The sequence below is a fragment of the Actinoplanes sp. NPDC004185 genome, from assembly GCF_053603475.1.
The window spans coordinates 1-53,786 of the sequence record NZ_JBSGFR010000056.1 but is presented as its reverse complement, the minus strand read 5'-3'; the positions used below and the strand labels follow the sequence as shown (position 1 = coordinate 53,786).

Annotated in this window: 46 protein-coding genes and 1 pseudogene; 18 read left to right on the top strand and 29 right to left on the bottom strand. The window is 71.7% G+C overall.

Annotated elements, in window-relative coordinates:
- Positions 1–421 precede the first annotated feature (421 nt).
- From ACWEOZ_RS38065 to ACWEOZ_RS38020, 10 genes are all read right to left on the bottom strand, one after another.
- Complete coding sequence (locus ACWEOZ_RS38065) at positions 422–1,966, bottom strand: D-glucuronyl C5-epimerase family protein (RefSeq protein ID WP_451915530.1); 1,545 nt, start codon at positions 1,964–1,966, stop codon at positions 422–424.
- 211 nt (positions 1,967–2,177) lie between these two features.
- Complete coding sequence (locus tag ACWEOZ_RS38060; RefSeq protein WP_451915529.1) at positions 2,178–2,870, bottom strand: GntR family transcriptional regulator; 693 nt, start codon at positions 2,868–2,870, stop codon at positions 2,178–2,180.
- A 419-nt stretch (positions 2,871–3,289) separates the two neighbouring features.
- Positions 3,290–5,416, bottom strand: a complete 2,127-nt coding sequence (locus ACWEOZ_RS38055; RefSeq protein ID WP_451915528.1) for a DUF6055 domain-containing protein — start codon at positions 5,414–5,416, stop codon at positions 3,290–3,292.
- A 3-nt stretch (positions 5,417–5,419) separates the two neighbouring features.
- Positions 5,420–6,277: a hypothetical protein gene (locus ACWEOZ_RS38050; protein ID WP_451915527.1), complete on the bottom strand. Its 858-nt coding sequence runs from the start codon at positions 6,275–6,277 to the stop codon at positions 5,420–5,422.
- A gap of 27 nt (positions 6,278–6,304) precedes the next feature.
- Entirely contained in the window at positions 6,305–7,774 is a 1,470-nt protein-coding gene (locus ACWEOZ_RS38045) for a glycoside hydrolase family 43 protein (protein WP_451915526.1), read from the bottom strand.
- A gap of 78 nt (positions 7,775–7,852) precedes the next feature.
- Complete coding sequence (locus ACWEOZ_RS38040) at positions 7,853–8,650, bottom strand: carbohydrate ABC transporter permease (protein ID WP_451915525.1); 798 nt, start codon at positions 8,648–8,650, stop codon at positions 7,853–7,855.
- On the bottom strand, positions 8,647–9,588 hold the full coding sequence (locus ACWEOZ_RS38035; protein ID WP_451915524.1) for a carbohydrate ABC transporter permease: 942 nt from the start codon (positions 9,586–9,588) through the stop codon (positions 8,647–8,649). The genes ACWEOZ_RS38040 and ACWEOZ_RS38035 overlap by 4 nt, the downstream gene beginning before the upstream one ends.
- A 17-nt stretch (positions 9,589–9,605) precedes the next feature.
- Entirely contained in the window at positions 9,606–10,871 is a 1,266-nt protein-coding gene (locus ACWEOZ_RS38030; RefSeq protein ID WP_451915523.1) for an ABC transporter substrate-binding protein, read from the bottom strand.
- Between the two features lie 86 nt (positions 10,872–10,957).
- On the bottom strand, positions 10,958–13,807 hold the full coding sequence (locus tag ACWEOZ_RS38025) for an MGH1-like glycoside hydrolase domain-containing protein (protein ID WP_451915522.1): 2,850 nt from the start codon (positions 13,805–13,807) through the stop codon (positions 10,958–10,960).
- 16 nt (positions 13,808–13,823) lie between these two features.
- Entirely contained in the window at positions 13,824–15,686 is a 1,863-nt protein-coding gene (locus ACWEOZ_RS38020; RefSeq protein WP_451915521.1) for a glycoside hydrolase family 127 protein, read from the bottom strand.
- 156 nt (positions 15,687–15,842) lie between these two features.
- Between ACWEOZ_RS38020 and ACWEOZ_RS38015 the strand changes: the two genes are divergently transcribed.
- The 4 genes from ACWEOZ_RS38015 (at position 15,843) to ACWEOZ_RS38000 (ending at position 22,718) form a co-directional block, all read left to right on the top strand.
- On the top strand, positions 15,843–16,865 hold the full coding sequence (locus ACWEOZ_RS38015; protein ID WP_451915520.1) for a LacI family DNA-binding transcriptional regulator: 1,023 nt from the start codon (positions 15,843–15,845) through the stop codon (positions 16,863–16,865).
- 111 nt (positions 16,866–16,976) lie between these two features.
- Positions 16,977–18,035 carry an HIRAN domain-containing protein gene (locus ACWEOZ_RS38010; RefSeq protein WP_451915519.1) on the top strand — a complete coding sequence of 353 codons (1,059 nt, stop codon included), beginning with the start codon at positions 16,977–16,979 and terminating at the stop codon, positions 18,033–18,035.
- Between the two features lie 20 nt (positions 18,036–18,055).
- Positions 18,056–19,546 (top strand): DUF4041 domain-containing protein, encoded by a 1,491-nt coding sequence (locus ACWEOZ_RS38005; protein WP_451915518.1) that lies wholly within the window; start codon positions 18,056–18,058, stop codon positions 19,544–19,546.
- A gap of 31 nt (positions 19,547–19,577) precedes the next feature.
- On the top strand, positions 19,578–22,718 hold the full coding sequence (locus ACWEOZ_RS38000) for an ATP-binding protein (protein ID WP_451915517.1): 3,141 nt from the start codon (positions 19,578–19,580) through the stop codon (positions 22,716–22,718).
- Here the strand turns inward: ACWEOZ_RS38000 and ACWEOZ_RS37995 are convergent.
- From ACWEOZ_RS37995 to ACWEOZ_RS37970, 6 genes are all read right to left on the bottom strand, one after another.
- On the bottom strand, positions 22,694–23,482 hold the full coding sequence (locus ACWEOZ_RS37995; protein ID WP_451915516.1) for an ABC transporter permease: 789 nt from the start codon (positions 23,480–23,482) through the stop codon (positions 22,694–22,696). The genes ACWEOZ_RS38000 and ACWEOZ_RS37995 overlap by 25 nt on opposite strands.
- Positions 23,479–24,423: an ATP-binding cassette domain-containing protein gene (locus ACWEOZ_RS37990; protein ID WP_451915515.1), complete on the bottom strand. Its 945-nt coding sequence runs from the start codon at positions 24,421–24,423 to the stop codon at positions 23,479–23,481. The genes ACWEOZ_RS37995 and ACWEOZ_RS37990 overlap by 4 nt, the downstream gene beginning before the upstream one ends.
- Positions 24,424–24,587: 164 nt before the next feature.
- A complete protein-coding gene (locus ACWEOZ_RS37985; RefSeq protein WP_451915514.1) occupies positions 24,588–25,427 on the bottom strand; it encodes an LLM class flavin-dependent oxidoreductase in 840 nt (279 codons plus the stop codon).
- A gap of 14 nt (positions 25,428–25,441) precedes the next feature.
- The gene (locus ACWEOZ_RS37980; RefSeq protein ID WP_451915513.1) at positions 25,442–26,353 is read right to left on the bottom strand and encodes an alpha/beta hydrolase family protein; all 912 of its coding nucleotides are present in this window, start codon (positions 26,351–26,353) and stop codon (positions 25,442–25,444) included.
- 126 nt (positions 26,354–26,479) lie between these two features.
- Entirely contained in the window at positions 26,480–27,055 is a 576-nt protein-coding gene (locus tag ACWEOZ_RS37975) for a TetR/AcrR family transcriptional regulator (protein ID WP_451915512.1), read from the bottom strand.
- Positions 27,056–27,139: 84 nt separating this feature from the next.
- The gene (locus ACWEOZ_RS37970) at positions 27,140–27,751 is read right to left on the bottom strand and encodes a VOC family protein (RefSeq protein ID WP_451915511.1); all 612 of its coding nucleotides are present in this window, start codon (positions 27,749–27,751) and stop codon (positions 27,140–27,142) included.
- A gap of 186 nt (positions 27,752–27,937) precedes the next feature.
- Here ACWEOZ_RS37970 and ACWEOZ_RS37965 point away from each other — a divergent pair, with 186 nt between their 5' ends.
- From ACWEOZ_RS37965 to ACWEOZ_RS37955, 3 genes are read left to right on the top strand one after another with little or no spacing between them, the layout of a single operon-like run.
- Complete coding sequence (locus ACWEOZ_RS37965) at positions 27,938–28,264, top strand: muconolactone Delta-isomerase family protein (protein ID WP_451915510.1); 327 nt, start codon at positions 27,938–27,940, stop codon at positions 28,262–28,264.
- Positions 28,261–29,751, top strand: coding sequence for an MFS transporter (locus tag ACWEOZ_RS37960; RefSeq protein WP_451915509.1), 1,491 nt, complete (start codon positions 28,261–28,263; stop codon positions 29,749–29,751). Before ACWEOZ_RS37965 ends, ACWEOZ_RS37960 begins: the two co-directional genes overlap by 4 nt.
- Before the next feature lie 10 nt (positions 29,752–29,761).
- Entirely contained in the window at positions 29,762–30,481 is a 720-nt protein-coding gene (locus ACWEOZ_RS37955; RefSeq protein WP_451915508.1) for an SDR family oxidoreductase, read from the top strand.
- 6 nt (positions 30,482–30,487) lie between these two features.
- On the opposite strand, the gene ACWEOZ_RS37950 is transcribed toward ACWEOZ_RS37955, so the two are convergent.
- Both ACWEOZ_RS37950 and ACWEOZ_RS37945 read right to left on the bottom strand, forming a co-directional pair.
- Complete coding sequence (locus ACWEOZ_RS37950; RefSeq protein WP_451915507.1) at positions 30,488–31,180, bottom strand: NADPH-dependent F420 reductase; 693 nt, start codon at positions 31,178–31,180, stop codon at positions 30,488–30,490.
- A gap of 3 nt (positions 31,181–31,183) precedes the next feature.
- Complete coding sequence (locus tag ACWEOZ_RS37945; RefSeq protein ID WP_451915506.1) at positions 31,184–32,215, bottom strand: LLM class flavin-dependent oxidoreductase; 1,032 nt, start codon at positions 32,213–32,215, stop codon at positions 31,184–31,186.
- A 71-nt stretch (positions 32,216–32,286) separates the two neighbouring features.
- Between ACWEOZ_RS37945 and ACWEOZ_RS37940 the strand changes: the two genes are divergently transcribed.
- Positions 32,287–32,757, top strand: a complete 471-nt coding sequence (locus ACWEOZ_RS37940; protein WP_451915505.1) for a MarR family winged helix-turn-helix transcriptional regulator — start codon at positions 32,287–32,289, stop codon at positions 32,755–32,757.
- Positions 32,754–33,311, top strand: a complete 558-nt coding sequence (locus ACWEOZ_RS37935) for a hypothetical protein (protein WP_451915504.1) — start codon at positions 32,754–32,756, stop codon at positions 33,309–33,311. The genes ACWEOZ_RS37940 and ACWEOZ_RS37935 overlap by 4 nt, the downstream gene beginning before the upstream one ends.
- Here ACWEOZ_RS37935 and ACWEOZ_RS37930 read toward each other — a convergent pair.
- Positions 33,287–34,612, bottom strand: a complete 1,326-nt coding sequence (locus ACWEOZ_RS37930) for a mannitol dehydrogenase family protein (protein ID WP_451915503.1) — start codon at positions 34,610–34,612, stop codon at positions 33,287–33,289. The genes ACWEOZ_RS37935 and ACWEOZ_RS37930 overlap by 25 nt on opposite strands.
- Complete coding sequence (gene uxaC / locus ACWEOZ_RS37925; RefSeq protein ID WP_451915502.1) at positions 34,609–36,006, bottom strand: glucuronate isomerase; 1,398 nt, start codon at positions 36,004–36,006, stop codon at positions 34,609–34,611. Before uxaC ends, ACWEOZ_RS37930 begins: the two co-directional genes overlap by 4 nt.
- 179 nt (positions 36,007–36,185) lie before the next feature.
- Here uxaC and ACWEOZ_RS37920 point away from each other — a divergent pair, with 179 nt between their 5' ends.
- Genes ACWEOZ_RS37920 through ACWEOZ_RS37885 form a run of 8 tightly spaced genes read left to right on the top strand, consistent with a single transcriptional unit; the run spans position 36,186 to position 44,524 of the window.
- On the top strand, positions 36,186–37,523 hold the full coding sequence (locus ACWEOZ_RS37920; RefSeq protein WP_451915501.1) for an ABC transporter substrate-binding protein: 1,338 nt from the start codon (positions 36,186–36,188) through the stop codon (positions 37,521–37,523).
- 6 nt (positions 37,524–37,529) lie between these two features.
- Entirely contained in the window at positions 37,530–38,531 is a 1,002-nt protein-coding gene (locus ACWEOZ_RS37915) for a carbohydrate ABC transporter permease (protein WP_451915500.1), read from the top strand.
- The gene (locus ACWEOZ_RS37910; RefSeq protein WP_451915499.1) at positions 38,528–39,433 is read left to right on the top strand and encodes a carbohydrate ABC transporter permease; all 906 of its coding nucleotides are present in this window, start codon (positions 38,528–38,530) and stop codon (positions 39,431–39,433) included. The genes ACWEOZ_RS37915 and ACWEOZ_RS37910 overlap by 4 nt, the downstream gene beginning before the upstream one ends.
- Positions 39,434–39,438: 5 nt before the next feature.
- Positions 39,439–40,425 carry a Gfo/Idh/MocA family protein gene (locus tag ACWEOZ_RS37905; protein ID WP_451915498.1) on the top strand — a complete coding sequence of 329 codons (987 nt, stop codon included), beginning with the start codon at positions 39,439–39,441 and terminating at the stop codon, positions 40,423–40,425.
- A gap of 22 nt (positions 40,426–40,447) precedes the next feature.
- On the top strand, positions 40,448–41,275 hold the full coding sequence (locus tag ACWEOZ_RS37900) for a sugar phosphate isomerase/epimerase family protein (RefSeq protein ID WP_451915497.1): 828 nt from the start codon (positions 40,448–40,450) through the stop codon (positions 41,273–41,275).
- On the top strand, positions 41,272–42,321 hold the full coding sequence (locus ACWEOZ_RS37895) for a Gfo/Idh/MocA family protein (RefSeq protein ID WP_451915496.1): 1,050 nt from the start codon (positions 41,272–41,274) through the stop codon (positions 42,319–42,321). Before ACWEOZ_RS37900 ends, ACWEOZ_RS37895 begins: the two co-directional genes overlap by 4 nt.
- A complete protein-coding gene (locus ACWEOZ_RS37890; protein WP_451915495.1) occupies positions 42,318–43,196 on the top strand; it encodes a sugar phosphate isomerase/epimerase family protein in 879 nt (292 codons plus the stop codon). The genes ACWEOZ_RS37895 and ACWEOZ_RS37890 overlap by 4 nt, the downstream gene beginning before the upstream one ends.
- Positions 43,197–43,201: 5 nt before the next feature.
- Positions 43,202–44,524, top strand: a complete 1,323-nt coding sequence (locus ACWEOZ_RS37885; RefSeq protein WP_451915494.1) for a lactate racemase domain-containing protein — start codon at positions 43,202–43,204, stop codon at positions 44,522–44,524.
- Here the strand turns inward: ACWEOZ_RS37885 and ACWEOZ_RS37880 are convergent.
- From ACWEOZ_RS37880 to ACWEOZ_RS37840, 9 genes are read right to left on the bottom strand one after another with little or no spacing between them, the layout of a single operon-like run.
- Complete coding sequence (locus ACWEOZ_RS37880) at positions 44,425–45,504, bottom strand: LacI family DNA-binding transcriptional regulator (protein WP_451915493.1); 1,080 nt, start codon at positions 45,502–45,504, stop codon at positions 44,425–44,427. The two genes, ACWEOZ_RS37885 and ACWEOZ_RS37880, sit on opposite strands and share 100 nt — an antisense overlap.
- A 25-nt stretch (positions 45,505–45,529) precedes the next feature.
- On the bottom strand, positions 45,530–46,762 hold the full coding sequence (gene larC / locus ACWEOZ_RS37875; RefSeq protein ID WP_451915492.1) for a nickel pincer cofactor biosynthesis protein LarC: 1,233 nt from the start codon (positions 46,760–46,762) through the stop codon (positions 45,530–45,532).
- Positions 46,759–47,433 (bottom strand): nickel pincer cofactor biosynthesis protein LarB, encoded by a 675-nt coding sequence (larB, locus tag ACWEOZ_RS37870; protein WP_451915491.1) that lies wholly within the window; start codon positions 47,431–47,433, stop codon positions 46,759–46,761. The genes larC and larB overlap by 4 nt, the downstream gene beginning before the upstream one ends.
- Complete coding sequence (gene larE, locus ACWEOZ_RS37865) at positions 47,426–48,289, bottom strand: ATP-dependent sacrificial sulfur transferase LarE (RefSeq protein ID WP_451915490.1); 864 nt, start codon at positions 48,287–48,289, stop codon at positions 47,426–47,428. The genes larB and larE overlap by 8 nt, the downstream gene beginning before the upstream one ends.
- 52 nt (positions 48,290–48,341) lie before the next feature.
- On the bottom strand, positions 48,342–49,310 hold the full coding sequence (locus ACWEOZ_RS37860) for an NAD(P)/FAD-dependent oxidoreductase (RefSeq protein WP_451915489.1): 969 nt from the start codon (positions 49,308–49,310) through the stop codon (positions 48,342–48,344).
- A gap of 8 nt (positions 49,311–49,318) precedes the next feature.
- A complete protein-coding gene (locus ACWEOZ_RS37855; protein ID WP_451915488.1) occupies positions 49,319–50,212 on the bottom strand; it encodes a carbohydrate ABC transporter permease in 894 nt (297 codons plus the stop codon).
- A 4-nt stretch (positions 50,213–50,216) separates the two neighbouring features.
- On the bottom strand, positions 50,217–51,116 hold the full coding sequence (locus tag ACWEOZ_RS37850) for a carbohydrate ABC transporter permease (RefSeq protein ID WP_451915487.1): 900 nt from the start codon (positions 51,114–51,116) through the stop codon (positions 50,217–50,219).
- Between the two features lies 1 nt (position 51,117).
- Positions 51,118–52,470 (bottom strand): ABC transporter substrate-binding protein, encoded by a 1,353-nt coding sequence (locus tag ACWEOZ_RS37845; RefSeq protein WP_451915486.1) that lies wholly within the window; start codon positions 52,468–52,470, stop codon positions 51,118–51,120.
- A complete protein-coding gene (locus tag ACWEOZ_RS37840) occupies positions 52,440–53,444 on the bottom strand; it encodes an EamA family transporter (protein WP_451915485.1) in 1,005 nt (334 codons plus the stop codon). Before ACWEOZ_RS37840 ends, ACWEOZ_RS37845 begins: the two co-directional genes overlap by 31 nt.
- 70 nt (positions 53,445–53,514) lie before the next feature.
- Between ACWEOZ_RS37840 and ACWEOZ_RS37835 the strand changes: the two are divergent.
- Positions 53,515–53,786: pseudogene (locus tag ACWEOZ_RS37835) on the top strand (AraC family transcriptional regulator); the annotation flags it as partial.

Here is a 53,786-nt window from a genome sequence, read left to right as displayed (position 1 = left end):
ACTACAACACTGCCCGCAGCCACTCAGCACTCGGGGGACACCCACCGATCAGCCGCCTCACCGCCTGAAACAACGTGTCGGGTCGCAACAGCTAGGCGGGCGTCGCCCGCCCTTCCCGGCTCGGCCGCACCGGTCAGCTCGGACAGCCGCGTTTTGCTCAGCCTTAGGTCAGCATCCGACTCCGGTGCGTGGTGATGACCCGAATGGGGGACGCTGCTGCCGCAGATGTCGATGTCTCGATCTATGATCGCCCGGTCTTATCAAATATCAAACGATGGAGGACGCGGGATGACGGACGACGACGATCGGGGCGCCGCCCGCGAGATGCTGCTCGTCGGCGGGCTGCTCGTGGTGTTCGTCGGCGTGATCGGCGCACTCGTCTATCTCGCGGTGAGCTGAGGCGCCGACGGCAGCGCCGGGCTCATCCAGGATGTGCGGGCCGGGTTGAGGGGCGTGAGATCTGAACCTGTCCGCGGGGGATCCAGTGGCCGGCGAGCGGGCCGGTCTGGGCCAGCACATACTCCCGCGCGTTCCACCACGCCGATGCGACGACGCCGAAGGACGTGCTCTCGGCCGGCATCACCTTCTGCCGGCTGAGCACCGAGCCGTTGGCGGCGAACTGGAAGCCGGTATAGGTCTCGTTCGCCATCATCGTGGCCGGGCGGGCCGGGTGGTAGTCGTAGCTCACCGAACGCCCCAGCAGCGCCACGAGCGCGTGGTTCTCCCGCACGTGGTAGCCGGCGAGGGGACCCGCGGTGATCCGGTACCAGTAACCCGGCTGTCCGTGGATGCGTTCCCGGCGATCCGCCGGCGCGCGCGAGGCCGCTGTCAACCGGAGGGATCTGCGACCGGCCACGGTGCCGCCGGCGGAGAACTTGACGCCCTGATGGGTGCCGGCGGCGAAGCGGACCTCGCCTGTCACGGCCGGCGGTGGATAGTCGGCGGTCAGTGTCTCGGCGAGGCGCAGGAACGCGCCGTCGTGGGTGAGAGTGTAGAGCCGGTTCAGCTGCCTGATATGGATGAAATGGTATTTGTCGGAGAGCCGGGCCGGGTGAGTGAGGCAGTACCGGCTGATCCAGTTCTCGTTCCGGTAGCGGGAGAAGTAGTCCCGTACCGTGGTGAGCGCGCCCTGGTAGAGGGTCTTCGCCCGCTCGTCGGACGTCAGCCGCCAGTAGTCCCACAAGCCGAAGATCGCGAAGAGGTGGCCGTTGAGCGTCCGGTCGGCGGCCCGGCCCGGGAACTCCTCCAACCACAGGTGGTTCCGCGAATCCACCCATACGACCCACGGCTTGGAGGTCGCCCGCGGCCGCAGGAAGCCGGCGAACAGCCGGTCGGCGGCGTTGCGGTAGGTCGCATCCTTGGTGATCTCGTACAGCCGGACGAACAGGGTGAGGGCCTGCCCCTGGGCCATCGCCGAGTACCAGGGCGGGACCCTCCGGTCGCTCGCCACCCCGTGGAGGCTGAAGCCGAACGGGTACGGCAGGTACCAAGCACCGCCGGTCTTGTCGGCTCGCCGCATCAAGCGGGCGGCCTGAAGCTCGGCCCGGCTCAGGTAACGCTCGTCGTCGGTGCGGACATAGCTCTCGAGACTGTCTATGCCGTACCGGGCCTGATAGACGGGGTGGTCGTAGAGCCGGTCGCCGATCTTGTACATCCGGACGCCGGAAGCGTCGTGGACACCGTCGTCCACCAGGGCGATCGGGCGGGTCAGCGCATAAGGGTACTCCTCCCGCGGCGCGGTGTGGATACCGTACGCGTCGGCCTTGAACGGGTAAGGCAGCACCGCCCGGGCGCTGCCCGGCTGCCGCGGCCGCATCGCCTGGGCGCTGCCCAGCGGCGGGGCCGGCGCCAGGCGCACAGTGACCCGGCCGGTGTCGCGGTGGGTTAAGACGACCGCCGACGGCACGCCGGCGACCAGCAGGATCGCTGCTACGGCCGCTGCACTCCCGGAACGAGAACGCGGCATGAATGACCTCTTTCCCATGGAGTCGGCACAGCGTCCCACCCGGGTACGTGATCCCGCTGTCCTGAGTGGTCACCCGATCGGGGCCAGTTTCGAAGCTGCGACCCCGTAACCGTTCGCGCCGGCGGCAAGTCGCCAGACCGGTCGACGTCACTGGTCTCCGCGTTGGCGACGCCGCGTCGTCCGCGGACCCCGCGACGGCCGTGCGGGTCTTTCAGCCGGGCGGCTGACCGCTGTCGTTCTGCTTGGTCATCTTGTCGATGACCCGGGCGTGGGCGTTGGTAATGTGCTCGCGCAGCGCCCCCGCCGCAGCGGCCGGATCACGGGCCACGCAGGCCGCGAGGATCGCCTCGTGCTCCCGCAGGATCCGCTCCCGGGCGCCGCGGGAGCGGGTGCCCGCGAAACGGTACCTCTCGCCGTTCTGCCACACCGGCTCGAGCGCGCGGAGCAGCCAGCGTGACTGAGCCGCGGCGTACACGGCGAAATGGAAGTCGGTGTGAGCCTGCCGGGCGGCGGCCTGATCACCGAGCTCGAGCGCGCGGACGTTGCGTTCGAGGTAGGCCCGGGCCCGGTCGGCGTCCTGCTCGGTGAACCGTACGGCGGCCCGCTCGATCGCGGTGATCTCCAGCAGCATCCGCATGTCGTGCGTGTCGTGGGCGTCCTCGACGGTCAGCTCCCGCACCCACGCGCCCTTGTGCGGGATCACCTCGACCAGTCCGAGCGCCTCCAGCCGGCGGATCGCCTCACGCACCGGCATCATGCTCATGCCCATGCTGGTCGCGAGGTCGGTGAGGCGCAGCGCGGCACCACCCGCGAGCTCCCCGACAAGAATCGCCTCGTGCAGGTGCGCGGTGGCCGCATCGGCGAGCGTGGCGTGGATCGGGGGCGTCGGGCGGGCCGACGTCATCCAGCCTCCATCGGGGTCGACTCGTTCCGGATCGGACGATCCCGATCTTAGCCAGCGTCGCCGGGCTGCCGGCGTGTTCATGGCACCTCGGAGGTGGATCCGGCACGGGGCGTGTGGGGGCCGCAGAGCCCGCCCGGGGCTGGAGCCGGGCTCGCCGGCAGCGTGGCCAGGCGGGGACGGTGGCCGGTCCTGGCGCCGGCGGGCCGGTCGGGGAAATGGAATCCGGGCCGAGGCGACGGCTCTGGGTGAGCAGCGAGCCCAGACTGCGGCGGTATGGCCGGGCAGCGGCGCGGCCCAGACGGCGGCGGCGTGGCCGGATGGGACGGCGATGGGGCCGGTCCGGGCCGGGGGACCGGGTCCGGGCCGGGGGCATCGGGGCCGCCGTGGGAGTACGACCCCGATGCCGGCTCTGGTGCCCGCTATCCAGCCGAGCAGGTGAGCGTGGGCGTCACCGGCGCACCCGTGCCGATGAAGCCCAGCGTGGTGCCGGCCCCCGCGGCCAGGGCACCGTTGTAGCCGGCGTTGCGGATCACGCTCGCCGCGCCGGATCCGGTGGCCGTGCCGCCCCAGATCTGGGTGAGGGTCTGGCGTGCGGCGACAGCCCCGCCGACCTGCCAGCCGGTGATCGCCGCCGGGCCGGCCGTCACGGTCACCTCCGCCTGGAAGCCACCCTCCCACTGCCCGGCGAGCCGGTAGGTCGCAGCGCAGCCGGCACCGGTGGGCACCGAGGGGGAAGGCGTCGGAGCGGGAACAGGAGGTGAAGGCGGCGGCGTGCTCCCGGTGAGCGCCAGGTCCTCGGTACGGAACGTCCCGTGGGCCGGGTTCACGTCGACCTCACCACCCCGGCCGTCGCATCCCCGGTCAGGGTTGAACAGCAGGTACGTGCCCGAGGAGCAGGCGGTCGACGGTTCCGCGTCGCCGCCGATGACCACGTTGCCGGACAGGTTCGCCCCGCCCTGCACCAGTGCGTTGTTCTTCACCACCGCGTTGCCGGTTACCGTCGCGCCGCTGTTGACCCAGGCCAGGTCTTCGATGCGGGCGTTGCCGGAGACGGTGCTGTTGCCGTACACCGCGGCCCGGGGACCGACGTACGCGCCGGCCGCCACCGTGGCCCGGGAGTCCACCCAGCCGCCGCCGTTGGAGTGCCAGTGACCCCCGCCGGGCGCGGCCGGCTTGACGTGGCCGGGCTCGTAGCCGAACGGTGCCGCGCCGGCCAGCCGGAACTCGTACGCGTACCGGTGGTGCTTGGTGTATCCGTCGAGGAAGCCGTAGTGGTGCACCGCGCCCGGGGTGCCGGTGACGACGAGGTAGACCTCCCGCTCGCCGGGTTGCGTCTGGAACGTGATCTGCCCGTCCGCGCTGCTGGTCAGCGGCCCGTAGCGGGGGACACCGTCGCGCACGGCGACGAAGCCGTACGTCCAGCCGGGCTGCGCGGTGCTGTTCTCGGCGTGGCCCTTGAAGCGCAGCCGGATCAGGCCGCCGTCGGTGGCCGGCACCAGCCGGATCTTGTTGTAGCCGTCGTCGGACGGGGCGATCGCGTCCGGGATCCGGTAGTGCCCGGCCGCCTGGTCCACCGGCTCGACCGCGACACCGTTGTACGCGGTGATGAACGGGTACAGCCGGTTGATGAACGGCAGCACGTCCGCCCGGTTGCTGTAGTCCCAGGTGACGTTGTGCTGCGCGTACTCGCCCAGCCGCCGGTTCAGCTCAGCCTGGTCGATGCCGGCCAGCCGGCGGTACGTCTCCAGCGGGTGCTCGGTGTTACGGGCCTCGTTCCAGATCCGGTTGACCATGGCCGGCCCGTCCCGGTCCTTGATGTACTGCAGCAGCATCCAGGCGCCGTAGTGGTGCCGGCTGGAGCTGTAGGCCAGGTTCTCGGTACGCAGGAAGCGGGTCAGGTCACCCGCCGCTGTCTTCGGGTAGACCTGCATCGCCATGAACTCCGCCGTGGCTTCCCAGAACGTCCCGGCCGACGGGTCGGTGAAGCCGGCGCCCGGCCGGCCCAGGAAGGTGTAGTTCTGGAACACGTGCCCGAGCTCGTGGGCCAGCCCCCACGATCCGGGTGCCGCCGCGCCGGGGGCGATGTTGATGACGCCGACCTTGCCGTCGGTCGAGCCGCCGGTGGCCCACGCGTCCAGCGGCGCGTTGGACCAGGTGGTGGTGATGATGACATTGATCTTGTACTGGGCCAGCAGACCTTGCTCGGGCGTGAACTTCATCGTGTTCACGTAGAACGAGTACAGGCTCTCCAGCTGGGCCAGGATGTTGTCGGGATCGAAGCGGTACTGCGAGGGGGCGCTCTTCGGGTCGGTGCCCGACCGGTCGCCCCACAGCAGGATGAAGTCGGCCGATTCCCTGGTGCGCTCGGGCACCCAGGGGACCTCGCCGGTGCTCGCCCACCGGGCCGGGATCCAGGTCGTCTTGGCCGCCGCCGACGCGGTGGCGAGGAGCTGCGGAACAGCCAGCGGTACGACGGCCAGCACGGTGACCGCCCCGGCCAGGATCAGCCGCCGGCGCCAGCCCTCGATGGTCGTGGACAGGCGCACAGATCAGCCCACCTTCCCGGCCGTGGGGGCATAGCCATAGCGGCTCTTCAGGTGCCGCCACCAGTCACGGAACATCCAGGCGTCGAAGTCGGTGATCCGGGTCGCGCTGCCCGCCTTCATCAGGAAGCCGCCGACGCCGGTCGGGGTCCAGTCGTAGAAGTCGTCGAGCCCGAAGCTGTGCCCGATCTCGTGCAGGAGGATGTGGATGTCGTCCGCGTCCAGCGCGCCGACGAAGTACTCGCTGCCGATGCGCTGGCCCCAGTCGCCGCCCGCGCCGCCGTTCATGCCGGCGGTGAGCCAGAGCGACATGTCGTAGTGGCGTGCGGCACCGCCGGGGCAGTTCGGATAGTTGCCGGACTGGTTGAAGAAGCGGCCGCACGGCTCGGAGCACTGCGGGGCGTTCTCCCGGATGTTGTTGACGTAGATGTCGACCGACGAGTCCGACCACTGCAGCGTCGAGCGGTCGCGGACCGCCCAGCCCACCACCTTGAGCGGGACCTCCTGGTACGGCCAGCCGTTGTGCCCGGCCATCACGTCCATCCACTTCTTGAACTGCCGGGTGAGGGAGGCGTGGACGCGGTCGCGCAGCGCGGCGCTGACCGGGGCACTGGAGTCCCAGCGCACGCAGTAGTTGATGCTGCCCCGGTTGGCGACGATCTGGTCCCAGCCGTAATTGCGGAAGCCGTACAGGTTGTTGTACGTCTGCTCCTGGTGCCGCCAGACCTCGTCGAGCGGCGTGACCAGGTTGGCCGGTGGGCTCCAGCCGGCCGGGGCCGGTGCCGGGGCGGCCTGGGCGGCGACGGGCGAGCCGAGCAGGACCACCAGTGTGGCGGTCAGGGTGGCAAGGCGTCGAAGTCTCATGGTGTCTTTCCTCTCTGGGCGCCGCGGTCAGGAGAAGGCGCGGAATTCGAGCAGGCCGGTGGAGAAGCCCGCTCTTGAGGTGAAGGTCAGCCGGAGCCGGGTCGTGGAAACCTGATCGAAGGTGACGGTGTTCGCCGTTCCGGCGGCCACGCCACAAGGCGATCCGCCGGGCACGTCGGCCCAGGCGGTGCCGGTCCAGTACTGCACCTGGCAGGACGCGGGCAGGTCGATGCCCTGGTCGTCGTCGAACCAGTAGGCGCTCGCCCCGCGCAGGTTCACCGGGGCCGCCCAGTCGTACTGGACCCACTGCGTGCCCTGCTCCGGCCAGTTGCCGTACACCGGGTGCGACCGGTCGGCGGAGCCGGTGGGGGTGAACCCGTCGTTGACCGCCGCGAGGTTCTCCCACGGTGAGACGTACGAGGTGGACGGGGTCGCGGTCAGCGCGTGATCGGTCCCCGGGCCGGGCGGCGGCGTCGTGCCGCCCGGGTTGGGCGGCGGGCCGGTCGTGGTCTGCACGACCCGCTGGATGGTGCCGTCGGCGTTGAAGGTCATCCGGTCGACGGCGACCGAGCGCCGGAAGTTGCCCCCGCCGGGCGCGTTCGCGTTGTGGTAGACCATGTACCACTGGCCGTGGAACTGCACGACCCCGGCGTGGTTGGTGGTCGACGAGACCTGGCCGAGGACCACCCCGTGGTGGGTCCACGGCCCCATCGGGCTGGTCGCGGTGGCGTAACGCTGGCAGGCGTAGCTCGACGAGGTGACGCAGCCGTTGGTGTCGTTGGCGGCGTAGATCATGTAGTAGAGGCCGTTGCGCTTGAACAGGAACGGCGCTTCCCAGTAGTCGGTCAGCCCCACCGGGGTCTGGACCGCGCCGACGGTGTCGACCATGTTCGCGGCCAGCTTGACCATCCGCGGGCTCCAGTAACCGCCCCAGTACAGGTAGGCCTGGCCGTCGTCGTCGACGAACACGGTCGGGTCGATGTTCAGCCCCGACGAGTTGGGCGTGCTGTCACTGATCAGCGGGCCGCCCTTGGCGTCGGTGAACGGGCCGAGCGGGCTGTCGCCCACGGCGACCCCGATGTTCATCCAGCCGGGACCGTTGCCGTTGACGGAGGTGTACCAGTAGTAGCGGCCGTTGCGCGGCTCCACCTCGCCGGCCCAGGCGTCGGCGCCGGCCCACGGGAAGGTCGCGACGGAGGCCCGCGGGCCGTGGTCGGTCCAGGTCGCCGCGTCCGGGGAGGACAGCACCCGCCATTCGCGCATGACGAAGGCGTCCGTGCCGGTGGGCGCCTCGTCGCGGCCGGCGTAGATGTACATCGTGTCGCCCACGACCAGCGGTGCCGGGTCGGCGGTGTAGACCGAGGTGACGATCGGGTTGGCGGCCTGCGCCGGCAGCATCGCGATCGGCACGAACACCAGGGCCAGGGACAGCAGCAGAACCAGGGGAGGGGAGTGGCGGAAAGAGGTCCGGCGGGACACCGGGCCGGGGATGGACATGGGGGGTCCTTTCGTGTGATCGACACGCCACCGTGGGACGGCCCGGTCGTGCACGGCGGCCTTACGGACGGGTCGGCATCACCCCTTCAGCGCGCCGGACATGAAGCCGCGCACGTAACTGCGCTGCAGCAGGACGAAGAGCACCAGGCACGGCACCGCCATGACGGTCACGCCGGCCTCCAGCGCGGCGTAATCGATGGCCCCGAAGCTCGCGGTCCGCATGTTGACCACGGCGAGCATCAGCGTGAACCGGTCGGTGGAGTTGAGCATGATCAGCGGGGCGAAGAACTCGCTCCACGAGGCCAGGAACGCGAACAGCGACACGGTGACGATCCCCGGGCGTACGGCATGGACCATGATCCGCAGCAGGACCCCGACGCTGCCGCAGCCGTCGACCAGCGCCGACTCCTCCAGCTCCTGGGGGACCGCCTCGAAGGAGTTGCGCATCATGAAGATGGCGAACGGCAGCTGGAACATGATGAGCACCAGGCTCAGCCCGAGCAGCGAGTCGGCCAGCCCGACCCAGCCGAGCAGCACGTAGAGGGCGATCAGGATGGTGGCGTACGGGACCATCAGGATCGCCAGCGTCACCAGGAACAGCGCGTTCTTGCCGGGGAAGTCGAAGCGGCCGAAGGCGTACCCGCCCAGCGTCGAGATCAGCAGCGTCCCGCCCACGGTCAGCAGGCACACCACGACGCTGTTGAGCACGTGGTGCGGCCGGATCCCGCCGTCGGCGGTGAACAGCCGGGCGTAGTTCTCCAGACCGAAACCGCTCGGGGTACGCACCGAGGCGTACGCGCTCCACAGCAGCGGGAACAGGAACAGCACGGCCAGCGCGGCGCCGGTGCTGTAGTAGCCGGTACGGGCGAGCCTCACGCTGACTCCTGGCGGGACCGGCGGCGCAGCACGCCGAGCTGGACGAGGCTGACCAGGACGAGCACGCCGAGCAGGGCCACCGAGACGGCCGCCGCCGAGCCGAGGTCGAGGTCGATGAACGCGGCCCGGTAGATGACCATCACCAGCGAGGTGGTGCTGTTGTCCGGCCCGCCGCGGGTGAGGATCCAGAACTGGTCGAACGCCAGCAGCGAGCCGGTGACCATCAGCGTGAGGACCAGGGCGATGGTCGGGCGCATGAGCGGCAGGGTGATCCGGCGGAAGATCTGCAGCCGGCCGGCGCCGTCCATCCGCGCGGCCTCGTACACCTCCAGCGGGACGGCCTGCAGCCCGGTCAGCAGGATCAGCATGTTGAAGCCGGCGAAACGCCACAGCACCAGCAGGATCGCCGAGCCCAGCGCCGTGTTCGCGCTGCCGCTGGTCCACGACACGTAGCCGTCGAGCAGCCCGGTCGCGGCCATCGCATCGTTGACCGGCCCGATCTCATCGCTGAGCAGGCCCAGGAACAGCAGCGACGCGCTGGCGAAACCGACCGCGGCCGGCAGGAAGAAGGCGGTGCGGAAGAAGCCCGCGCCGGGCCGGGCGCGCTGCACCAGCAGAGCCAGTCCGAAGGCCAGCATGAACAGCAGGACGGTCACCACGACGGTGTACTTGAGAGTGAACCAGACCGCGCCGCGCACCAGGGCATCGCCGGTCATCGCGGTGTAGTTGTCCGGCGCGTTGAACTCGGGCTCGCCCAGCAGCGGCCAGTGATGCAGCGACATCCAGACGACCAGACCCAGCGGGACCAGGAACAGCAGGGTGACCACGAGCGCGGTGGGCGCGGCATAGGCCGCGCCCAGCCACGCCCGGCGCCGGGACGGGCGGCGGGCCGGTGGCACCGGTACGGGCGCCGCCGCCCGCGCCCGTCGGTTGAGCATGGTCACCATCGCCGGTCCTACTTCTTCAGGGAGGCGGTCAGCGCGGCGGCACCCTCGCCGAGGGACTTGCCGGCATCGCCGAACAGCGCCCCGCGGAACGTGGTGATCCAGGGGCTCTGCGGGTCGTTGTAGGTGGCGTTGAAGTTCTTCGCGTACGGCGTCCTCCCCTTGGCCATCAGGCTGTTGACGGCGACGATCCGGGGGTCGGCCGACGAGTACTTGTTGGTGGCCAGGTCGGTGCGCACCGGTACGCCCTTGTTCTTGGCGATCACCTCGACCTGAGCTTCGTCACCCAGACTCCAGGCGAGGAAGTCCCAGGCGGCGTCCGCGTTCTTCGTGGTGGCGCCGATGCCGATCGAGTCGCCGCCGACGAACGTGGACTCGCCGCCGTCGATGCCGCTGATCGGCGCGACGCCCAGCTCGAGGTCGGTCTTCTCCTCGATGATGCCGAGCCAGACCGACGGCGCGGGTGCGATGCCGACCTTGCCGCTCTGCAGGGCACCGAGCCAGGTGGGTCCGGCCTCGTCCTTCGACGCCGGAGCGGCCACGCCGTCCTCGTACAGGCTGCGGTAGAGGGCGAAGACCTCGGCCATGGCGGGGGAGTCGATGGTGCTCTCGGTACCGTCGGCGTTCATCACGTCCCCGCCGGCGGCCCAGACCGAGGGCCAGAGGGTGAACACGTTGCAGCCGCCGCAGTTGCCGCCGAAGTAGGTGCCGTTGACGCCGCCGCCGAGTTTGTCCACGGCGCGGGCCTGCTCGGCGAACTCGGTGAGAGTGGTCGGCGGCTTCTCCGGATCCAGCCCGGCTTTCTTGTACAGGTCCTTGTTGTAGAGCAGCACCGACATGTCGATGGTGTGCGGGACGGCGTAGTTCTTGTTCTTCCAGGTGCCGTTGCGCACGTGGGCGGGGGAGACCTTGTCCTTCACCGGCAGCGTGCCGAACCGCTCGGTCAGGTCCAGCCACAGGCCCTGCGAGGCGTACTGCGGTGCGAAGACCACGTCGGCGGCGAACAGGTCGGGCAGCGAGCGGGCTCCGGCGGCGGAGGCCAGCTTCGCCGGGTACTCCTCGTTGGGGTAGGCGGTGACCTCGACCTCGTTCTTGTGCGTGGCGTTGTACGTCTCGGCGTACGCCTTCGACACCGACTCGGTGGCCGCCCGCGTCCACAGGGTGATGGTGGCGCCGGAGTCCGTACCGGCGGTGTTGTCGTCCGGGCTGTCGGCGCCGCAGGCGGCCGACCCGGCCACCAAGGTCGCGGCGACGATGCCGCTCAACCAGCGTCTCAAAGCAGTCCTCCTGATCGGTGGCGCGTGACGTGCGGGGAAAGGGGGCGCGGGGAGGATGCCGGGCACATCCTCCCCGCGGGCTCGCGCTACGGGCCGTACACCTGGAGCTCGGTCATTCCGGTCCGGAAGCCGGACGCGTGGGTGACCTGCACCCGCACCCGCTGGGTGTCCACCGCGGCGAAGCGGACCTGGTTGTAGTTGGCGCGCGGCGTGGCCGGCGTCCGCACCGCCGAGGAGACGTCGACCCAGGCACTGCCGTTGAAGTACTGCACCTGGTACGCCGACGGCTGCCGGTAGCGGTTGGCGGCCCGGTCGTTGCGGAAGTACAGCCGCAGCTCGTCGATCCGGCGGCTCTGGCCGAGGTTCACCTCGAGCGTGTCCGTACTGTTCGGTGAGCCGTAGGTGCCCCAGATCGGTTCGTTGACCGGATACCCGTCGACCGCGGCCGATCCGGAGGTGCCGGCGGCCGTGTACGACGCGGTGGTCGCCGCGCCGCGGGCGTAGTCGGCCCGGGCCGAGGTCAGGTCGGTGCCGGCCTTGGCGAACAGGTCGACCATGCGGGCGCTGCTCTGCACCACCTGGGTCGGGGCCTGGATCCCGCCGACCGGGGTGCTGAAGGTGACCGAGCCGCCCGCGGGCAGGGTGACCGAGCCGGTGGCCGGGTTGTACAGCACGCGGGTGAGCCGGTCGACGGTGAGCGCCCGGGTGCCGTTGAGGAAGACCGAGTAGCCCTGCGGTATGCCGGGGTAGCGGGTGATGCCGTCGGCTGGGTCGTCCCAGACCACCGACAGGTCGGCGTTGCGGTAGCGGAGGTTGTTGGCGGCGAAGTGCGACCAGCCGATGCCGATCGGGCCCAACTCGATCTGGTTGTCGTTGCGCGGGCGCAACCCCATGACGTCCTCGATGACCGTCCAGTTGCTGCTGCCGAGGATGTTGTGGTGGATCCAGGACCGGTAGTCGATGGTCCGGGTGGCGGCGTTCCAGTTGGCCCAGAACTCGTTGGCGTCCGGCCACCGGGTGTCCCCGCCGACGTACTGTGACCAGGCGTTCCAGTACAGCAGCTTCTTGTAGTCCTCGGCGGTCATCCACTGGTTCGGATAGTTGCGCAGCACCGAGGAGTAGAGCCGGAACTGCACGGTGGAGTTGATGGTGGAGAAGTTGTTGCTGCCGGGCTGGCCGGCCGCGGCGGCGGCCGCCTTGTCCCGCTGGTTCGCGGTGAAGAACGGGAAGATCGGGTACTCGGCCGGGTCGGCGAACAGCCGCAGCGCCTGCTTGTACTGATCGGTGTTCGGGATCGCGCCGACCGAGAACGGGTAGTAGTTGTTGATCTCTTTCCACGGCACGTGGGCGTTGGTGGCGACGTGCCGGTGCTCGAACAGGTGACGGCCGGGATTCCAGAGCACGCCGACGATCGCGGTGCGGATCCGTTCGGCCAACCGGCGCATCTCGTCGGCCTTGGCGGTGTTGCCGGTCGCCTCGTACGCCTGCGCGGCGGCCAGCGCGTTGCTGTAGACGTAGGCCGACTCGGTGCGGTCGAGCTGACCGGCCCGCCAGTGGAAGGACACCGCGTCCGCGTCGTTGCCGGTCAGCGCGCCCCAGTCGTACTCGATCAGGCCGTTGCCGTCGTGGTCGTAGAAGGCCAGCTGGTCCTTGACGTCGCCCTCGGCGTAGCGGGCGAGGTTGCCGGCGATGGCCGGCTGCCCGCCGTGGATCTGGTACGACCGCCAGGCCGCCTCGGAGATGTACTGGGCGTAGCTGTTGGACCAGTTCTCCGGGTCGCCCGGGTTGTCGACGAAGCGGCCACCCTTGGACACCTGCCCGACGGACACCCACGGCCCGTACGCGTAGACCGGGTCGCGCAGGTACTTCAGGTCGTCGATGTGCATCGGCTGGGTGAGCACGATGGCGTTGTTGTAACCCAGCGCGCCCTCGACCGAGGTGGGGAACTGGAAGTCCTGCCCCGGGATGTCGGCGTCGAGGTGGTTGAAGCGCATCAGCCACCAGCGGTAGTAGATGTTCTTCTTGATGGCCGGCTCGGGCACGTCCAGGTAGGGCACGTTCTGCGCCCACCACCGGTTGTACTCCCGCGTGTGGGTGGCGAAGGCGCTGGCCGGGGAGTAGCCCCGATACGCCGTGTACTCGGTCAGCGACTCCGGGATCTCCGAGGTCACGAAGCCCAGCTGCACTTTGGTGGTGACCGTGGCGCCCGGGGCGACAGTGATCGAGCGGCTGAGCCCGCCGTCGGTGACCGTGAAGCCGTCACCGGACAAACGCGGATACAGCGTGGTGAGGTTGTTGCGGGCGTTGACCTGTCCGGTGAGCTCGCTGCCGCTGGCGGTGGTCGCGTACGGGGAGGTGGCGCGCAGCTGCACGGTGGTGGCGGCGGTGCCGGTGTTGGTGATGGACAGGTTGGCCACCGCGACGTTCTGCTGGGTGATGAACTTCGTCTGGTTGATGCGTACCGGCCCGCTGGTGTGCACGCTGCGGAAGTGGCTGGGCGCCTGCCAGCGCTGCGCGACCTGCTCGGTGAAGGTCCCCGGCGACGCGGTCACCGTGAAGGCGCTGCGGTCGTCGATGCTCTCCCAGTACGCGACCTGGCCGCCGAAGCCGAGCGTGCCCGGGTTGTGGGTCTTCATGAACACGGCCCGGCCCCGGCTCATCAGCCAGGGGCCGGCCGGATCGTTGCCGGGGCGGGCCAGCAGCCGGTCCATCCAGTAGTCGGTGCCGCCGCTCTCCGCGTCGAAGATGGCCGCCATGGTGTTGCCGGTGCTGAGGCCGACCGGTGGCGCCGGGACGGCCGGGCCGGAGAAGCTGGGGTAGCCGATCGTCTGCGCCGCACTGCCGGGGGAGGCGGTGCCGAGCACGGTGGCGGCGGTGGTGGACAGGACGACGGTCAGCGCGGCTGCCAGTCCGGGTCTCCAGCGGGCGTACGGCATCGCGTCACCTCCAGTTCTACGCAGGGGTAGTGGGCAGCCAGACCCGCATCGTGGTGGGACCGCGCCGGGTCCAGCGGTGGTACGGCACGAGCGGCACCAGGCGCGGGGTCCGCGGTTGCCCGGGCCCGCCCCCGATCCCGTGGTACGGCCAGGCCGCGTCGGCCGGTGCGGTGAACCAGCCCTTGACCGCGTCGGCCTGCGGCGCCTGCGTCGTGTCGACGCGCAGGTCGTCCAGCTGGGCGCCCGGATCGAGGTCGACCGACTCGGCGCACATCACCAGCGGACCGACCTCGACGGCGACGCAGCCGCGTACCGCATCGACCCGGGGGTCGGCGGCGGTCCATCGCGGCCGCAGCGGCAGTTCCAGGCAGATCTCCTCCCCGGCGGTGAACCGCCGGGTGATCGTGACCGGGCCGGGCCGCACCGGCCGGCTGCCGGTCCGGTCCACCACCCGGGCGTCGCCCGCCCAGGCCGGGACCCGCAGGGTGAGCGTCCGCTCGCGGTCCTCGGCGGCCTCGACCCGGACCACGACCACGCCGTGGTCCGGGTAACCGGTCCGCACGCTGAGGTCCAGGCCGCCGGCCGAGACGTCGAGATCGGCGTACTGGTGCAGCTGCACCCCGCCGTCGTCGCTGGTCACCAGGTACGTCTCCAGGGCCGCCAGCAGCCGGGCGAGGTTGGGCAGGCAGCACGAGACCTCGAACCACGGCGCCCGGGGCCCGCCGCCGAAGCGCAGCTGCTCGCGATCGGCCGGGACGTTCTCCGTGCGGGTGCGCTGGTGCAGCGTGTTGGCGTAGAAGAAGCCGCGCCCGTCGTCGGCGACCGCGGTGGCGATGACGTTGTAGAGGACCCGTTCCACGATGTCGCCGTAGCGGGTGTCCCCGGTGGCCAGCAGCAGCCGGTGGGCCAGCATGATGGTGGCGACCCCGGCGCACGTCTCGGCGTACGCGCGGTCGGCGGGCAGCACGAAGTCGTCACCGAACGACTCGTCCAGGTGCCGGGAGCCCATCCCGCCGGTGAGGTAGGTGCGGCGGGCCAGCGTACGGTCGAACTGGCGCCGCACGGCCGCCAGCAGGTCGGCATCGCCGGTCTCGACGGCCACGTCGACCGCGCCGGCCGCGAGATAGAGCGCGCGCACCGCGTGGCCGCGGAACACCTGGGCGTGGCGCACCGGGATGTCGTCCTGGAAGTACGCCCAGCCGAACTCGTGCTCGGGCAGACTGCGCTGCCCGCGCCGGTCGACGAACCAGCTCGCCTGGTCCAGGTAGCGCCGGTCGCCGGTCTCCCGGTAGAGCTCGACGAGCGCGGTCTCGATCTCCGGATGCCCGCAGACACCCTCGTTGCGGCCCGGGCCGAAGGTCTCGACGACATGGTCGGCGGCCCGCCGCGCCACCTCGACCAGCTGTGGCGCGCGGCCGGTGCGAGCGGCGGCCACGGCCGCCTGCAGCAGGTGGCCGATGCAGTAGAGCTCGTGGCCGAAGGTCAGGTCGCTGTAGCGCTCGTCCTGACCGGGCCGCCCGTACGCGGTGCTCAGGTAACCGTCGCCGGCCTGGGCCCGGGCGACCAGGCCCGTCAGGAAGCCGAGGTCGGCGGTGTGCTCGTCGGTGTCCCAGCACAGTGCCTCGAGGAGCTTGTAGATCTCGGAGTCGGCGAACTCCCGGCCTCGGCGACCGAACGGGCCGGCCGTGAAGTTGCCGGTCCAGCCGAGCCGGTCCATCCAGGTGCGGCAGTGCGCCAGGGTGGCGGTGCTGTTGACCGCCTGCCGCTCACCCCAGAAACCCCCGGCGAGGCGTACGGACGACAGCGGAACCGGCCGCAGGGCACCCCGTGACGGCGCGACGGGGCCACCCCGGGAGGGTCCGGTGTCTGCTTCGCTCATGCGCTGCTCCGAAACTCCGAAAACCTTTTCGGGAAGCGTGGCAGCGCTCCTACGCATTGTCAACGATCGATTTCTGACTTGTATCCTTATCGAGCGCCCATGGCGGGCGGGTGGAGCCGTCGCTATGCTGACCGAAAAGTTTTCGGGGGGCGGTTCATGGCGCGGCGACGGTCCGGGGTCACGTTGTCCGACGTCGCCCAGCGCGCGGGTGTGTCGCTGGCGACTGCCTCCAAGGCACTGAACGCCCGCGACGAGGTGGCCCCGGCGACCCGGCAGCGCGTCATCATGGCCGCCGACGAGCTCTCGTTCCAGCCCAACGTGCTGGCCCGGGGCCTGATCTCCGGCAACACCCGGACCATCGGCCTGCTCACCGACGAGCTCTCCGCCGCCCGCTTCACCATCCCGGTCCTGCTGGGTGCGGAGAACGCCCTGGGCAACGAGCAGATGAGCGTGCTGCTGTGCGACGCCCGCGGCGACGCCATCCGCCGCCGGCACTACATCCGCACCCTGCTGGCCCGCCAGGTCGACGGCTTCATCGTGCTCGGCGACGCCAACGAGATCCGCCCGTCCCTGACCGCGGACATCCCGGTGCCGGTGGTGTACGTCTTCTGCGAATCCGACGACCCCGACGACGTGTCCATCGTGGCCGACGACGCGGGCGGCGCCCGGCTCGCCGCCGAGCACCTGGTCTCGCTCGGCCGGCGCCGGATCGCCCACATCACCGGCGACCGCACCTACCGTGCGGCCCGCGACCGGGCGTCGGCGACCCGGGAGGTGCTCGACGCGGCCGGCCTGTCCCTGGCCGGCGAACCGATGTTCGGCCAGTGGTCCCAGCGCTGGGGCCGGCACGCCGCGACGGCGCTGCTGGCGAGCCACCCGGACGTCGACGCCATCTTCTGCGGCAGCGACCAGATCGCCTACGGGGTGACCGAAGCCCTGCGCGACCTGGGCCGATCCATCCCGGACGACATCGCGGTGGTCGGCTACGACAACTGGGAGGTCATCGCCGCGGAATGCCGCCCGCCGCTGACCACAGTCGACCTGAACCTGGAACAACTGGGCGCATCGGCGGTGCGGCACCTGTTCGCCGCCCTCGACGGCGGCAAGACCTCGGGCGTGATCCGCGAACCCGGCCGCCTCATCGTCCGCGAATCCACCGGCATCGCCCCCGGCCGGTAGGCGATCGGCAAAGGCGACGGCGTCGCGCTGAGCCGGGTGTCTTCCGCTGAAAGGCCGACCTTGCCCTCCGTCAGGACCGGTAGTCCGGACGATTCGGGGGAACGTTTCGCTGTGGGACATCCGGCGCTGCGCCAGTACAGTCCGACCATGTCGATTCCGTTTGATCTGTGGGGCCGTGGCTGGTCCAGCGTGGACGTCGTCGGCGAATCGCATTATGCGAAATCAATTCGCGGCCTGCTGGGCGCTGATTTCAAGGCGAGCGGTGCCGAAATTGTGACGACGGTGCAGCTCACGCCCGACCCGCACAACAAATTCGACCGCAATGCGATCGGCGTCTGGGCCGGCTCGCGCCAGCTCGGTCACCTTTCCCGTGACGATGCACCGCGATATGCCCCGGTGCTGTCCGCGCTGGTGGCTCAGGGATGGGCGCCGCAGGTGTCCGCACGGATCTGGGCGGCACAATACTCCGATCTCGGGGATCGGGACGGCTTCACCGCCTCGGTGCGGCTGGAGCTCGCCGAACCGCATCTCATCGTGCCGGTCAACGGCGCACCGAGCGCGGCGCACCGGCTGCTGCCGGTCGGCGCAGCCATCCAGGTCACCGGTGAGGAACAGCATCTGGACGCGATCCAGCCGTGGCTGCGCCCGGAAGGCGAATGCTGGGTGCACGTCACGTTGCACGAGATGACCGAGCAGCTGGCCCGCACGTCCCGCACCGTCGTCGAGGTTCGGATCGACGACGCGAGGGTCGGGCAGCTCACGCCCAGGATGAGCAGCGAGCTCCTGGCCGTCATCCGGCATCTGGGCGAGAGTGGCCGGCTCACAGCGGCCCGAGCCATCGTCAAGGGCAATCGGATCAAGGCCGAGGTCGTCCTCTACGTGGCACGAGCCCACGAGTTGCCCGAGACGTGGCTGTCCGACGTCCCGGTCGCCACCGGCGCCGCGGTGCAGGCGCCCACAGCCGTGGCGCCCGCGGCTGCGGTGCCGGTTGTCGCACCTCTCGCTGAGCACGGCCCGATTCCGCCACCGCCGACCGGCATCAAGTTCGTCGTGCCACCCGACTGGCCGCAACCGCCCGAGGGTTGGAGTCCGCCGCCCGGTTGGCGTCCTGATCCCTCTTGGCCCGCGGCCCCGTACGGGTGGCAGTGGTGGATGCCGGTGTGGAACTGATCAGCAGGAGGGGATGAGCCATGGGTTTCCGTTTCAATACGCCACCGAACTGGCCCACGCCACCGGCCGGCTGGTTGCCACCGCCGGGATGGGTGCCCGATCCTGCCTGGGGACCTCCGCCGCCGGGATGGCAGCTCTGGGTCGACGAGACTCCCGCACCACCTGTGGTGAGTGCGCCGCCGCCATCACCACCGGTGGCGCCCACGGCGCCGGCGGCGGCACCGGCGCAGGACACTGGCATTCCGCTGTTCGGCGCTCGGGGCAAGGCCCGGGAGCTGGCATCGGAGGTGACGCAGCTGCACGCCGAACTGGAGCACCTCCGCGCCGAGATGAGCAGGCTGGGCGCGTTCTCGGTCATGGAGCTGGAGCAGTACCGCGAGCGGCTGGGACGGGAGGTCGCCGAACAGACGGCCCGGGGCCAGGCGCAGCAGACCGCTCTGCTGCAGCGGCTCGAGGAACTGCGCCACCAGGTCGTCGTGACCGAGGAAACGGCGTTGCTGCAGGAAGCCGGCGTGTACCAGTACCGGCACCCGCTCAGTGACGCTGTGGCCTACCAGAGCGAGCTCGTCCGGCTGCAGACCCAGATCAAGACGATGGCCAAGGCCGACGGGGGAGCGGTCCTCGCGGCAAGTGGCTGGTCGGTCAACGGTTCCGCCGCCCAGGGACGCACCATGCTTCGCGACTACTCCAAGCTGATGCTGCGCGCGTACAACGCCGAGGCTGACAACCTGGTCAGAGGGCTCAAGCCGTACAAGGTCGACGCCGCGATCGAGCGGCTGGACAAGGTGGCCTCCACGATCGCCCGCCTCGGCAAGACGATGGACATCCGCATCGCGGAGGACTACCACCGGCTCAGGGTCCGTGAGTTGACCCTCACCGCCGACTACGTGCAGAAGGTCGCCGACGACAAGGAACGGGAACGCGAGGAGAAGGCCCGGCTGCGCGAGGAGCGACGCGTGCAGCAGGAGATCGACCGGGAACGCGCCCGCCTCGACAAGGAACGCCAGCACTACGTCAACGCGCTCGCGACCCTGCACGCCAAGGGGGATGTCGACGGCGCCGCCCAGCTGCAGGAACGGCTCGCCCAGATCGACACCGCCATCCAGGACGTCGACTATCGGGCCGCCAACGTCCGGGCCGGTTATGTCTATGTCATCTCGAACCTGGGGGCATTCGGCGAGCGGATGATCAAAGTGGGAATGACGCGCCGACTGGACCCGATGGACCGGGTGCGGGAACTCAGCGACGCCTCGGTGCCATTCAATTTCGACGTGCACGCGCTGTTCTTCTCGGAAGATGCTGTCGGGATCGAAGCCCGGATGCACGCCCGGTTCGCCGACCGTCGTGTCAATCTGATCAACCAGCGACGCGAATTCTTCTACGCCACTCCGGCGAAAGCCAAACAACAGCTGATGGAGCTCACCGGCAATCTTCTGCAGTACGAAGAGATTCCGGAGGCATTGGAATATCGCCAGAGCCTCACCCAGACTCAGGACGAGGTCAAGGTGTAGAGGGGGAGCTGATCGTCGGTAGTCTGGGGCCGTGGCCCCCGATCTGGTCCTGCTGTCCCGGGTCTCCTTCCGCGACCAGGAGATCGTCGGTCCTCGGCTGCAGGCCCTCATCGCCCTGCTCGCCGCCGATCTCCGTGCCGGCTGCGGCACCCGGCGGCTGATCGAGGGCATCTGGCCCGATCGCCGGCCTGAGAATCCGGCCAAGGCCCTGCAGATTCTCGTCTCCCGGGCCCGGTCGCAGCTCGGCGCCGGCCTCATCGTCCGTACCCCGGGCGGGTACCGGCTCGCGCTGGCCGACGATCAGGTCGACAGCTCGGTGGTGCTGCTCCGGGCCGAGGCAGCCGCCCGTTCTTCGCTGACGGGCGACCATGCCGCGGCGTTGCGGCACGCCGACGCCGGTCTCGCCCACTATGGCGGTGCCCGGCCCGGGCCGGCCGACGATCCGCTCACTGCGCTGCGGGCCGAGCGGTGGGTCACCCAGCGCGCACTGGTACGGGTCCGCGCGCTCGCGCTGGCCCGTCTGGGCCGGTCCGCCGAGGCGGTGGAGCTGCTGGCCGAGGTGGCCGCTGAGCGGCCTCGGGACGAGGAGGTGCTTGTCGAGCTGGTGCGGTGCGAGGCGGCGACGGCCGGTCCGGCCTCGGCCCTGGGTCGCTACGACGCCTACCGGCGGTCGCTGCGCGACGAGCTCGGCACCGATCCCGGCGCGGCGTTGCGGGCCGAGCATCAGCGGCTGCTGCGGGGCGTGGTGCCCACGGTACGGCGGGGCGTCGCCTACGAGCCCAATCCGTTGCTGGGCCGCGATGACGACGTCGCCGGGGTGGAGGCGTTGCTGCGTACCTCCCGGGTGGTCTCGATCGTCGGGCCCGGCGGGCTCGGCAAGACGCGGCTCGCGCACGCCGTGGCCCGTCGGTCCGAGGTGCCGGCGGTCACCGTCGTGCCGCTCGCCGGCATCTCAAGCCCTGATGACGTGATCGGGGAGGTGGCGGCGGCACTCGGCGTGGGGGAGCGGCGCGGGCTGGTCACGGCCAGGAGCGTCGCCGCTGCGGTGGGCGGCGGGCCCTCCCTGTTGGTGCTGGACAACTGCGAGCACGTCGTCGCCGCCGTCGCCGAGCTGGTTCGTGAGTGCGTGTCGGCCACCGGGGAGCTGCGGATTCTCACCACGAGCCGGATGCCGCTGGGACTGTCGTCGGAGGTGGTCCACCGGCTGCCGGAGCTGAGCCTGCCGACCAGCGTGGACCTGTTCGGGCAACGTGCGCGGGCGACGCGGCCGGGCGTCGAGCTGCCCGCGGGCGCGGTGGCGGAGGTGTGCCGCCACCTGGACGGGCTGCCGCTGGCGGTCGAGCTGGCCGCCGCGCGGGTACGGATCATGTCCGTGCCGGAACTCGCCCGGCGGCTCGATGACCGGTTCGGCCTGTTGCGGGGTGCGGCCCGGGACGCACCGCAACGCCACCACACGCTGTACGCCGTGGTCGACTGGAGCTGGAACCTGCTGGAGCCGGCCGGCCGGGCGGCGATGCGCGCGTTGTCGGTGTTCGTCGACGGGTTCACTCCGGACGCCGCTTGTCGACTGCTGGGGGCGTTGCCCGCCGGCCCGGGGGAGGCGGACGGGCTGGTGCTGCTGGAGCACCTGGTCGACCATTCGCTGCTCAAGACCCTCGACACCCCGTCGGGCACCCGGTTGCGGATGCTGGAGACGGTCCGGGAGTTCAGCGCCGCGCGGCTCGGGGCGGCTGAGGAGACCGGCGACGTGACGGCCGCGTTCCTGGCCTGGGCGCGCGGGTTCGGCATCAGCCATCATGGGGATCTGCTCGGCGCCGACCCGTACGAGGCGATCGCCGTGGTCGAGGCGGAGCAGGAGAACCTGCACCAGGCGCTGCGGCTGGCCCTCGACCGCGACGATCGGCCCACCATCGCCGCGGTTGCCGCAGTGCTCGGGGGCATCTGGAGCCTGGAGTCCCGCCACGCACAGCTCCTGACGCTGATGCGGCAGATCTCCTGGCCGCTGTCGCACTACCGGCCGGAGCCGGCGTTCGTCGAGGTGACCCGGACCGCCCTGACCGTTCCGGTGGTGGCCACCTTCAGCGGTGCGGATCCGCGGCCGCTGCGGGCGCTGGTCGCACTGCGGCGGCTCGGCCCGGCGCGGCCGGACACGGTGATCAGGGCGATCGGCCGGGTGATCGGCGCTCTGGGCGACCCGGCGGAGCTGCCCCGGCTGTGCGAGAGCACCGAGCCGCTGCTGGCCGCCGCCGCGAACACGCTCGCCGGCTACTACTGGGAGATGACCGGCGACGCCGACGCCGCGGTGCGGACGGCCCGGCGGGGGCTCGACCTCTTCACCCGGCTGGAGCTGCCGTGGCCGCGGGCGGTCGGCCACGGCCGGGTCGCCGAGCTCTGCCTGCGGCAGGAGCAGGGCGCCGAGGCCCGCGACCACCTGCTCGCGGCGCTGCCGCTGCTTCAGCGCCTCGGCGCCCGGACCGACATCGTCGGGGTACGGGCCTGGCTGGTGCTGGCCAACCTCCAGCTCGGCGACACCGTCGAGGCCGGACGGTGGCTGGACGGGCTCACCGGGGTCGCGCTCGACGAGGACGTCACGTCGGCCGGCCACGACCTCGGCATCCGGGCCGAGCTGCTGCTGGCTCGCGGCGAGGTGGAGGCCGGCCTGCGGCTGTGGCGGCGGGCGGTCGACCAGGTGCCCGTCGGCGGTGCGGACCCCTGGGCGGTGGAGGCGCGGTCGGTGGCCGTCGTCGCGCATGCCCGGTACGGCCGGCTCGACCTCGTGGCCGACCTCGCCGACACGCTGCCCCCGCGCTTGATCCGGCTGCTGGACGGCTCACCGCCGTACCCGATCGAGCAGTTGATCTGCGGCACCCTGCTGCTGGCGATCGCCGTCACGGACCACGCACCGGCCCGGCGTACCGGTGATCCGGACCGGGCGCGGTCGGTGGCGCGGATGATCGCACTGGCCGAGAGGTTCGGGTTCCTGCGGATGTTCCAGCCGACGATGGCGGCGGCGTCGGCCCGGGCGGACGCCGAGCAGGCCGACCGGCCGGCGTACGAGGAGGCGGTGCTGTCGTACGCCGGCCTGGACCGGGCCGGGATGCGCCGGGAGGCGCGGGATCTGATGCGGGCTCGCGCGACGGGCGCTGATCAGCGCGTACGGTCGCGGTTGTAGAGCCGCTTCGCCCACAGATAGCCGCCCAGCGCGATCGCGGCGCACCAGCCGAGCGCGAGCGCGGCGCTCCCGCCGATCGGGGTGCCCAGCAGCAGCCCGCGCAGCGTCTCCATGATCGGCGTGAACGGCTGGTGCCCGGCGAACCACCGCAGCCCGGCCGGCAGCGAATCGGTCGGCACGAAGCCGCTGCCGAAGAAGGGCAGCAGCAGCAGCGGCATCGGCAGGTTGCTGGCCGCCCCGACCGTCCGGGCGGCCAGGCCCATCGCCACGGCCAGCCATACCAGGGCGAAGGTCGCCGCGGTGAGGATCCCGGCGACCGCCAGCCATTCGACCACGGACGCGGCGGGCCGGAAACCGACGAGCACGGCGACGCCCAGGACGACGGTGAGCTGGGCCAGGGTCTGCAGGACGCTGCCCAGCACGTGCCCGGTCAGCACCGACACCCGGGCGATCGCCATGGTCCGGAACCGGGCGATGATGCCCTCGGTCATGTCCATCGCCACCGCCAGCGCGGTGCCCTGCACGGCACCGGCGATGGTGACGAGCAGGATGCCGGGCGTCACGTAGTTGACGTAGGCGCTCCGGCCGCCGGACCCGCCGAGGCCGTCACCGAGCGTGCCGCCGAGCACATAGACGAACATCAGCAGGAAGATGATCGGCACGGCGAGCAGCATCAGCAGCAAGGGCAGGTTCCGGGCCAGGTGCCGCAGCTGCCGGCGCAGCATGGTGGCCGAGTCGCGCACGGCCAGGGTCATCGCGGTCATCGCGCGAGCCCGCCCGTCACGGCGAGGAACACGTCGTCGAGATCCGGCGTACGGACGGCCAGTCCCTGCACGTCGACGGCGGCGGTGTCGAGACGATCCAGCAGGACCTTCAGCGAACGGACACTGCCGTCCCCGGGCACCCGCAGGACCAGCGACTCCTCCGCCGGATCGGCCGGGACGCCCAGCACCGCGGCCGCGGCGTTCAGGTCGGATTCGCCGGGGAACCGCAGCTCGACGTGCCCGCCCGGCACCAGCCGCTTGAGCTGGTCCGGGGTGCCCTGGGCGACGAGCCGGCCCCGGTCGAGCAACGCGATCCGATCGGCGAGCCGGTCCGCCTCCTCGAGATACTGCGTGGTGAGGAACACGGTCACGCCCCGGCCGGCCAGCTCCCGGACGATCTGCCACATGTCGCGCCGGCTGCGCGGATCCAGCCCGGTGGTCGGCTCGTCGAGAAAGATCACCCGGGGATCACCGATGAGACCCATGGCCAGATCGAGCCGGCGCCGCATCCCGCCCGAATACGTGACGCTGGGCCGCCGCGCCGCCTCCCCGAGCCCGAACCGCTCGAGCAGCTCCGCCGCCCGCCGCCGGCCCTCGCCCCGCCCGAGGTGGTGCAGGTCGGCCATGAGCAGCAGGTTCTCCTCGCCGGTGAGGAAGCTGTCGACCGCGGAGAACTGACCGGTGACACCGATCGCCGCGCGGACCCGGTCGGGCTCGCGGGCCACGTCGTGACCGCCGACGCGGACCGCGCCGGAGTCGGCCCGGATGAGCGTGGACAGGATCTGCGCCATGGTGGTCTTGCCGGCGCCGTTGGGGCCGAGCAGGGAGAAGACGGTGCCGGCGGACACCTGGAGGTCGATGCCGTCGAGCACGACGTGGTCGCCGTACGACCGGCGCAGGCCCGTCACGGCGATGGCCGGCTCGGTGGAGGTTGTCGTCATGCGCCCGACAGTGCCGCGGCGGCGGATCACGGCGGTTTCACCGTGGTTTCACGGGATCAAGCCGGGTACCAGGGGCTCACGGCGTCTTCTCCGGCGCGGGCGCCACCTTGTTCCGGCTTCATCCCGGTGACCTTCGCCGCTGACACCTCAGGGTGAGGTGAACGTCAGGTCGCGGCGATGAGCTCGTCGACGACCCAGCGGGCGACGCCCGGCGGGTAGGGCGCCGGCACGCTCAGCACGATGTGCCCGAAGCCGGCGCCGACCGCCTCGTGGATCGCGGTGCGGGTGCTCGCCGGCTGTTCGTAGCTGACCGGCAGGTGGATCGAGCGGGTGATCGTGGCGGGGTCCCGGCCGATCTCGGCGCAGTAGCGGTCCAGCAGCGCGCTGCGGCGGACCACGTCGTCGAGGTCTCCGCCGGGGATGTTCCACACGTCGGCGTGCTCGGCGACCACGCGCAGCGTGCCGGCGGAACGGCCGCCGATGAGGATCGGCGGGTGCGGGCGCTGGACCGGCTTCGGGTTGCCGTACGCGCCGGTGAGCCGCACGTACTGGCCCGGGAAGTCGAACGGCTCGGTCTCGGTCCACAGCCGCCGGATCACCGTGCACGCCTCGGCGAGGCTGCCCACGGCCTGCGCGGTGTCGTGGAAGGGCAGGCCGTGGGCCTCGTACTCGCGCCGGGCGAGCGGGTGGCCCGGCCGGGAGCCCACCCCGATGCCGAGGGTGAGCCGTCCCGCCGACACGATGTCGACTGTCGTCGCCATCTTGGCCAGCAGCGCCGGTGGCCGGAACCGGTTGCTGGTCACGAGCAGGCCCAGCCCCAGCCGCGTGGTCAGCGCGGCGAGGGCCGACAGCAGCGTCCAGCCTTCGAAGGCCGGTCCGGCCGGGTCGCCGCCGATCGGCATGAGGTGATCGAACAGCCAGGCGTGCTCGATCTCCGGGATGGCGTCCGCCTCCTGCCAGACCCGCAGGATGTCGCCGTAGCCGACCTGTTGCGGGGCGGTCATGATGCCGAAGCTGGTCACTTCGCCTCGATCCGGCCCAGGGCGTGCGTGCCCGTCACCAGCTCGGCGCTCGCGTCGGTCCAGCCGGGGTCCGCGGGATACAGCGCGCTGCGCAGGTACGCCCAGGTGAGCTGCTGGATGAGGGCGACGCGTTCCGGGCTCTCGTCCGTCGTCGCGGTGCGGCCCTCACCGAGGATGCCGCCGAGCGAGTGCTCGGCCCCGAACAGAGTGAGCAGGCTCTTCGGGCCCGGGCTGAGCACGTACGGGTCGGTGAACCAGTCCGGTCCCCGTACCGACAGCGCCGACTGGTCCTTGTCCCCGGCGACGATCAGGGCCGGGGTGCGCATGGCGGCGAAGTCCGGGCTCATGAACGGGAAGTGCTCGGCGGCGAACGGCGACAGGTCGGCTCCGCCCGTACCGGTGGTGGCGAGCAGGACGCCCGCCTTGATCCGCGGATCGCTCAGGTCCTCGCCCGGTACGCCGCCGGCGTCCAGCACCCGCGCGCCGAGCAGCGTGCTGGCTGTCTGCCCGCCCCAGGAGTGGCCGGCCACGGCGATCCGGGCCCGGTCGAGCCGGCCGGCGAGGCCCGGCACGGACGCCTCGATGAGGTCGAGCTCGTCGAGGACGCGCTTGAGGTCCGCGATCCGGATCCGCCAGATGTCGGCGTAGCGCGGGTCGTCCGGGGTGACGGCGAGGGTCGCCGAGTCGAGGTGGGTCGGCTGGATCACCACGAAGCCGCGGGCGGCCCAGTAGCCGGCCAGCGGTTCGTACTCGTCCATCGATGAGGCGAAGCCGTGCGAGAACACGATGATCGGCAGGTCGTGGCCGGTGGCCGGGGCGGACACCCGGATCTGGAGGTCCTCGCCGCGGTCCGGGGCCGGCAGGACCACCGGGCGCAGAGAGACAACGGGGGTGACGGTGGTGGACATGGTGGTCGCTCCTCAACGGCTGACAGCAAAGCGGAACGTTGTTCCGCATCCAACGATATGGAGGCGTGTTCCGTTTAGCAAGCGGTGTGGGGGAGGCCACCGGTGGGTGCCGACTGTCAGGGCAGGTCAGGAGGGTTTTGTCGCGCCGTACTTGAGGCCGTCGATCAGTAGGGCGACCATGCGCCGGCCGTGGTCGCCTTCCTCGCCGGACATGCACAGGGTGCTCACGGCATAGAGCAGCTCCTGGGCGCTGACCTCGGCGCGCACCGCGCCCGCGGCGGTGGCGGCGTCGAGCAGCCCGCCCAGCGCCGGGCCGAGTCGCTGCAGGAAGTAGTCCGGCAGGACGTTGAAGGCGGGATCGCCCGAGTGCAGAGCCGCGGCCAGGCCCCGCTTGGTGGCGATGAAGTCGGTGAACCGGAAGATCCAGCGGCTGAGGGCCTCGCCGGGCTCGTGCTCCGCCGCCAGGGCCGGGGCCGCCTCGGCGCAGGCGTCCACTTCGCGGCGGAACACGGCCGTGACCAGGTCGGAGCGCAGCGGGAAGTGCCGGTAGAACGTGCCGACCCCGACCCCGGCCCGGGCGGCGATCTCGCGGACGGGTGCGTCCACCCCCGAGGTGCTGAAGACGACCTTGGCCGCGTCGAGCAACGCGTCGATGTTGCGCTGGGCGTCCACCCGCACCCGCCGGCCACCGTGCGTGGGCACGGGGTCAACCACGTTCGCGCCCACGACACCTCACCCCGTACCGGACTCAACTGGAAGAGCGTTCCGGTTCAAGTGTAGGGCACGTCAGGCCGGCAGGTCGGTGCCCGCCTGCTCGCGTACCAGGTAGTCCGCGTACCAGGCCGGCCAGTCGGGGTCCGCCGCGCCGATACGCGCCTCGTGCTCGCCGTGCGCGGCCGCGGCCCGGCGCAGCGCGTCGGCGAGATCCGTGGTCGAGGCGAACGTGGTGGCGGCCGGGTCCACCCGTCCCGGGAGGCGGGTGGTGACCTCCTGCAGGACCCAGCCGTTGCCGTCCGGATCGCTGAACGACAGGAACGAGCCGTAGCTGTGGCGGGCCGGATCCGGACCCGGCACCCGGGCGTCGGTGCCCGCGTGGTGGAAGATGCCGCCGGCGTCGTGGAACACCTCGCTCGGCTCGGCGCCGAGCCGCTTCAGCTCGTCGTGCGCCGCGTCGATGTCGGTGACGATCAGGTGCAGGCCCTGGGCCGAGCCGGGGGCCTGTGCCGTCACCGAGGTGCCGAAGATGACCGAGGCCGGCGAGCCGGGCGGGGTCACCTGCACCACCCGGAAGTCCTCGCCGGTGGCGAAGTCGGCGTCCAGTCGCCAGCCCAGTGCCGTGTAGAAGGTCTTGGCCCGGTCGACGTCCGACACCGGTACCACGACCACTTCGAGCTTCATGTCCATGACTTGCGCCTCCAACGCTCGGACGGAATTCCGACGCGCTCAGCGTCGCCGTCGCGGCGCCGGGGTCGCGCCCGTGTATGTCACTGGTCGGCCCGGGACCAGGGAGTGCCACGGGCGCGAAGCGGGCCCCGGTGGCCGGATCGTGGACCCCGCAGCAGATGTCGTCTGAGGAGGTCGGACATGGAGTTCCTGGTCACCATGACCACAACGGTGCCGGACGGGACCACGCCGGCGGAGGTGGCCGACATGCGCTCGCGCGAGGCCGCGAACACCCGCGTCCTGGCCGACCAGGGACGCGTGCTGCGCCTGTGGCGGCCGCCGCTGGCGCCGGGGGAGTGGCGGACGATCGGGCTGTTCGCCGCCGGCGGGCCGGAAGAGCTCGAGGCGACGCTGGCCACGATGCCGCTGCGGGCCTGGCGGGTCGACGACGTGACCCCGCTGAGCCCCCATCCGAACGACCCGGGCCGGGCCGCGACCGATCCGGCGGGCGCGGTGACGCTGCCGTGAGCGCCGATCCGGGTACGGCGGCAGAATCCGGTGCCGGGCTCATCCCGCTGCGCGGGGCGCGTGGCACAGCGCTCATCGCGGCCACGGTGCTGGCCTCGATGGTCGGCTTCCTCGACGCGTACATGATCAACGTCGCGGTCCCGGCGATCGGGCAGGATCTGCACGCGAGCGTGAGCGAGCTGCAGTGGGTCCTGACCGGTTATCTGATCACGGTCGCGGCGTTGCTGCTGCTCGCCGGGGCGCTCGCCGATCACTTCGGGCCGCGGCGGATCCTGATCACCGGGCTGCTGGTGATGCTGGTCGCCTCGCTCTGCTGCGCCGTCGCCCCGACGCCGCTGACCCTGATCCTGGCCCGGCTGGTGCAGGGCGTGGGCGGGGCCTTCGTCGTGCCGAGCAGCCTCGCGCTGCTCAACGGCACGTTGCGGGGACCGGACCGGGCGCGGGGGATCGGCATCTGGGCCGGCATCTCCACCCTCGGCACCACCCTCGGCCCGTACGGCGGCGGCTGGCTCGTCGATCACACCTCGTGGCGCTACGTCTTCCTGCTCAACCTGCCGCTCATCGGCGCCGCGCTCTGGGTGCTGCGCCGGGTCCCGCCGACTGCGAGCCTGCGGCGGCCGCTCTCGGTCGACGCCGTCGGCGCCCTGCTCGCCGTGATCGGCCTGGGCGGGGTCATCTACGCCCTCACCGCGGCGCCGGAGTCAGGGTGGACCACCGGACCGGTGCTGGCGTCCGGCCTGCTCGGGCTGGCATGTCTGGTCGCCCTGGTCCCGGTCGAGCAGCGCCGGCACCGCCCGATGCTGCGGACGGAGCTGTTCCGGTCCCGGCCGTTCAGCGCGATCAACGCGGCCACCCTGCTGTTCTACGGCGCGCTGGCCGCCGCCAGCTACCTGGTCATCCTCCAGCTGGAGCTCCAGCTCGGCTACAGCGCCACCGCGGCCGGGGCGGCGCTGATCCCCGAGTCGGCCGTCTTCCTTGTCGTCTCCCCGCTGGTCGGCGGGCTCGTCGCCCGGGTCGGCACCCGCTGGCCCATGGCCGCCGGCATCCTCATCGTGGCTGCCGGATTCGGCTGGCTGTCGGCGGCCCGCCCCGGCGACTCGTACGCCCAGGCGGTCCTGCCCGGCGCGATCCTCTGGGGCCTCGGGATCGGACTGGCCGTCGCTCCGCTCACCGCCGGCGTGCTCGCCGCCGTCGACGACAGCGACCTCGGCGAGGCGTCGGCGATCAACGACGCCGCGTCCCGGGTCGGCGGGGTCGTCCTGGTCGCCCTCGTCCCGGCCCTGCTCGGGGCCGGAGGCGCGCCCGGTCTCGCTCAGCCGCTGGCCGCGAACTACCAGTCCGCGATGCTCGTCATGGCCGGCCTCACCGTGGCCGCCGCCGCGCTCACGGCCCTGCTCGTGCCCAGCCGCCGCAGCACCGGACAGCACGCCGTGCCCAACCCCCGGCTACACACCTGTGCCGCGCCCGAACCGGCCGCGGCCGTCTGAGGAGGACACCATGCACAGTCTCTCGGGAAGCACCGTCGTCGTCATCGGCGGCACCTCCGGCATCGGGCTGGAGACGGCCCGCCAGGCCCACGCGGCCGACGCCAAGGTCATCGTCACCGGTCGTGACCAGGGACGGCTCGACGCCGTCCGCGACGAGCTCGGCGCCTCGACGGTCCAGCTCGACCTGGGTGACCCGGCCGCGCTGCACCGCTTCTTCACCGAGCTGCCCGCGCCGGTCGACCACGTGCTGGTCTCCGGCGGCGGGCCGACCTACGCGCCGATCGCCGGGATGGACTTCGAGCAGGCCCGCGCCTCGCTCGACGAGCACCTGGTGGGAGCGTTGCGGATCGTCCGCGAGTGCGCCACCCGGGTCCGCCCCGGCGGATCACTGACGTTCCTCAGCGGTACGGGCGCCCGGCGCCCCGGGCACGGCCTCGTGCTCGCCGCCATCGGCACCGCCGCCCTGCCGGCCATCACGGCCAACGCCGCCCTGGAGATCGCCCCGGTACGGGTCAACACGATCGCCCCGGGCTTCGTCGACACCCCGCTGTCCGCCCGGCTGCTCGGCGACCAGCTCGAAGCGCGCCGGGCGGAGCTGCGCACGACGCTGCCCATCGGACGGGTCGTCGGCCCGGCCGACGTGGCGGCGCTGGCGCTGCACCTGATGACCAACACGGCACTCACGGGCGCCACCTACGACGTCGACGGCGGCCAGCAGCTGCTGCGGTGAGCGGGATCAGTCAGCCGCCGGGGCGCTCACCCGCCGGGCCGCGGCCACCAGCCGGCCCCGGTCCGAGGCGGGGAAGCGGTGGAGCATCGCCCGTACCTCGGCGGCGTCGGTGTTCGCCCCGAACAGCTCGGTGCCGGGCTCCATCCGTACTCCCTCGGCCAGCGGCCCGGCCACGACCGGGTCGAAACCGAGCGCGTCGACCAGGGCCGCGACCGCGGCGACGTCGGCCGGGTCGTCCCCGGCGATCGCGATGGCCTTGCGTCCGGCCGCGCCCGCCGGCCGGGCGCCGCCCTCCAGGTCGTGATAGCCCATGTGGTTGAAGGCCTTCACGACCCGCGAGCCCGGCAGGAAGTCCCGCACGATCTCGCTGGAGGAGGTCCGCGGGTCGGTGAGGTCGTCGCGGATCCCGTCGACCTCCCACCAGTAGTTCATCGCGTCGACGACCAGCTTGCCGCGCAGCGCCTGCACAGGCACCCCGCGGTGCTTGCCGAGCGGGAGCGCCAGCACGACGATGTCGGCGCCCGCCGCCGCCTCGGCCGCGGTCACGGCGACCGCCCCCGGCGTCAGGATCTCGGTGATCAGCGCGATCCTGGCCGGGTCGCCCGAACCGGCGATGAGCACCCGGTAGCCGGCGGCCAGGGCCAGCCGGGCCAGCACGGTGCCGACCTTGCCGGCGCCGAGAATGCCGATGGTGGTCACGGCTCAACCCTCCAGAATCTCGCGGACCATGGGAGCCACCTTCGCGCCGAACAGCTCGACGGCCCGGGTGCGGGCGCTGATCGGCTGGGCGCCCGCGGTGTAGATCAGGTCGAAGCGGCCCACGCCGAGCGTCCGGACCGCGCCGGCGATCTTGCGGGCCACGGTCTCCGGCGAGCCGATGTACAGCGAGCCGTGCGCGACCTCGTCGTCGAACTCCGCGCGGCGCAGCGGCGGCCAGCCGCGCAGGGCGCCGATCCGGTCCCGGATGACCTTGTACGCCGGGTAGAACAGCTCCTTGGCCTGCTCGTCGGTGTCCGCCACGAACCCGGGGGAGTGCATCCCGACCGGGTGCGCGACCGTGCCCAGCTGCTCGGTGGCCCGGCGGTAGAGGTCGAGGTAGGGCGCGAAACGGGCCGGGTCGCCGCCGATGATGGCCAGCATGAGCGGCAGGCCGTGCCGCGCCGTCCGGACCACCGACTGCGGGGAGCCACCGACGCCGACCCACGTGTCGAGGCGGCCGGACTCGGTCTTCGGGAACACGTCGGCGTTCTCCAGCGCCGCCCGGGTGGTGCCGCTCCAGGTCACCGGCTCCTCGTCGAGCAGCTTGACGAAGAGCTCGAGCTTCTCCTCGAACAGCACGTCGTAGTCGCCGAGGTCGTAGCCGAACAGCGGGAACGACTCGGTGAAGGACCCGCGGCCCAGGATGGCCTGGGCCCGGCCCTGCGAGATGGCGTCCACCGTCGCGAAACGCTGGAACACCCGGACCGGGTCGTCGGAGCTGAGCACGGTGACGCCCGAGGCCAGCTTGATCCGCGAGGTGCGCGCGGCGATCCCGGCCAGCACGGTCTCCGGGGTGGAGATCGAGTACTCGGGGCGGTGGTGCTCGCCGAGCGCGATGACGTCGACGCCGAGCTGGTCGGCCAGCACGGCCTCGTCGACGACCTGCCGGATCGCGACGGCGTGGGAGACGGGCACGCCGGCGTCGTCCACCGGCACGTCGCCGAAGGTGTCGAGACCGAGCACGAGCTCACTCATGGTGCTGTCCTCCAGTAATTGACACGTCAGTCAGTATGATTGACACGTCAAACACAGGAGGACGCCGGATTATGCCGCGGACCCGTCAGCTGCCCACCCGCGCCGAGCTGCGCGCGTGGCGGGACTTCATCGAGACCACCGAGACGCTGCGGACGGTGCTGGCCGGGCGGCTGCAGAACGACACCGGGCTGTCCCCGGGCGACTACGCCGTACTGCTGGCGTTGAGCGAGGCCGAACACGGCCGGCTGCGGTCGTCCGAGCTGGCCGAGCAGGTCGGCTGGGAGCGCAGCCGGCTGTCGCACCACCTCGGCCGGATGGAACGCCGGCAGCTGATCCGGCGGGAGAAGGCAGCGGCCGACAGTCGCGGCGCGGAGATCATCCTGGCGGCGGCGGGGCGGACGGCCTTCGGGGAGGCCACGGCGCCGCACCTGAGGGCGGTCCGGGAGCTGTTCGTGGACGCGCTCACGCCGGCGCAGATCGAGGCGGCGGCCGACGTGGCCGCCGCCCTGCGCGAGCATCTGCAGCGTCTCGGTCACCGATGACACCTGAAGAATCGGTACGCGCCACCGCCGCCCGCCTCGGCGCTGTTGACTGGCAGCGCCACGGCTACCGCACCTGGTCGAAGGCGAAGCTGATGCTGGAGTACTTCCGGCGTGTCGCCCGGTGGCTGGACGCGTACGGGTGGAACGAGCCGGTGCCCTTCTTCGACCTCGCGGTCTACCTGGACCCCGACGTCCGCGCGGACCCGGTGGTGGTCGAGGAAGCAGTGCAGCAGGCGGCGAAGGGTGGCTGGAACGCCCAGCAGGTGGTGCCGTTCATCCTGCACTGGGCGGCGTTGCGCGCCACGCCCGGCTTCGAGATCCCCGAAGGTCTGGAAGGCCCGTTCGAACCGTTGCTCCTGCTGTTCGAGCGGGACGGTGGCTTCCACACCTCGAACGGCTACGCCGAGATGGAGTACCTTTCCGTCCCCCTCGCCAGATGGCGTGAGCGTGCCGCGCGGCCCCCGTTGGCGAGCCTCGACCCGGCCGACCTCGACGAGATCGACCGGGCCGGCTCGATGAAGCAGTTCGGTTACGTCCTGGGTCCCGGCGACTGAGTCCCCCGGCCGGGCACCAGGGACTCGATCGCCTTGATCAGGTCGTCGTCCTCGGCCAGGTCGGGTGCGAGCAGCGTGACCACGTCCCGCACCGAGCCGGCCCGCTCCCGGTACGGCCCGGCGCCGCCGTCGTCGACCGGGGCACCGGCACCCCGCAGGTGGGCGATCCAGGCGGCCAGGACCCGCCCCGCGCCGGTGGGCATCCGGCCCGCCGCGCGTTCGGCCCGCAGCACCGGCAGCACCCGGATCGGGATCTTCTGCGAGCCGTCCGCGGCGATCTGGGCCAGCAGGTGCCGGATCCGCGGGTTGGTGAACCGGGCGGTCAGCGCCGCCCGGTACGCGGTCAGCTCGTCCGCGGGCAGCGGCACGTGCCGGGACGCCTCGTCCCACCACTGCGCCAGCCAGTCCCGGCAGACCGGGTCGGCCATGGCTTCCGCGATGGTGTCGTGGCCGCGGGCGCTCCCGGCGTACGCCAGCAGTGAGTGCCCGCCGTTGAGCAGGAGCAGCTTGCGGTTCTCGTGCGGCTTGACGTCGGCGACGAAGCGCGCGTCCCACGCCGGGCGCCCGCCCGGGAAGTCACCGCCGAGCACCCATTCGCTGAACGGTTCGGTGACCACCGGGACGGCGTCGGCGAAGCCGGTCCGCTCCCGGACGGCCCGTACGTCGTCGGGGGTCGTGCGCGGGGTGATCCGGTCGGCCATGGTCGTCACGAACGAGACCGAGTCGCGGATCCACGGGGCCAGCGCGGGGTCGGCCGCCGCGGCCAGGTCGAGCACGACCCGGGCGGTGGCCTCGCCGTTGCCGGGCAGGTTGTCGCAGGACACCACGGCGAGCGGGCCGGTGCCCGCGGCCCGGCGCGCGGCCAGGCCGGCGACCAGGCGCCCCGGTACGGTGCCCGGAGCGTCGCCGCTGCGCAGGGCGTCGAGGTCGGCCTGGACGGCAGGGTCGTCCAGGTCGAGCCCGCCGGTACGGTCGCGGCGGTATCCGGCCTCCGTCACGGTCAGGGTCACCACCGCCACCTCGGGCCGGGACAGGTATCCGCACCAGGCCGGGACGTCGGTGCCCGGGTGCGCGGCGACCACCGCGGTCTGTACGGCCAACTCGTCGTGCTCGGGTCCGCGGACGATCAGCGTGTACCGGCCGTCCTGCGCGGCGAGCCGGTCCGCCAGCTCCGGGGACCGCCCGGTGAACGCGGCGATGCCCCATTCCGCGGCGTCCGCGGCGGCGCCGGTGTACCAGGCCTGATGGGCCCGGAAGAACCCGCCCAGCCCGAGGTGGACGATGCGCACCGGCGGGTTCACAGCTTGAACACCTTGCGCGGCTGGTCGCTGACGAGCGCGGTCAGCGTGTCGTGGGCCTCGTCCTCGTCGAGCCGGTGGGCGGCGACCAGGCCGGCCAGGAAACCCGCGTCGAGGCGGCGGGACATGTCGTGCCGGGCCGGGATGGAGCAGAAGGCCCGGGTGTCGTCGATGAAGCCGGACAGCCGGCTGAACCCGGCGGTCTCGGTGACCCCCGCCTGGAAGCGCCCGATCTCGGCGGGGTTGTCGAGGAACCACCAGGGCGCGCCCGCGTACACGGCGGGGTAGAAGCCGGCCAGCGGGGCGATCTCCCGGCTGTAGACGTCCGGGTCCACGGTGAACAGGACCAGGTGGAAGCCCGGGTACGTGCCGAAGCGGGTGAGCAGCGGCCGCAACGAGCGGGTCAGCTCGACGGCGACCGGGATGTCGTGACCGGTGTCCGGGCCGTACCGCTCGAACGTGGCCGGGTGATGGTTGCGGTGCACGCCCGGGTGCAGGGTCATGACCAGACCGTCCTCGCACGACATGCGGGCCATCTCGAAGGTCATGTGCTGGCGGAAGGCGGTGGCCTCCGGCGGGGTGACGGTGCCGTCGAGCGCCCTCCGGTAGATGCGCTCGGCGTCGCGGTGGCCGAGCGGTTCGGTGCCCGCGTCGGCGTGACCGTGGTCGGCCGAGACGGCGCCGTGCGCGACGAAGTACCGGCGGCGTTCCTCCAGCGCGGCGACGTAGCCGGCGTAGTGGCCGCACTCGCCGCCCAGTTCCTTGACCGCCTCGGGCCATCCCGGGCGGCCGACCTCCAGGTAGCGGTCGGGCCGGAAGGTGGGGGCGACGGTGGTGGCCACGTCCGGGTCGGCCCGCAGCGCGTCGTGCACGGCCAGGTCGTCCGCCGGGTCGTCGGTGGTGGCCAGGAAGTCGATGCCGAAGCGGCGCAGCAGGGCCCGCGGCCGGTGGCTGGGCTGCCGCAACTGGTCGGCGATCAGGTCGTAGAGCGCGTCGGCGTTGGCCGCGGAGGGCCGCTCGGTCACGCCGAAGATGTCCACCAGCTCACTGTCGAACCAGTACCGCACGGGTGTGCCGCGCAGCAGGTGCCAGTGGCCGCACAGCAGCCGCCAGGCCGCCCGGGCCCGGTTCTCACCCATCGGCCCCTCGCCCACGCCCAGGTCGGACAGCGGGATGCCACCGGCGTGCAGCAGCCGGGTCACGTAATGGTCAGGCTGGATGAACAGGCTGGTCGGGTCCGCGAACGGCGTGTCCTCTCCGAGGATGCGCGGGTCGACGTGCCCGTGCGGCGAGACGATCGGCAGGTCCCGGACGGCGGCGTACAGCCGGCGGGCGAGGTCGCGCACGCCGGGGTCGGCCGGCAGCAGGCGGTCGGGGTGCACGGTCAAGGTGGCCATCGCCTGAGCCTCACGGCGTACCGCCCGGTCCACAAGCAATTGCCATCAGTTGTCGGCCCGGCCAAGCAACAACGTGCAACTGATTGCCTGGCGCTGAGCGCCGACGCAACCATCTCGTAACACTCCCGCCGTCATGCGGATCACATCGCACCGGCGACCAAGGCCAAGGGAGATCGACGATGGGCTCGAGGACTTTGCGCGCAGTGGTGGCGCTGGCCGGTGCGACGGCACTCACCGTCGCGCTCGGCGCCTGCGGCGGCGATGACGACGGCGGGGGCAGTGGCGGCGGCAAGACGCTCAGCGTGCTGATCGGCGCCAACACGCAGTACCCGCAGGAGCAGCAGGACTGGCAGAAGGCGGTCAGCGACAAGTTCAAGGCGCAGACCGGCGCCGACGTCAAGTGGGAGACGTTCGCCAGCGCGAACGACGAGCTCACCAAGATCCAGACGTCGGTGGTGTCCGGGACCGGCCCGGACGTCTACGCCATCGGCACCACGCTGACCCCGACCGCCTACTCGACCAAGGCGTTCGTGACCCTGGGCGACAAGGAGTGGCAGAAGGTCGGCGGCAAGGACAAGTTCGTGCCGTCCTCGCTGGGCATCTCCGGCCCGGACGCGCAGCACCAGATCGGCATCCCGTGGGTCGGCCGGCCGTTCGTGATGGTCTACAACACCGAGCTGCTCAAGGCCGCCGGCATCGCCAAGCCGGCGACCACCTGGGACGAGCTCACCCAGCAGGCCAAGCAGCTGACCAAGGGCGACCAGCACGGCCTGGCCGTGGCCTACAAGGACAACTTCGACCCGTGGAAGTTCATCTGGGGCATGTCCGTGCAGGCCGGCAACCCGCTCGTCGACGGGAAGACGGCCCGGATCGCGGACCCCGCGGTCCGCAAGGCCTACCAGACGTACTTCGGCTGGCTGACCAAGGACAAGGTGGTCGACCCGGCCGCGGTCGGCTGGACCAACTCGCAGGCCGTCGCCGCGTTCGCCAAGGGCAAGACCGGCTACTTCGCGCTCACTTCCGCGCTGGCCGCCAAGGCGCTGGACGCCGGGGCGGTCAAGGGCAAGTGGGCCTTCACCCTGCTGCCGACCGTGCCGCCGGGCGCCACCACCCGGCCGGCCAACGGCGTCGAGGCCGCCAGCATCCTCTCCGGCGACAACCTGCTGGTCGCCGACTACTCCAAGAACCAGGACCTGGCGTTCCAGTTCGTCAAGCTCATCACCGACCAGGACGCCCAGCTGGACATCTACCAGAAGCTGGGCCAGCTGCCGGCCAACGCGGCGGCGGCCCAGACGCTGCTGTCGGACCCGCGGCTCGGCGCGGTGGTCGAGGCGCAGAAGAAGTCGGTGGCCACGCCGTTCACCGGGGCCTGGGCCGACATCCAGCTCGCGCTCACCAACGCCGTGGTGCAGTCGATCCCCGACCTGTCCAGCGGCTCGATCAGCGACGCCCAGATCGACAGCCGGCTGGCCGCGGCCCAGAAGACCGCGCAGTCCTCGCTGGACCGGGCGAAGTAGAGCGCCATGACGGACGACCGCACGACCACGCGTACGGTCGGGGACGGGCCGGCGGCCACCACCGCCGGCCGCGACCCGGCCGGCCGGGAACCACCGCCGGCGAAGGCCGGGCCGCGGCGCCGCGGCGTCACCGAACGCCGGCGGCCGCTGTGGCTACTGATCCCGGGCGGCACGCTGATGACGCTGGTCATCGGGATCCCGCTGCTGCTGGCCTTCTACATCTCCCTGATCGACCTGGACCAGTACACGCTCCGGCGCTGGCTCGAGGCCCCCTTCATCGGGCTGGACAACTTCGTCGAGGCGTTCCGGTCGGGCCTGCTGCACTCGATCTGGATCAGCGTGTCGTTCGCCGTCATCGCGACCGTGGCCACCGTGCCGCTCGGGGTGACCGCCGCGGTGGTGACCCAGAACGCGTACCGGGGGCGGGGCTGGGTGCGGGCGGTGTTCCTGATCCCGTACGTGCTGCCGTCGTTCGTGGTGGCCTCGGTGTGGCGCACGATGCTGCAGCCGGACGGGATCGTCAACGCGACGCTGACCAGGATCGGGGTCGACGGCGGGCTGTGGCTCAGCGGGCCGCGGTCGTACTGGACGCTGATCCTGGTCGAGATCTGGGCCGCCTGGCCGTTCATCTACCTGATGGCGCTGGCCGGGCTGCAGAGCGTGGACAGCGAGGTGCACGAGGCGTCGGCGATCGACGGGGCCGACTGGTGGCCGAAGCTGCGCCGGGTGATCCTGCCCTACGTGCGCGGCCCGGTGCTGCTGGCCTGCCTGCTGGCCACCCTCAACCACATCAACAACTTCACGTTGCCGTACGTCTTGTTCGGCGCACCTGCTCCGGATGACGTCAACGTGATGCCGATGCTGGTCTACGTCACCAGCTTCCAGAGCCTGCGGTTCGGGCTCAGCGCCGCCATGGCGGTCGTGTCGCTGGTGCTGATCGCCATCCCGCTGTTCGTCTATCTGCGTGCCGTCCGGCTGGACGTGCACGAGGAGGGAGGCCGCAGATGAGCACCTCCGCGATCGCGCCCCCGCGCGGACCCCGCCGCCGTACCGCGGCCGGGGAGGCCCACCGGTTGCTGCCGGGGCCGCTGCTGGCGATCATCACCGTCGGGCTGTGCGTGCTGGTCCTGGTGCCGATCCTCTACATCGTGCTGGCCTCGCTCAACACCGACGTCGGGGTGGCCGAGGGCGAGTTCTGGCCCAGCTCGTTCTCCGGCGAGAGCTACACGAAGATCTGGACGACGGCGGGGCTGTCCACCGGCATCCTCAACAGCCTGCTGGTGTGCGGGCTGGTGGCGGTGGCGTCGGCGCTGCTCGGCACCATCACCGCGTACGTGCTGGTCCGCTACACGTTCGTCGGCCGGGTGACCATCCTGCGCGGACTCGTGGGCCTGCAGAGCGTCCCCGGCACGCTGATGCTGCTGCCGGTGTTCGTGCTGTTCTCCTCGGCGGGCACCTACCTGGGCGTCACGGTGATCGGCACCCGGTGGGGACTGTTCGTCGCGTACCTCACCTTCGCCCTGCCGTTCTCCACCTGGGTGATGGTCACCTACCTGCGGGGCCTGCCGCGCGAACTGGAGGAGGCGGGCCGGGTCGACGGCGCGTCCACGCTGACCATCCTGTCCCGGATCATCGTCCCGCTGAGCCTGCCGGGCATCGTGGTGTCCGGGATCTTCGCCTTCCTGCTGGGCTGGAACGACGTGCTGTTCGCGTCGGTGCTCACCCGGCCCGAGACGCAGACCGCCGCGGTCGCGCTGCAGATCTTCGGGACCACCCAGGAGGGCGGCGCGCTGCCGGTGTACTCGCAGATGATGGCGGCGGCACTGGTCTGCGCCGCCCCGGTCGTGCTGCTGTACCTGATGTTCCAGCGCTATCTGGTCGGCGGGCTGACCGCCGGCGGGGTCAAGTGACCCCGATGAGCACGGCCGCGGTCATCGGATGCGGGGATGTCTCGGTCGTGCACCTGCAGGCGATCGAGGCCCTGGCGGGGGTCGAGCTGGTCGGCGTGTGCGACACCGACGCGGGCCGGGCCGGGGCCGCGGCCCAGCGGTACGGCGTCCCGGCGTTCACCGACCACCGGCAGCTGCTCACCGCCACCCGTCCCGAGGTCGTGCACGTGTGCACCCCGCACCACCAGCACGTCCAGGTGGCGATCGACTGCCTCGACACGGGCGCCGGCGTCCTGGTGGAGAAGCCGGTCGCGCACACGGTGGCCGAGGCGGACCGGCTCATCAAGGCGGCCGAGGCCCGCCCGGACCTGCGAGCCGGGATCTGCCTGCAGAACAGGTACAACGCGGCCACCCGGGCGGCCCGCGAGCTGCTCACCTCCGGGCAGCTCGGCGCGGTCCTCGGCGGCTCGGCCACTGTGCTGTGGCACCGCGACGCGGCGTACTACGCGGCCCGGCCGTGGCGCGGGCGGGTCCGTGACAGCGGCGGCGGGGTCCTGATCAACCAGGCGATCCACACGCTCGACCTGCTGGAGTGGCTGCTCGGCGACGTGGTGCGGGTCCGCGGCCACGCCGGTCGGTACGCGCTGGACGGTGTCGTCGACGTGGAGGACACCGCCCACGCCGTGCTCGACCACGCCGGCGGCGCCCGGAGCGTCTTCTTCGCGACCGTCGCCCACGTCACGGACGCGCCGGTGACCGTCGAGATCGTCACCGAGGGTGCCGTGCTGACGATCCGGGGCGACCTGACAGTGCGGTTCACGGACGGGCGTACCGAGACGGTCGCGGAACGCCCGGCCGGGGCCGCCGGCCGGGCCTACTGGGGAGCCTCGCACGAGTTGCTCATCGCCGACTTCTACCGCACGAGGGCCGACCCGGAACCGTTCTGGATCGGACCGCGGGAGGGGGCCAGATCGCTGCGTCTGGTCCACGAGATCTACCGACAGCACGACTGACGCAGGAGAGGAAGACGCGCCCGTGTGGACTCTTTCCGGATTCATCGACGAGATCTCCCCCGACTTCACCGAGCAGTGCCGGGTGGCGGCCGGCCTGGGCCTGAGGTTCGCCGAGATCCGCAGCGCGTGGCAGGTCAACATCCTCGACCTGGATCCGGCCCAGCTCGGCGTCCTGAAGCGCACGCTGGCCGGCCACGACCTGCGGGTGTCCAGCATCGGCTCGCCGATCGGCAAGATCTTCATCGACGAGGACTTCACCCCGCACCTGGACCGGATGCGGCACGCCGCCGACGTCGCGCGCTTCTTCGACGCCCCGTACGTGCGGATCTTCTCGTTCTTCCTGCGGCCGGGGGCCGACCCGGCCGCCCACCGCGACGAGGTGATCGACCGGATGCGCGCGCTGGCCCGGGTCGCCGAGGACGCCGACCTGATCCTGCTGCACGAGAACGAGAAGGAGATCTACGGCGATGTGCCGGCCCGGTGCCTGGACGTGGTCCGTTCCGTCGGCTCGCCGCACCTGCGGCTGGCCTGGGACCCGGCCAACTTCGTCCAGGTCGGGGTCCGGCCCTACACCGACGGGTACGCGGTGCTGCGCCCGCACGTGGAGTACGTCCAGATCAAGGACGCGCTCGCCGGGGACGGCACCGTGGTCCCGGCCGGCAAGGGCGACGGCGAGGTCGACCGGACCATCCGCGCGCTGCACCACGACGGCTTCGACGGGTTCTTCTCGCTCGAACCACACCTGAGCGCGGCCACGGCCACCGGCGGGTTCTCCGGCGAGGAACTGTTCCGCACCGCCTGGCAGGCGTTCACCGACCTGCTCACGACCCAGGGAATCGAGTACACATGAGCAACCTGCGCAGGATCGCCCTGGTGGGCGCCGGGGTCATCGGACGCCACCACGGGCTGGTGGTCGGCCAGCTGGCGGACCGGGTCGAGCTGGTCGCGGTGGCCGACGTCGACACCGTACGGGCCGAGCAGCTCGCCTCCGAGCGGGGTGGCCGGCCGTACCCGTCGCTGACCGCCGCACTGTCCGCCGAGGAGATCGACGTGGTCGTGGTGTGCACGCCCACCGGGTTGCACGGCGAGGTGGCCGTCGAGGCGCTGCGGGCCGGCAAGCACGTCATCGTCGAGAAGCCGGCCGAGCTCACGGTGGCCCGTACGGACGAGATCATCGAGGCCCGGGACAAGGCCGGCACGCTGGTCACGGTGATCTCGCAGCACCGCTTCGACCCGGCCACCGAGACCACCCTGGCCGCCATCGGCCGGGGCGAGTTCGGCCGGCTGACCTCGGGCATCGCCTCGATCGACTGGTGGCGCGGGCAGAGCTACTACGACTCCGGCGACTGGCGGGGCACGTGGGAGCTCGACGGCGGCGGCGCCCTGATGAACCAGGGCGTGCACACGGTGGACCTGCTGGTCGCGGCGCTGGGCCGGCCGGTCGAGGTGTTCGCGTACGCCGGCACGCTGGCCCACGAGCGGATCGAGGTCGAGGATGTCGCGGCCGGCGTCGTGCGTTTCGAGAGCGGTGCCCTGGGCGTGCTGCACGCCACCACCGCCGCCTATCCGGGGCTCAGCGCCCGGCTGCAGGTGCACGGCGACCGCGGCTCGGCGGTCATCGACAACGACCAGCTCGCGTTCTTCCACGCCACCGCGGCGGGCCGCGAGCCCGAGGAGAAGCTGATGGGTACGACGCAGAGCACCTCGGTCCCCACCGCGGGCAGCAACCCCGGCAGCCTGTCCGACGCCCACCGCCTGCAGTACCTGAACTTCCTCGGCGCGCTCGACGGGACCGAGCAGCTGCGGGTGGACCTGGAGACCAACCGGCAGTCGATCGGCGTCATCACCGGCGCGTACGAGTCCGCGCGGACCGGACGGCCGGTGCGCCTGTCATGAGCACCCCACGCATCGCCGCCAATCCCATCCCGTACTGGAGCCGGGCCGGCAAGACCCGGGAGGTGTTCGCCGAGGCGTTCCGGGACTTCCAGGAGATCGGCTTCACCGCGGTCAAGGCCGACGTGCCCGACGACATGACCGCGGCGGAGTACCGGGACTGGATCGCCGGTTACGGCTTGGCCCCGGCGCTGAGCCTCTTCAGCTCGCCGTTCGACGAGACGGTCGATCTGACCGCGGAGGTCGAGCGGGCCAAGCGGTTCGCGGCGGCCCAGGTGGCGCTCGGCCTCGACCGTACGATGATCTCGTCGATGGCCGTGCCCGCCCGGATGGCCGAACCGGCCGTCGGTGCCGATTTCGACGCGGGCCGGCTCGCCCGCGCGATCGACAGCTGCGGCACGGTCTGCCGGGTGTTGCAGGCCGAAGGGCTGCGCCCGCTGCACCACTCGCACGTCGGCGGCGTCTTCGAGACCGAGGACGAGATCGTGCGCCTGCTCGACGACCTCGGCCCCGCCGTGATCGGCTTCGGACCCGACACCGGTCACCTGCGCTGGGCCGGCATCGACCCGGCGCCGTTCATCCGGCGCTACGCCGACCGGCTGGGCGGCATCCATCTCAAGGACTGCTTCCCGGACCTGCTGAGCCCGCAGCGCCGCGCGGGGATGAGTTACCACGAGGTGCAGGCCACCAGGCGGCTGTGGGCCGAGCCCGGTCTGGGCGTCGTGGACTTCGCGGCGGTGCTCGCCGCCGTGCCGGCGGACTACGACGGCGACTTCATGATCGAGGTGGACGAGCCCAGCATGGAGTCCCGGGCCGAGTCGCACCGCATCTCGTTCGAGTGGGCCCGGCGCAATCTGCCGGTGCAGGGCGGAGGATGAGGGACATGACTTCCCTGACGACCCGTACCGGGCAGCGCGCCGCCCGGGTCGGTGGCGCGGACCGCGTCCTCGGCGCTCGCGAGGTCACCGACTTCATCGCCGAACAGCTGGCCGGCATCGACGCCGACGGGCTCAGCGTCTGCGTGCTGGTGCCCGACGCGACCCGCAACTGCCCGCTGCCGCTGCTGGTCAGCGCGGTGCACCGGGCCCTGCACGGGCGCGCCTCCCGGCTCACCGTGCTGATCGCGCTGGGCACGCACGGGGCGATGAGCGACGACGCGCTGGCCGAGCACCTCGGCTACCGCGGGCGGGACCTGGCCGAGGTCTATCCCGGCACGACCGTGCTCAACCACGAGTGGTGGAAGCCGGAGACCTTCGCCGACCTGGGCACCATCCCGTCCGCCCGGATCGAGGAGCTCTCCGAGGGCCGGATGAGCGGCGACGTGGAGGTGCTGCTCAACCGGGCGGTGGTCGATCACGACATCGCCCTGGTGGTCGGGCCGGTGCTGCCGCACGAGGTGGTGGGCATGTCCGGCGGCAACAAGTACTTCTTCCCCGGCGTGGCCGGCCAGAGGATCATCGACGTGTCGCACTGGCTCGGCGCGCTGATCACCTCGGCCGAGATCATCGGGACGACCGAGGTCACGCCGGTGCGGGCGCTGATCAACGACGGCGCCGCGCTGATCCCCGCGCGCACGTACGCGCTGTGCGTGGTGACCGCCGAGACGCCGGAGGAGGACGACGGCGTCCCGGCGGACAGCGACCGCAGCAGCGCGCTGCACTCGGTGTCCTTCGGCGACTGCATCTCGTCCTGGGAGAGCGCCGCCGAGATCAGCGCCGCGACCCACGTGACCTACCTCGACGCGCCGGTCCGCCGGGTGCTGTCGCTGGTCCCGGCCATGTACGGCGAGATCTGGACCGGCGCCAAGGGCTTCTACAAGGTCGAGCCGGTGGTGGCCGACGGCGGCGAGGTCATCCTGTACGCCCCGCACATCCGCGAGATCGCCACCAGCCACCCGGAGATCCACGAGATCGGCTACCACTGCCGCGACTACTTCGTGCGGCAGTGGGACGCCTTCCAGCACATCCACTGGGGGGTGCTCGCGCACTCCACGCACCTGCGCGGCGCCGGCACGTACGACCCGGCGACCGGTGAGGAGCGGCTCCGGGTCGACGTGACCCTGGCGACCGGCATCCCCGAGGAGACCTGCCGCGCGCTGAACCTGGGCTACCGCGACCCGGCCACGATCGACGTCGCCGAGTTCACCGCCGACCCCGGCACATTGGTCGTGCCGCGGGCCGGGGAGGTGCTCTTCCGCCTGCGCTGAGTCGTCGACTGGCGGACGACCAGGCGGACCGGGAGCACCAGGGGCGTGCCGCTGGGCCGGGTGCCGTGCCACACCGCGATGCAGTTGCGCACCCCGGTGAGGCCCATCCGGTACAGCGGCGAGGCGATCGTGGTCAGCTGCGGATTGACCAGCTCGTCGTAGACGATGTTGTCGAAGCCGACCACGCTGACGTCGTGCGGGACGGTGACCCCCAGCTTGTGCAGCCCGTTCATGATCCCGATGGCCAGCATGTCGTTGTACGCGAGCACCGCCGTCGCGCCCAGCTCGGCCACCCGCCGCGCCGCGCTCAGCCCGGCCAGCACGGTCGGCTCGTTGGGGCCGATGCGCCGTACGTCGAGCGGCAGGTGAGCCGCCGCCTCCCGCAGCGCCCGCCAGCGCACCCCGTCCGCCCAGCTGATCTCCGGGCCGGCCACGTACAGCACGGTGTCGTGGCCCAGCGCGCAGAGGTGTTCGGCCGCCTGCCGGATTCCGCGCTCGTTGTCGTTCACCACGCAGCTGGCCTCGGGGATGATCCGGTTGAGCAGCACCACCGGCTTCTGCTTGGCCATCATCCGCAGCGCCGAGTCGCTCATCCGGGAACTGGCGATGACGATGCCGTCGACCTGCTCCATCTCACGCTCGATGGTCTGCCGCTCGACCTCCGGCGACTCGTTGGTGTGCAGCAGGACCAGCTGGTAGCCGGCCTCGCGGGCGGCTTCGTACCCGCCTTTGATGATCTCGCCGTAGAACGGGTTGGTGACGTCGGCGATGACCAGCCCGATCGAACGGTGCGTGGGCCGGCGCCCGGGCTGCTGGCCGTTGAGCGGTCCGGACCGGTAGCCCAGGCGTTCCGCCGCCCGGAAGATCTTCTGCGCGGTCTCGGCGTGTACCCGGCCCGGCCGCGAGTAGGCCCGGGACACGGTGGAGGCGGCCACGCCGGCTTCCCGCGCGACGTCGTAGATCGTCGGGCGTCGCCCCATGCCGCTCATCGTAGGCCGGGTCCGGTCAAAAGACGCCGGCCCGATATTCACCGCTGTCGTGGTATGCGGCCCCCACGACCAGCCCGGCCGCGGCGGCCGCGGCGATGGCCTGCTGCAGCACCAGCCGCTCGGGACGCCCGAGCCGGCGGGCCGCCGCGGCGACGTCGTCGAACTCGGGCATGACCTGGGTGATGACGCCGTCCCGGTGGGCCACCTTCACGGCGATCGGGCCGCCGTCCAGCTCGATGTCCACGAAGGTCCGCGGGACGGCACGGCGGTGCAGCAGCTGTTCGCGGACACCCAGCGTGCTCGTGTCGCGGAGCATCCGTTCACGCAGCTCATCGGCGCGTTGCGGCCGGCACAGCACGCTCAGCGTGTGCGCGGGACGGCCCTTCTTCATGACGATGGGTACGAGCCACGCGTCGGCCGCCCCGTCGGCCAGCAGCCCGGCCAGCACTCCCGGCCACAGCCGGGGGTCGAGATCGTCGACGTTGGTCTCCAGCATGATCATCGCCTCGGCGGGCTCCGCGGACGTCAGCACGCCGACCAGGACCCGGACCACGTTCGCCCGCCCCGGGGTGTCCCGGCCGCCGGCCCCGGACCCGACCTCCTCGACCGTCATGGCCGGCAGGTCCTCGCAGGACGAGGCCAGGGCGCGGATCGTCGCCATCCCGGTCGGGGTGGCCAGCTCGCCGGGGCCACCGGCGCGGATCCGCCAGCCGCGGGCCAGCTGCGCCACGGCCGGGACGGGGACCGGCAGGTCGCCGTGTCCGGACCGGACCCGCCCGGATCCCACCGCGACCTCACCCGCGGACACGGTGGTGATGTCGAGCTCCGCCAGGGCGGCACAGACACCGACCACGTCCGCGATGGAGTCCAGCGCGCCGACCTCGTGGAAGTGCACGTCGTCGACCGGGATGCCGTGCACCCGCGCCTCCGCTTCCGCGAGGCGGGCGAACACGTCACCCGCCCGGTCGCGGACCCGGCCGGGCAGGTCGGCCCGGGTGAGCAGCTCGCGGATGCCGGGCCAGGTGCGGTGTGGTGGGTCGGCCACCAGTGGCTGCGCGTCGACCTTGAGCGCCCGCAGCCCGGCCCGGGTCACCGTCGTCGCCGTGAGCTGGATCGAGCCGGGGAGCACCGCGTCGATCGCCCGCTGGACGGAGGCGAGTCCGGCTCCCGCGTCGACGAGGGCGCCGAGCAGCATGTCGCCGGCCACGCCCGCCGACGCGTCGATCCACGCGTGCCGGCCGCGGCTCACGCGTCGTCCGCCGGGGCAGCGATCTGGGCGGCGAGATGGCCGGCGCCGTACCCGTTGTCGATGTTGACCACCGCGACGCCGGGCGCGCAGGAGTTGAGCATGGTGAGCAGCGGGGCGAGCCCGCCGAAGGCGGCGCCGTAGCCCACGGAGGTCGGCACGGCGACCACCGGGGCGGCGACCAGGCCGGCCACCACGCTGGGCAGGGCACCGTCCATCCCGGCGACCACCACGACGACCCGGGCCCGGCGCAGCAGGTCGAGTTGGCCGAGCACACGGTGCAGGCCGGCCACCCCCACGTCGACCACCAGCTCGGTACGCCGACCCAGGTAGCGCGCGGTCTGCATCGCCTCCCGGGCCACCCGCAGGTCGGAGGTGCCGGCCGCGACCACGGCTATCAGCCCGCCGGTGCTCTCCGGCGGCCCGGGCGGCCAGGCGAGCAGAGCCGCCTCGGTGTCGTGCAGGGCGTCGGGCAGCTCGTGCAGGACCGCCTTGGCGTGTTCCGGGCCGGCCCGGGTGAACAGGGTGACCACGTCGGGACGGGCGCGCACGGCGGCCGCGATGCCGGCGACCTGCTCCGGCGTCTTGCCCTCGCAGTAGACCGCTTCCGGATAGCCGCGGCGGGCGGTGCGCTCGAGATCCAGCCGCGCAAAGGCGGACAGCTCGTCAGACATCGCCGGCCCGGACCAGCGGCAGGGTGAAGGCGCCGGACTGCACGCCGGTCAGGTCGACGGTGACGAAGCGGAACCCGGCCGCCACGACGGCGTCGCGGATCGCCGTGCGCAGCGGATCGGTGACGGCGCGCGGCAGGTCCTCGGGGGGTAGCTCGACGCGGGCGATGTCGCCGTGATGGCGTACCCGCAGGTCGGCGAAGCCCAGCCGGCGCAGCGCCGCCTCGGCCTGGTCGATCTGGCGCAGCTTGCGCGGCACGACCTCGTTGAAGTGGGGGATCCGGGACGCGAGGCAGGGCGCGGCCGGTTTGTCCGCGCACGGCAGCCCCAGCTCCCGGGCGATGCCGCGGACCGCCGCCTTGTCGAGCCCGGCGTCCGCGAGCGGCCGCAGCACCCGGTGCTCGACCGCGGCGCGGGCACCCGGCCGGTCCGGCCGGCGGGCGTCGTCGGCGTTCTCGCCGTACGCGACGGCGTCCAGCCGGTGCGCGGCCACGACCTCGTCGGCGATCACCGTGAACAGCTCGTCCTTGCAGTGGAAGCAGCGGTCCGGCCCGTTGGCCCGGTACGCCGCCCGGTCGCCCTCGTGGGTCAGCACCTCGACGACGGCGACCCCGATGTGGTCGGCGACCCGGTGCGCGGCGGCGCGTTCGTCGGCGGCGAGGCTGGGGGAGACGCCCAGGATCGGGACGACCCGGGCGCGGCCCAGCGCCCGGACCGCCAGGGCGAGCAGGACGGAGGAGTCGACGCCGCCGGAGAACGCCACGCCCAGCCGGCCGATCCCGGCGAGCCGGTCGGTGACGGCGGCGGCACCGATCATGGAGTGTCCTTCCAGCGACGGGATGTCCGGTCCGTCCACCATCCCATGCGTCCGTCCCGGGCATTGGCAAGCGATTGCCAGAAGTTGTGCTGCGTCAGCCGCCCTCCGAGGAGTGACCGGGGAAGAGGTGGGCGTCCGGATCGATGGCCACGGCCGCGTTGTTCACGGCGGTGGCCGCCTCGCCGAAGCCGGTGGCGATCAGCCGGATCTTGCCCGGATAGTCCACGATGTCGCCCGCGGCGAACACCCGCGGCAGGTTGGTGGCCATCGTGCTGCTCACCACGACGCGCCGGCGGTCCAGCTGCATTCCCCACTCCGCGAGCGGGCCCAGATCCGCGGTGAAGCCCAGCGCGGCGACCACGGTGTCGACCGGGATGCGCCGCGCACTCTCGCGGTCCACAGCCACGTCCGCGTGCGTCACCGTCTCCGGGCCGTGCAGGGCGGTGACCTGGGCGTTCACCAGGATGGTGACGGGCAGCGCCTGGACCCGGGCGACCGTGGCGGCGTGGGCCCGGAACCGGTCGCGCCGGTGCACCAACGTCACCGAACGCGCCACGGTGTGCAGGGCGAGCGCCCAGTCGAAGGCCGAGTCGCCACCGCCGACGATGAGCACATCGTGCCCGGTGAGCTCGGCCGGCTGCGGCACGAAGTAGACGATCCCGGCACCGGCGTACCCCTGGGCGGCGGGCAGCGGGCGAGGAGTGAAGCTGCCCAGGCCACCGGTCACGATGACCGCGCCACAGCTCAGGTCGCTGCCGTCGGCCAGGTGCAACACCGGCAGCCCGTCGCGGTACGAGAGCTTCTCCGCGCGTACCCCGAGAAGGTAGTGCGGCGCGAACGGCGCCGCCTGGGCGACCAGGTTGGTGACCAGGTCGCGGCCCTTGATCGACGGCAGGCCGGCGACATCGAAGATGTCCTTCTCCGGATACAGGGCGGTGATCTGCCCGCCGGGTTCCGGCAGCGTGTCCACCACCGCCACGGTCAGGCCGCGGAAGCCCGCGTAGTACGCGGCGAACAGCCCGGTGGGACCGGCCCCGATGACGGCGACATCGACTGCTCGCATCTCTTCGCTCACCCCTTGCGGCCCTGAGTGGCCACGCCCTCGACGAAATAGCGCTGGCACAGGAAGAAAGCGATGATCATCGGTACGGTGGTGAGCACCGCACCGGCCAGCACGACCTCCCACCGCGCCTCGCCGGCCTGGCCGAACTGGTCGAGGATCGACTTCATCCCGCGAGGCATCGTGAACAGTGCCGGATCACGCAGGTAGATGAGTGGCTTGAGCAGGTCCGACCAGCTCGCCCGCAGCTCGAACACGAACGACACGATCAGCGCCGGCTTGCACAGCGGCACCGCGATCCGCCAGAACAGCCGCCAGTAGCCGGCGCCGTCCACCCGGGCCGCCTCGAACAGCTCCCGGGGCACGCCCAGGAAGAACTGCCGGATCAGGAAGATGTAGAACGCGCTGCCGAACAGGTTGGTCGCCCACAGCGGCACCTGCGTGGCGGCCAGGCCCAGCTCGTTCCAGATGAGGTACGTCGGGATCATCGTGACCGCGCCGGGCAGCATCATCGTGCCGATCACCGAGGCGAACAGCGCGTTGCGGCCGGGGAAGCGGAAATACGCGAAGCCGAACGCGACGATCGCGCTCGACACGGTCACCGCCGCGGCCGCGGCCAGCGCGACCACGACGCTGTTGACCAGCCAGGTGAACACCGGCGCGGCCGACCAGATGGTGGCGTAGTTCTCCGGTGCCCAGTGCTGCGGCACCAGTGCGTTGTCGAAGACCTCCGGCCGCGGCTTGAGTGAAGCGCTGACCAGCCAGACGAACGGGTACACGAAGATCACGGCGGCGCCGGCGAGCGCTGTCCACAGCACCCAGCGGTGCCGTTGCCGGCGTCCGGAAGGGCGGGACGCGCCGGGGTCCACGGGGGCGAGCAGCTGCGGTTCCTGCAGCGCGGTCATGGCCTCACTCGCTCTCGTAGTAGACGAAGCGCCGGCTGAGGCGGACCTGGACCAGCGTGATCAGCACGATGATCAGGAACAGCAGCCAGGCCAGGGCCGACGCGTACCCCATGTGCAGGAACTGGAACGCCTGCTGGAACAGGTAGATGACGTAGAACAGGGCCGCGTCGTTGCCGTAGGTCTGCTGGTTGGCGCTGCCGAAGAACGCGGTGTAGACCTCGTCGAAGGTCTGCAGCGAGCTGATCGTGTTGATGACCAGCGTGAAGAACAGGGCACCGCTGATCATCGGCACGGTCACCGCCCGGAACCGGGCCCACGGTGACGCGCCGTCCATCTCGGCCGCCTCGTAGAGGTCCCGGGGAACGTTCTGCAACGCGGCCAGATAGATGATCACCGTGCTGCCCAGGCTCCAGGCGCTCATCAGCACGAGCCCGGGCTTGATCCACGGCCCGTCCGAGGTCCAGTCCGGCCCGGTGATGCCGACCCACCCGAGCACCTCGTTGATCAGGCCGACCTGACCGTTGAAGAGCAGCAGGAACAGCACGCCCACGGCCACCTTCGGGGTGATAGTGGGCAGGTAGAAGATGGTCCGGAAGAACCCGGCCGACCGGCGCCCGGCCCGGGCCAGCAGCATGGCCAGTCCCAGGGCCACCGCCATGGTCAGCGGCACGTGCAGCACGGTGTAGAACATCGTGTTGGCCAGGCTGGTGCGCACCTTGGGATCGGCCAGCAGCATCCGGTAGTTCTCCCCGCCGACGAGGTCCGTGCTGGTCAGCACGTCGTAGTCGGTGAAGGACAGCACCAGGCTGGCGACCATCGGCCCGGCCAGGAACACCAGGAAGCCGACGATCCAGGGCGAGAGGAAGCCGTACGCGGCCCAGATCTCGCGGCGGCGCGCGGTCATCTCAGGAGCCGCTGTTGGCTTTGTCCAGGGCGGCCTGGGCCTGTTGCTGAGCCTGGGCGAGCGCCTGGGCCGGCTGCTGCTTGCCGGCGAGGACCCGGTTGACCGCGTCCTGCCAGGCCGCCTTGAACTCCTCACCGGCCGCGAGGGCCGGCTCGGAGAACCCGGCCTGCTGGGTCTGCAGGACGGTCTGCACGGCCGCGTCGAACCCGGCGTGGCCGGTCGGCTTCACGACGTCCTTGAAGATCACCTCGTCGGCCTTGACGTTGCCGGTGAACAGGCCGGTGAACGGCGCGCCCTTGGCCTGGCGGGCCGCCGCCCGGGCCTTGGCGGCCGCGATCCAGGAGCCGGCCTCGGTCATCTTCTTGATCCATTTGCAGGCCTGGGCGGGATGGGCGCTCTTGGCCGGGATGGCCCAGGCGTTGCCGGTGATCCAGTCGACCGGCTGCCCGTCGACCCCGCGGAACGGCGCGACGGTCAGCTTCACGTCGGGGGAGCTCTCGCCCAGCACGCTGAGGTAGAAGTCCTCCATCGGGAACCCGCCGAGCTGGTCGGTGGCGAACTGGTTCTTCGCGCCGAAGAAGTCGAACGAGTCCCGGAAGGACTTGAACTTCGCCCAGCCGCCCTGCGCGTTGATCAGGGCGACGGTGAAGGTGAGCGCCTCGACCACCTTCGGATCGGTCAGCTGCGCGGTCCTGCCGTCCGCGCTGACCAGCGAGCCGCCGTTGGCCCGGGCCCACAACGGCAGGAACTCGGGGATCTTGGGGTCGAAGCCGATCCGGGACAGCTTGCCCCCGCGCTGCGCGGTGAGCTTGCGGGTGGCGGTGGTCAGGGCCGGCCAGTCGGCGGTGCTGAACGACGCGGGGTCGAGCCCGGCCTCGGCGAAGGCGGTGTCGTTGAGCATGAGGACCCGGTTGTTGTAGAACTCCGGCAGGCCGTACAGCGTGCCGCCCAGGGTGGCCTCGGCTACCGCGGCCGGGCGGAACTGTCCCAGGTCGATCTTCTCGCGCTCGACGCAGTCGGTCAGCGGCACGATCGCCTTCTTGACCGCGTACGTGCCGAGCAGCCGGCGTTCCAGGTAGACCAGGTCGGGCGGGCTGCCCGACGCCACCGCGGACAGGAACTGCTGGGCGCTGAAGCTGCCCTCGGACGCCTTGGCGCTGCTGGGGGCGATCGCGGCGTTGGCGGCGTCGAACCGGGTCGTCGCGACCTCGTCACCGGTGCCGAACCCCATCATGGTCAGGGTCACCTGAGCATTACCGGAGTCCTCGCCGGAGCTGCCCACTCCGCCACAGCCGGCCGCGATCGCGACCACGAGGGCGGCACTCACTGCCGCCCGGATCGATCGGATGAACATCGATGTTCTCCTGTCGGCGCACGTTCCCGTAGCCGGAATATAGGATCGCGTCGATCCCTCCGCAATTCGGGACGCCCGGCGCCGGCCGCGGGCCGCCCGGGCAGCACGATCAATGCCACCGCCCCGGCGATGACCAGGCCGGCCAGGACAGTGCGACCACCCAGCGGCTCGTCCAGCAGCCACCAGCCGAGCAGCACGGCCACCACCGGATTGACGAGGGCGTAGGTGCCGGCGACCCGGGCCGGAGCGTGCCGCAGCAGCCACTCGTACGCGCTGTAGGCCAGCAGGCTGCCGAACACGATCAGGTAGCCCACCGCCAGCAGCGAGCCGGTCACGGCCGCGGACAGGTCGATCCGGGCGAACTCGCCGCCCAGCCCACCGAGCACGGCCAGGGCGGCGCCGGCACAGATCATCTCCACGGCGCTGGCCAGCAGCGGCTGCTCCGGGTGTGCGGTGTGCCGGCCGTACACCGAGCCGAGGCCCCAGCACATCGCCCCGCCCAGGGCCACGGCCGCGGCGAGCGGGTCGGGCGCGGTACCGGAGAACGGGTTCACCAGCACGCCCACGCCGGCGATCCCGGCGACCAGGCCCACCGCGACCGGCGCGCTGATCCGTTCCCGGTCGACGATCCGGGTGCCCAGCACCATCCACAGCGGGATGGTGGCGAGCAGCAGGGCCGCCGTACCGGAGGAGATCTCCTGCTCCGCCCACGTCGCCCCGCCGGTGCCGGCGGCCGGCAGCAGCAGGCCCTGAACCAGGCCGGCCCGCCACTGCGCCCGGGTGGGCCGGCGCCAGCCCTGCTCCGGCCGGCGTCGGCGCCGCCACGCACACCAGGCGTAGAGCAGCAGCCCGGCGACGAGAAAACGCACCGCGCTGAGGGTCAGTGGCGGCAGGTGCTCGACGGCGACCTTCAGGGCCAGATACGTCGAGCCCCAGACCACGTACACGATCGCGAGGGGTCCGAGGAGAGGCATACCTTCACCGTGCCCCGGACCGGGACGGCAGACTTGCCAGGCATCCCGCAGTTTCTGCCAAGATGGCACGATGCCGTCGGACGTCGCGGTGGTGGTCGCCGCCCCGGTGCCGGCCTTCGAGCTGGGCATCGTCAGTGAGCTGTTCGGGCTGCGCCGGCTGGACCCGGAGCTGCCGTCGTACCGGTATGCGGTCTGCGCCGAGCGGCGCACGCCGATGCCCACCTCCACCGGCTTCCGGGTCACCCCGACCCACACCCTGCGCCGGCTCGCCACCGCCGACCTGATCATCGTCACCGGCGCCGCCCCGCCGATCCCGCCCCCGACGCCCGCGCTCCTGGCGGC

Excerpts from the sequence above, each read along its gene's own strand:
- ACWEOZ_RS37885 (WP_451915494.1), top strand. The coding sequence starts at position 43,202 with ATGACTTCCCTGACGACCCGTACCGGGCAGCGCGCCGCCCGGGTCGGT.
- ACWEOZ_RS37980 (WP_451915513.1), bottom strand. The coding sequence starts at position 26,353 with ATGTCCACCACCGTCACCCCCGTTGTCTCTCTGCGCCCGGTGGTCCTG.
- uxaC (WP_451915502.1), bottom strand. The coding sequence starts at position 36,006 with ATGGCCACCTTGACCGTGCACCCCGACCGCCTGCTGCCGGCCGACCCC.
- ACWEOZ_RS37910 (WP_451915499.1), top strand. The coding sequence starts at position 38,528 with ATGAGCACCTCCGCGATCGCGCCCCCGCGCGGACCCCGCCGCCGTACC.
- ACWEOZ_RS37945 (WP_451915506.1), bottom strand. The coding sequence starts at position 32,215 with ATGAGTGAGCTCGTGCTCGGTCTCGACACCTTCGGCGACGTGCCGGTG.
- ACWEOZ_RS37955 (WP_451915508.1), top strand. The coding sequence starts at position 29,762 with ATGCACAGTCTCTCGGGAAGCACCGTCGTCGTCATCGGCGGCACCTCC.
- ACWEOZ_RS38005 (WP_451915518.1), top strand. The coding sequence starts at position 18,056 with ATGGGTTTCCGTTTCAATACGCCACCGAACTGGCCCACGCCACCGGCC.
- ACWEOZ_RS38065 (WP_451915530.1), bottom strand. The coding sequence starts at position 1,966 with ATGCCGCGTTCTCGTTCCGGGAGTGCAGCGGCCGTAGCAGCGATCCTG.
- ACWEOZ_RS37845 (WP_451915486.1), bottom strand. The coding sequence starts at position 52,470 with ATGTTCATCCGATCGATCCGGGCGGCAGTGAGTGCCGCCCTCGTGGTC.
- ACWEOZ_RS37985 (WP_451915514.1), bottom strand. The coding sequence starts at position 25,427 with ATGACCGCCCCGCAACAGGTCGGCTACGGCGACATCCTGCGGGTCTGG.
- ACWEOZ_RS38025 (WP_451915522.1), bottom strand. The coding sequence starts at position 13,807 with ATGCCGTACGCCCGCTGGAGACCCGGACTGGCAGCCGCGCTGACCGTC.
- ACWEOZ_RS37860 (WP_451915489.1), bottom strand. The coding sequence starts at position 49,310 with ATGCGAGCAGTCGATGTCGCCGTCATCGGGGCCGGTCCCACCGGGCTG.
- ACWEOZ_RS38045 (WP_451915526.1), bottom strand. The coding sequence starts at position 7,774 with ATGTCCATCCCCGGCCCGGTGTCCCGCCGGACCTCTTTCCGCCACTCC.
- ACWEOZ_RS37850 (WP_451915487.1), bottom strand. The coding sequence starts at position 51,116 with ATGACCGCGCGCCGCCGCGAGATCTGGGCCGCGTACGGCTTCCTCTCG.
- ACWEOZ_RS38035 (WP_451915524.1), bottom strand. The coding sequence starts at position 9,588 with ATGCTCAACCGACGGGCGCGGGCGGCGGCGCCCGTACCGGTGCCACCG.
- ACWEOZ_RS38050 (WP_451915527.1), bottom strand. The coding sequence starts at position 6,277 with ATGAGACTTCGACGCCTTGCCACCCTGACCGCCACACTGGTGGTCCTG.
- ACWEOZ_RS37920 (WP_451915501.1), top strand. The coding sequence starts at position 36,186 with ATGGGCTCGAGGACTTTGCGCGCAGTGGTGGCGCTGGCCGGTGCGACG.
- ACWEOZ_RS38020 (WP_451915521.1), bottom strand. The coding sequence starts at position 15,686 with ATGAGCGAAGCAGACACCGGACCCTCCCGGGGTGGCCCCGTCGCGCCG.
- ACWEOZ_RS37890 (WP_451915495.1), top strand. The coding sequence starts at position 42,318 with ATGAGCACCCCACGCATCGCCGCCAATCCCATCCCGTACTGGAGCCGG.
- ACWEOZ_RS37990 (WP_451915515.1), bottom strand. The coding sequence starts at position 24,423 with ATGACGACAACCTCCACCGAGCCGGCCATCGCCGTGACGGGCCTGCGC.
- ACWEOZ_RS37970 (WP_451915511.1), bottom strand. The coding sequence starts at position 27,751 with ATGAAGCTCGAAGTGGTCGTGGTACCGGTGTCGGACGTCGACCGGGCC.
- ACWEOZ_RS37940 (WP_451915505.1), top strand. The coding sequence starts at position 32,287 with ATGCCGCGGACCCGTCAGCTGCCCACCCGCGCCGAGCTGCGCGCGTGG.
- ACWEOZ_RS37895 (WP_451915496.1), top strand. The coding sequence starts at position 41,272 with ATGAGCAACCTGCGCAGGATCGCCCTGGTGGGCGCCGGGGTCATCGGA.
- ACWEOZ_RS38060 (WP_451915529.1), bottom strand. The coding sequence starts at position 2,870 with ATGACGTCGGCCCGCCCGACGCCCCCGATCCACGCCACGCTCGCCGAT.
- ACWEOZ_RS38015 (WP_451915520.1), top strand. The coding sequence starts at position 15,843 with ATGGCGCGGCGACGGTCCGGGGTCACGTTGTCCGACGTCGCCCAGCGC.
- larB (WP_451915491.1), bottom strand. The coding sequence starts at position 47,433 with ATGTCTGACGAGCTGTCCGCCTTTGCGCGGCTGGATCTCGAGCGCACC.
- ACWEOZ_RS37915 (WP_451915500.1), top strand. The coding sequence starts at position 37,530 with ATGACGGACGACCGCACGACCACGCGTACGGTCGGGGACGGGCCGGCG.
- ACWEOZ_RS37935 (WP_451915504.1), top strand. The coding sequence starts at position 32,754 with ATGACACCTGAAGAATCGGTACGCGCCACCGCCGCCCGCCTCGGCGCT.
- ACWEOZ_RS37880 (WP_451915493.1), bottom strand. The coding sequence starts at position 45,504 with ATGGGGCGACGCCCGACGATCTACGACGTCGCGCGGGAAGCCGGCGTG.
- ACWEOZ_RS37905 (WP_451915498.1), top strand. The coding sequence starts at position 39,439 with ATGAGCACGGCCGCGGTCATCGGATGCGGGGATGTCTCGGTCGTGCAC.
- ACWEOZ_RS37840 (WP_451915485.1), bottom strand. The coding sequence starts at position 53,444 with ATGCCTCTCCTCGGACCCCTCGCGATCGTGTACGTGGTCTGGGGCTCG.
- ACWEOZ_RS37965 (WP_451915510.1), top strand. The coding sequence starts at position 27,938 with ATGGAGTTCCTGGTCACCATGACCACAACGGTGCCGGACGGGACCACG.
- larE (WP_451915490.1), bottom strand. The coding sequence starts at position 48,289 with ATGGTGGACGGACCGGACATCCCGTCGCTGGAAGGACACTCCATGATC.
- ACWEOZ_RS37995 (WP_451915516.1), bottom strand. The coding sequence starts at position 23,482 with ATGACCGCGATGACCCTGGCCGTGCGCGACTCGGCCACCATGCTGCGC.
- ACWEOZ_RS37855 (WP_451915488.1), bottom strand. The coding sequence starts at position 50,212 with ATGACCGCGCTGCAGGAACCGCAGCTGCTCGCCCCCGTGGACCCCGGC.